The following is a 57671-nucleotide window of genomic DNA, read 5'->3' as shown; positions in this document are numbered from 1 at the left end:
TTGGGCCAATGACTTTGCAAAAGCGAAAGAGATTTTCACCAGTGAATTTCTTTCAGATGCGATGGGTGTGTTATCAGAGAAGATGCAGCAAGATGGCGGCCTGAATTTAACTGAGCTCTCTGAAGGAATGTACGCACTCAAAGAGAGAGTCGAAAAGCGTATGGCAGAACATGCTGCTGAATCGCAACAGAAAGCGCAGGAGTTCTGTGAGTCTTTAGATCAAATGGCTGAACAAGAACAAGATGTATTGAAAAAAATCCCACAGCTAAAAGATTATCAAGTCTTTAGTATTTAAAGATTAAATGTTATCTCATTAGGGAGCCTTTCGGGCTCTCTTTTTTATTGTATGTATAAAAACGCTACAGTGAGATCCTCGGCTAATTGCGCGTTATATCAAAATAATTATCTAATACAGCTTGTGAATAATTCATTTTATCTATAATGTACTAGCTTACTAGTTCATTGATATTTGTGTGAGTGGTATGACACAACAACATTCTTCTGATCGCGAGCATTTTGGCTCTCGTCTTGGCTTTGTACTTGCCGCCGCTGGCGCAGCCGTTGGCCTTGGTAATATTTGGGGTTTTCCTACTCAGGCCGCCAGTAATGGTGGCGGTGCTTTTTTGCTGGTTTACCTAGTGATGATCCTTGTGGTCGCGTTCCCTATGCTGGTGGTTGAAATGGCGATCGGCCGCTATGGTCAAGCGAACCCTGTTGATAGCATGCGGTCATTGACTCACAATCCGTTGGGCAAAACCGTTGGTGGTTTTGTCGGGTGGGTAGGTCTAAGTGTCCCGTGTGCGGTATTGGCTTTTTACAGTATTGTTGGTGGCTGGTTGATTTGTTTCATGCTGGGCGCGATTACTGATATTTTTGGTCTGCAAGCGGCGACGGAGTGGTTTAAAGGATTTAGTGTAGAACGTAACCTGTTTGGTACTCTCGTTTTCTATGTTCTCACCATTTTGATTGTACAAGGTGGGGTAAAACAAGGTATCGAGAAATGGTCAACACGCTTGATGCCAGCTTTGTTTGTTTTGTTTGGTTTGCTGTTCGTTTACATCATGACGCAAAATGGTGCGATGGAAGGTTTGAAACACTATTTAGTGCCAGACTTCGAAAAAGTCTTTGATCGCAAACTGATTTTAGCTGCAATGGGGCAAGGCTTTTTCTCTTTGACCATTGGCGGTTGTTCAATGCTGATCTATGGCTCTTACCTTAGTAAAAAAGAGAATTTGCCAAAGATGGCGATGAACGTAACGCTGGTTGATACCGCTGTTGCCTTTATTGCTGGCCTTGTGGTGATGCCTGCGATGTTCGTGGCGATGCAAAAAGGCGTACAAATCTATGCTGAAGATGGCTCACTACTGAGCTCAGACACATTGGTCTTCACTGTATTGCCTTTAATGTTTGATAGCTTAGGCTTGCTTGGCCAAATTTTCTCAATCGCTTTCTTTTTACTATTAACAATTGCCGCGTTAACGTCTTCAATTTCTATGCTGGAGTGTCCGGTATCTCTTGTAGGGGAACGTTTTAATACCAAACGTGGGCCGACCAGTTGGGTGCTTGGTGGCATTATTGCTCTGTTCAGCGTAGTGATTGTTTATAACTTCGGTGCGATGTTTGGTTTAGTTGCGACCGTTGCGACCCAATATTTACAGCCAATGGCAGCACTGTTGTTCTGTTTGTTTGGTGGTTGGGTATGGAGCCGAAATGCCAAGATTAAAGAGCTTGAGCAGGGATGCCCTGAATTTAGCCAAGGCCTATTTGGTAAATTATGGCCGGCGTATGTAAAGTTTGTTTGCCCACTTTTGGTTGCAACCGTGATTTGGGCTTCATTCGGTTAATTGCAATGAATGAGCGATAAATTCAGCATACAAAAAAAGCCCGCGTGATTCGCGGGCTTTTTTATTAGCATGCAAAGCTCGGTATGTATGAGCTTAAGAGTGCGTATTGATTTGACCGGTCGTTAGCGGCTCTAAATCCGCATCGATGATCTCTTCAATAAAGTCTTCAACCACTTGTTCTACTTCGTCATCATCTTCTTCGAAGTAAGCAAGGTGGAAAATAGCGTCACCTTCATTGACCAAAGGCAGTGTTTGTTGGCCAATAACGATACCGCCTTTGCGTGCCGTTAGCTCAATTTCACTGTGACCCAATGGTGCACTGATGTACGCCAATACCTGGCCTTTATCTACTTTTTCCCCTAGTGTCACTAAGGTTCGTAGAATGCCATCGCTCTCTGCACGTAACCAACTGGTTGATTTTGCAATCACGGTATTTGGTAGCTTTTTACGGCTCGCACGTAACATCCCAATAGCTTGTATTACACGCTGTACGCCAATATAGCCGGCACTGATACAAATCGGCTCAAAGCGCAGAGCCTCGCCCGCTTCGTAAGTCAGCACAGGGATACCTAAACGTTCAGCTTCACTACGCAGCGAACCATCACGCAGGGGAGCATCCACTGTTACAGGTGTTGCAAACGCTTGGGCAATTCTTAGCGTTTCAGGGTTGCTCAGATCCGCACGGATTTGAGGCAAGTTGGTACGATGAATCGCACCAGTATGCAAATCTAAGATGTAGTCACAGCGTTTTGCTACTTGAGAGAAAAAGGTGTGCGCCATGCGTGAAGCTAGCGAGCCTTTTTCACTACCCGGGAAGCATCGATTTAAATCACGGCGGTCAGGCAAGTAGCGAGACTTATGAATAAAACCAAATACGTTCACGATCGGCACCGCAATTAGGGTGCCTTTCAGTTTGTTCACATCAATGGTGTTGATTAACTGACGAACGATTTCTACGCCATTTAGTTCATCGCCATGGATAGCAGCGTTAACCATCAATGTTGGACCAGCCAAATGACCATTGATGATTTCGACTGGAATCGATAAAGGAGAGTGAGTGTAAAGCTTGGCAGCTTCTAACTCGATTACCTTACGTTCTCCCGGTGCAACTGTTTCACCGAGAAATTCAAAAGCACGATTCTTTTTAGCCTTTGCCACGAGTTTTAGTCCTTTTGCTTGCCGCGTTTTTCTCAATAAATTCGACAATCATTCCAGCGATGTCCTTACCGGTAGCGGCCTCAATACCCTCAAGACCTGGAGATGAGTTTACTTCCATGACTAATGGACCACGGTCAGAACGAAGTAGATCGACCCCAGCCACATTTAGACCCATTATTTTCGCAGCAGAAACCGCAGTGCGACGTTCTTCTGGCGTGATTTTGATCAGTGACGCGCTGCCACCACGGTGCAGGTTAGAGCGGAACTCACCTTCAGCACCTTGGCGCTTCATCGCGGCAATCACTTTGTCACCCAGAACGAAACAGCGAATATCGGCACCGCCAGCTTCTTTAATGAATTCTTGTACCATGATATTGGCTTTTAGGCCCATGAAAGCTTCAACAACGCTTTCTGCCGCTTTGCGAGTTTCCGCTAGCACAACACCAATACCTTGAGTACCTTCAAGTAGCTTGATAACAACTGGCGCACCGCCAACCATTTCCAGCAAATCTTTAACATCATCTGGTTTGCTTGCAAAGCCAGTGATAGGCATACCAATGCCTTTACGCGATAGCAGTTGCATTGAACGCAATTTGTCACGAGAACGTGTAATCGCTACCGATTCGTTGATTGGGTAGACACCCATCATTTCAAATTGGCGTAGCACTGCAGTACCGTAAAAAGTCACAGATGCACCGATGCGAGGAATAATAGCATCGACACCAGAAAGATCTTCACCTTTAAAGTGAATTTCTGGTTTATCTGAATTGATATTCATGTAACAGCGAAGAGCATCAACTACTTTAACTTCATGGCCTCGAACTTCACACGCTTCGATTAGGCGACGAGTCGAGTAAAGATTCGCGTTGCGTGACAGAATACCAATTTTCATTATTTGTTTTCCTCAAACGGGATTAAAAATGATTCTACAGGATCGACTTGGATGCGGTGATGCATTGCAGTGCGACCTAATAACATACGAAAAGCCATGTTCTCGCGGTTGTTTAATGTGATTTCAATTGGCCAAGTTTGACCGCCGAGGCTCATCTCGACTTGAATCACATAGCGTTTTTCTTCATGACCACCAGAGTCACGAACAACGCGTTCATCGATAACTTTAGCTTCGCAAACGACTTCTACTTCCGTGTTGTGTTGAATAGGGTGCAGCCAAAAGCGTACCCATTGTGTCTCTTCCTTGTAAAAGCTCTCTACTTTGAACGCGTGTAAGCAAGAGGTTCTGGCGCCGGTATCAATTTTAGCGTTAATTTTATCAATACCAAGACATGGTAGGGACAGTGTTTCACACCAGCCTACGAGCAGTTTTTCTTTCTTCATCACAATTATTCAGTTCGTTGATATACAAAAATGTGTTGGTTTCATCGTCTGCCGACGAGAACTAAAATCTCTTCAGCAATAGCCAATAGAAATAGGCTAGTAAAGGGTTATGCCTGCAAATGAATATTTCAGTGCACAACGAAATACACGATTACCTAATACAGATTAGTATATGAGAGAAATAAGACACCCCAGGAAGGAGCGCTCCCAACATAACAACACGGTGTTATGGTGCTTGAAGAAGGCAAGATGGTTTGCCAAAGACGCTTCAAGGACGGGGACTGTAACAACCTGATATATCCGTGACTAACGAAAATAATTAGTAATGACGACAAAATATTTTTATCGTGGTCAGTAAAAAAGCCAGCTAATCCAAGCTGGCTTTTCGGATAACTTCTACTAATGATTCACTGAGTTGCTTATGCTTTCTCAGGGATATTTTCTAGTAGCGCCACCATTTGTTCCCAGAACAGCGCAACCGTGCTGATCTCAACTTTTTCATCTGGTGAGTGTGGGAATTTGATGGTTGGGCCGAAAGAAAGCATATCCATTTCTGGGTATGGTTCTTTAAATAGACCACATTCAAGCCCCGCATGGATCACCATGATATTTGGCTTGTGGCCATAGATGCTCTCATAAAGATCACGGAAGACCGCCATGATTTCTGAATCCGCATCTGGTTTCCAGCCTGGGTATGCGCCACTGAATGCCACATTCGCTCCAGCAAGTTCAGCCACTGATTTGAGTGTGCTTTCCACTTGCTGACGACCCGAGTCAATTAAAGAACGGATAAGACAAAGTACGGTGATTTTGTCTTCTTCAGTGACAATAACACCTACGTTTAGTGAAGTTTCAACTACACCAGCAATATCATCACTCATGCGAATAACGCCATTTGGAAGAGCGTTAAGAGTGGCAATGAAACGTTGTTGGCTTGCAATAGTAAAGACTTGAGCTTCAACTTCCATTGCTTGGTTAAAGCTTGCAATATCGGTTTCTACGCGGCCGAGTTCTGTGCGCAGTAACTCAGTGTAGAAATCAAAAAGTTCAGCCAGTTTTGTTTCGTTTTCAGCAGGTAGAGCAATCGTTACAAATGCTTCGCGTGGGATCGCATTACGTAGGCTACCACCGCGGAATTCGATCAGGCGGAGTTCAAGCTCTTGAGCGTGGCCAGCAAGGAAGCGACCCAATAATTTGTTTGCGTTACCACGGCCGGTATGAATGTCACAGCCTGAGTGACCGCCTTTAAGGCCTTTAAGCACTAATTGGCGCGTAACGTAACCAGCAGGAATCGCTTCACGAGATAGAGGCAGAGTGACTTCGCCGTCAATACCACCAGCGCAACCCATGTAAACTTCGCCTTCTTGCTCTGAATCCGTGTTAAGTAGAATATCGCCTTCTAACCAACCCGCTTCCAAGCCAAACGCGCCCGTCATGCCCGCTTCTTCATCAATCGTAAGTAAAACTTCGATTGGGCCGTGTTTGATATCTGTTGATGCCAGTACAGCTAGGCAAGAAGCCATACCAATACCGTTGTCTGCGCCTAGCGTTGTGCCTTTTGCAGTTACCCACTCGCCATCAATGTATGGTTGGATTGCATCAGTAGTGAAGTCATGCTGAGTATCTTCATTCTTCTGCGGAACCATATCAATATGAGCTTGAAGAACGACGCCTTTTTTATTTTCCATTCCCGGAGTGGCTGGTTTTTTAATAAAAACGTTACCGGTAGGATCTCGGCGAACATCGAAGCCTTGTTCTTGTGCCCAAGTTACAATGTACTGAGCGAGAGCTTCTTCATGTTTTGATGGATGCGCAATAGAACAGATCTTATCAAAGAACTGCCACAGTGGTGCAGGGGATAAGTGACTAATCTCAGAATGGAATTCAGACACGGATGACTCCTTATTTGGTACTGGGCGATATCATATTGGTTAACAAGTTATCCAACATAGGATGAAAAACTATAAATTGCCCATTAACTAGTGCGAGCTAGCATATCACTGTACTGAAGTAGAGAGTAGAGGTAAAAAAGCGATTTTCTTGTTGTACAAGATCGCTGCAAATAGTGGGATTTTTAGATAAGCAATCGTTTTCATTCTTGTGTGATATTTCAGCAACTCTCATTGCTAATTCTGTAATTAACTTACAGAATTCTCGTGATGCAGATCAATTATTGAAGTTTTTGTGACTTTTATCACCAATTTGCTTGTAATTTATTTTCTTTGGGGTATATTTATAACCAACTTCTAAAGCGAAGAAAAAATGCTCAAAGGATGAGTCCGATTTATCGCCTCCAAGGAACCGAGAAATCAATGTTTGTTATTTAATTAATTGATTTAAAAGGTGATAGTATGAAAGGTTTACCAAGTGCAATGTTCTGGATAAACAGCTCTGTTTATACGAGTAACTTTGTATACCCAACAAGTTTTGGCTATTAGTTTTTAGCTTGTTACCGAACAGTTTTGTTCACCCCTATTATTGGAATTTATTTACAGCTTTCTTTTTTAGCTGACATGATTCAACCGCCACTCAATTTGAGTGGCGTTTTTTTATCTGCAATATGTACATTTCTTAAACACCATCTGTATCTTTTCTTAAAGTGATCATTTAAAGCGCAATAATAGGCATATAAAAGAGGCTTAATAAGCTCTTCCTTGGCCAAAAACTGAGTGAAAGTTTACAACATGGCTCGAATTTTGGTCGATTGGTTCATGGGTTTAAAATATCTTTTAACCTATGAATATAAAGGGATTTGGCTGTTATAATGGTTGAATTAACCATTGGTTGCTCTTTTTCTAGAGTAAAAAAATTGATTAGAGCATTAAATCTATCTGGAATTTGCTATTTGATAACTTTATAATTGCAGCCAATCGATTACGCAAACGTTTACTTTTTATCTTGATGGGATTTAACCATGTTCGAGAAACTTTTTAAGCTCAGTGAAAATAACACGAGTGTCAAAACTGAAATCATCGCAGGTATCACTACCTTTTTAACGATGGCTTACATCATTTTTGTAAACCCTGCGATGCTAGCTGATGCTGGTATGGATAAAGGCGCGGTTTTTGTCGCGACCTGTCTGGCTGCGGCGATTGGCTGTTTTATTATGGGCTTTGTCGCTAACTACCCAATTGCGCTTGCTCCAGGCATGGGCCTAAACGCCTTCTTCACTTATGGTGTTGTGCTGGGTATGGGCCACACATGGCAAGTCGCACTTGGCGCTGTGTTTGTCTCTGGTATTCTATTTATGGCTTTGAGTATCTTCAAAGTCCGTGAATGGATCATTAACTCGATTCCACTTTCTTTGCGTACTGGTATTTCAGCCGGTATCGGTCTTTTCCTGGCTTTCATTGGTCTGCAAAATGCCGGTATTGTAGTCGACAACCCAGCAACATTGGTGAGTGGCGGCAACCTAGCAAGCTTGAAACCAGCTTTAGCGGCGTTAGGTTTCTTCCTCACGATTGGCTTGGTTTATCGCGGTGTTCGTGGTGGCGTAATGATCGCGATTCTAATTACCACTGCAATCGGTATTGTGCTTGGTGACGTGCAATGGGGCGGTGTGATGTCAACACCTCCAAGTATTGCTCCAACATTTATGCAAATGGATATCGCTGGCGTGTTTGAAGTTGGCATGATTTCGGTTGTGTTCGCTTTCCTCTTTGTTGATTTGTTTGACACCGCTGGCACCTTAGTCGGCGTGGCAACAAAAGCGAATCTGATTAAAGAAGATGGCAAGCTACCTCGTCTAGATAAAGCCTTGCTAGCTGACTCTACTGCGACCTCTGTTGGTGCGGTATTAGGTACTTCAAGCACGACATCATTTGTTGAATCAACTGCCGGTGTTGCAGCTGGTGGACGTACTGGTTTGACAGCGGTAGTAGTTGGCGTGCTGTTCTTGTTAGCAATCTTCTTCTCACCGTTGGCGGGTATGATCCCAGCTTACGCAACAACAGGCGCGTTATTCTACGTGGCTATTTTGATGATGTCGGGTCTAGTCAGTGTTGATTGGCGTGATCTAACGGAAGCAGCACCTGTCGTTGTTACCTGTTTATTGATGCCTTTGACCTATTCTATTGCTGAAGGTATTGCTCTTGGCTTTATCTCCTATGCCGCGATTAAACTTCTTAGCGGCAAAGGCCGTGAAGTTTCAGTGAGCGTATGGGCATTGGCGGCGTTGTTCGCGATTAAATATCTGGTTGCTTAATGCTACGCCCTGAGCGGGCAAAGACTTTATTTCGTGACGTTTTATCGGCTAGGTAAACGGTTCACTGCTTTAAAGTGACGAGTTTCACATCGCCATAGTGGTTTACGCTACTATGGCTTTTATTTTTTTGAAATGACGAATTCTCCATTGGTATTGCTCGACGCTTTCGGTAGAATAATCGTTTGCGTCGCTTTTCCCCTATTTGCCAGTTGTTACTCGCACGGTAAGCCATTTTTGGTTTTATTTTGCCTAATACGGGGATGCAAACTTTAAAATTATTAGGTTATTACAATGAGCAAAAAATTCATTATCACTTGGGACGCCATGCAAAATTACTGTCGTCAGCTTGCTGAAAAACAGATGCCAGCTGAACAATGGAAAGGCATTTGGGCGGTAAGTCGCGGTGGTCTAGTACCTGGCGCTATTCTTGCGCGTGAGCTAGGCATTCGCCATGTCGACACTATTTGTATCTCTAGCTATGATCATGATCATCAACGTGACATGACGGTTCTAAAAGCACCAGAAGGTGATGGCGAAGGTTTCCTAATCGTCGAAGACCTAGTGGATAGCGGTGATACAGCACGTAAACTACGTGAAATGTACCCGAAAGCGAAATTGATTGCTGTTTGTGCAAAACCATCAGGTGCAGCACTACTTGATGATTACGTGGTTGATATTGCTCAAGATACGTGGATTGAGCAGCCATGGGATACCACAGTGCAATTTGTGGAACCAATTAATCGCAAACAAAAGTAAGCGTTTAACATGATTTTAAAATGACCCTTCGCGGGTCATTTTTTGTTTATGCTGTCGTTAAATGTGAGTTGTGCTATTCAACATGGCATCTTGAGTAAACTTGAGTATATTATGTTGGGGTAGTCATTAGTTAGGTATCATCATGTCTGAACTGGATAATCAAAACCTTTCCGAAACGTTATTTGTCAATCACAAGCAAGCGAAAGAGACTTCAGAGTTCACTCGCTATATGCCAACCAACCGCGCTTTGCTTGATGAGATGCGTGAAAATTCAGGTCAGCGATGGTATCGCAATCTTCGTCGCTTGCAATGGGTGTGGCAAGGTATCGATCCGATCGAAATGGAAAGCGTACTGGCCAAAATCGCCGGTTCAAACCATTCCCGCACTCATGAAGAGTGGCTTGATACGGTGATGGGCTACCATGGTGGTAATTGGACATTTGAGTGGACCAAGTTAGGGATGCTGCATCAAAAGCGTGCCGGTGAAATGCAAGGCGAATCAGCCGCCGATGAGCTGTTTAATGCCTCTTTGTGTTATAGCATTGCCGGTTATCCTCATCTAAAGAACGATAACCTTGCCATCCAAGCTCAAGCTTTATCAGCCAGAGCCTATCAAGATGCGGCTGAAAAAACCCAGTACATCATTAAGCGTATTGAAGTGCCTTATAAAGGTAAAAAAATCATTGCTCACCTGCATCTCGCCTCGACGGATAAGCCTAAACCTGTGGTCATCGTGAGTGCTGGTTTGGATAGCTTACAAACCGATATGTGGCGCTTGTTCAGAGATCATCTCGCACCGAAAGATATTGCGATGTTGACTGTGGATATGCCATCGCTGGGCCATTCTAGTCATTGGTCGTTATCGGAAGACTCTTCTTGTTTACACCAAGCGGTGCTGAATGAACTGCCAAATATCCCATGGGTGGACCATTTCCGTGTGGGTTTGATTGGTTTCCGTTTTGGCGGAAACGCTTTGGTGCGTTTGTCATTTATGGAACAGACTAAAATCAAGGCTTGTGTCTCTTTGGGCGCCCCGATCCATGATGTTTTCTCGTCTCCGGCTAAATTGAAAAAGATGCCGAAAATGTATCTCGATCTACTGGCGACGCGTCTGGGTAAAGAAGTGGTTGATATTCATAGTTTATCAGGGCAAATGATGGCGTGGTCCTTGAAAACGCAAGGCTTCTTATCGAGTCGTAAAACCAAGGTGCCGATTTTGGCTATGAGCCTTGAAGGCGATCCTGTTTCACCTTTTAGTGATAACCAGTTAGTGGCACTTTTTAGTGATTATGGAAAAGCGAAGAAAATCAGTTCCAAAACAATTACACAAGGATATGAGCAATCCCTCGGTTTAGCGATCAAATGGTTAGAAGATGAGTTGTTGAGATGACATTTGCTCTAATTTAGTTAACAGTAATGTAAGGTTAAGTTAATAACCTGCTGATAATTAAAATAGAAAAATGGAGAGTCTATATGTCAAAAGTGACAAAAATCCCGACTCATTTTCGCTTGCTAACGAGTTTAAGAGCCATCGACCCTTACCTCAGGGAATCGCAAAGTAGGGAAGAGTTTTATTTATTTGATTGCTTGGCTGTTTGCGTAGATGACAAGAAGTCTCCGGAAGAGCGTGAATTTTGGGGTTGGTGGCTTGAACTTGAAATGCAAGGTCAAGAATTTGCGGCACGTTATCGAGTCGGGAAGTACGATAAAAAAGGTGAGTGGGTTGATAAGGCTATTCCTAAAGACGCGATCGCTGAAGTAAATCGAATTCAAAACGTTTTTCATCAAAAATTGGTTGAATTGCTAGAAAAAGAGTATGCAATGTCACTCTCGCTGCATGACAAATCGGTCGAATTTGTCTAAAAAGGCCAGTTAATAAAACGTAACCAATAAAAAGGCGCTTTTAGCGCCTTTTCTGCTTGTTAAATGTGGCGTTGATTGATAAAACAACAGCTCTTGTTTTTTTTATAATTCAATCGATCATGACAACGAATCAACAATGCGGAACTGTGACACAGCCACAAACAGTGGTTGTTAAACTTGGTACCAGTGTACTGACTGGCGGAACGCTACAACTTAACCGTGCTCATATGGTGGAGTTGGTACGTCAGTGTGCAGAGCTCAAGAAAATTGGCCACTCAGTGGTTATTGTATCGTCTGGCGCAATTGCCGCAGGCCGTGAGCACCTTGGTTACCCCGCACTGCCCAACTCGATGGCAAGCAAACAGTTGCTTGCTGCCGTGGGTCAAAGTCAGTTGATTCAAACTTGGGAAGCGCTGTTTTCCATTTATGGTATGAAAATCGGTCAAATGCTGCTGACTCGTGCCGATCTTGATGATCGTGAGCGTTTTCTTAATGCTCGCAATACAATTAATGCCTTGGTTGAGCATGACATCATTCCGGTTGTGAATGAGAATGACGCTGTGGCGACCACTGAAATTAAAGTGGGTGACAACGACAATCTATCGGCACTTGTGGGTATTTTATGCGGTGCGGACAAGTTATTGCTGTTAACCGACCAAAAAGGTCTGTTTACTGCTGACCCACGTAAAGATCCGAACGCTGAGCTTATCAAAGAAGTCAAAACCATCGATGATACGTTACGTAAAATCGCTGGTGGTAGCGGTACCAATCTTGGTACAGGTGGCATGGCAACGAAGCTACAGGCGGCAGATATTGCTCGCCGCGCAGGCATTGAAGTGATCATTGCTGCAGGCAGTGCTCCTGATGTTATTTTTGACTCGTTGGGTGATGATCCACAAGGCACGCGCTTCTTGCCATGCGAAGAAGCGTTAGAAAACCGCAAGCGTTGGATTTTAGCGGGGCCAGCCGCGGTAGGGGATCTTGTGATTGATGACGGCGCCGTGAATGCCGTACTAGCGAAGGGCAGTAGTTTGTTGGCGAAAGGTGTTGTAGCACTCAGTGGTGAGTTCGCTCGTGGTGACGTTGTTCGTGTGACGGATCAAGCCGGCAAGTTGATTGCGCGTGGTATTTCTGCTTATTCTAGTGTTGATATGGATAAGATCCGCGGTACGCACAGTAAAGACATTCATTCAGTATTAGGTTACGACTACGGTTCAGAAGTCGTACACCGTGACGATATGGTCGTCATTCAAGAATAAAAGAATTAGAAAGGAAGAGACGTGGATTTAATTAATATGGGTAAAGCGGCCAAGGAGGCGGCTTTCATACTCGCGACAGCATCGACTGCGCAAAAAAATCAAGCATTAGCACTGATTGCAGATGAACTTGAAGCTAGCGCGACTGAGATCCTTGCGGCGAATGAAAAAGACATCGAGTTAGGTCGTCAAGCGGGATTAACCGATGCATTACTTGATCGTTTATTGCTCAATGAAGAGCGATTAACAGGCATCGCAAATGATGTCCGTAACGTCATCAATTTAAATGACCCTGTCGGCAGTGAGATCGATAGCAAAGTGCTAGAAAATGGCATGTCATTGGCGCGTCGCCGCGTACCACTTGGAGTGGTGGGTGTGATTTACGAAGCTCGTCCAAACGTGACGATTGATATCGCAGCATTGTGCTTGAAAACGGGTAACGCTAGCATCCTACGCGGCGGTAAAGAAACCTTCTTCTCGAACATGGAACTGGTTAAGGTCATTCAATCAGCATTGGATAAAGCGGGTCTTCCAGCTGCGTCAGTACAATACATTGAAAAGCCAGACCGTGAGTTGGTGTCACAACTACTTAAACTGGATGACTACGTGGATATGATTATTCCTCGTGGTGGTGCGGGTTTACATAAAATGTGTAAAGAGAACAGCACGATTCCGGTCATCATTGGTGGTTTTGGTATCAGCCATATCTTTGTTGATGACAGTGCTGACTTGGCCAAATCACTCGATGTGGTTGAAAACTCAAAAGTACAACGTCCTTCTGCGTGTAATTCGCTTGATACCTTGTTGGTGCATGAGAAAGTGGCAGGAGAGTTTTTACCAATGTTGGCAGAGCGTTTGAATGGCAAGGTTACCTTAGTCGTTGAACCAAAAGCGAAAGCACTGCTTAGCAATGCGCAGGAGATGCGTGATGCGGTTGACGGAGACTTTGATACTGAATGGCTAAGCTACACGCTTGGGGTGAAAGTGGTTGCTGATGTTGCTGAAGCGGTTGATCACATGCGTGTGCACAACGCGAGCCATTCTGATGCCATCATGACCAACAGTCTTGAAAATGCAGAGCGCTTTATTAACTCTGTCGGCTCAGCTGCTGTGTATGTTAATGCTTCGACGCGTTTTACGGATGGCGCTCAATTTGGCTTAGGTGCTGAAGTCGCAGTATCGACGCAAAAGCTGCATGCTCGTGGTCCTATGGGCTTAGAAGAGTTGACCAGTTACAAGTGGGTTGGCAAAGCGAATTACTTGACTCGTAGTTAACAGTTATTGCTGTAATCTATCGTTATTTCTGCAAAAAGGGGCTAGATAGCCCCTTTTTCTTTTCTTCAAGTTATCAATTCCGTTACACTACGAGCATTGATATGGAGGTGATATGCATTGTCCTTTTTGCACTGAGACCGATACAAAAGTAATCGATTCTCGGTTAGTGGCTGATGGCCATCAAGTACGTCGTCGTCGACAATGTTTAGCTTGTAGTGAACGTTTTACCACGTTTGAAACGGCTGAGCTGGTTATGCCTCGAGTGATCAAATCGAATGGCAACCGTGAACCTTTTAATGAAGATAAAATGGTCGGTGGCCTACAACGAGCGTTAGAGAAACGCCCGGTCAGTGCTGATGCGGTTGAATTAGCAATCAGTATGATCAAGTCCAAATTACGCGCGACAGGCGAGCGAGAAGTTCCGAGCGATATGATTGGTAATTTGGTCATGGAACAGCTGAAAGAGCTCGATAAAGTGGCGTATATCCGTTTTGCATCGGTTTACCGCAGCTTTGAAGATATTCGTGAATTTGGCGAAGAAATTGCCAAACTAGAAGACTAAACGGATCGGTTAATGGCGACATTTACCCCACAAGATTTCCTCATGATGTCACGTGCGATTAAATTGGCACAAGGTGGCATCTATACCACGGCGCCAAACCCGAATGTCGGTTGTGTCATCACTCGTGATGGACAGATCGTTGGCGAAGGTTTTCACTTTCGCGCCGGTGAACCGCATGCAGAAGTACATGCTTTGCGTATGGCGGGTGAACTCGCTGAAGGTGCAACGGCCTATGTTACGTTGGAGCCTTGTTCTCACTATGGTCGCACGCCTCCGTGCGCCGAGGGCTTGATTAACGCCAAAGTCGCTAAAGTGATTTGCGCGATGCAAGATCCTAACCCGCAAGTTTCTGGTCGTGGCATTCGTATGCTGCGCGAAGCGGGAATTGAAGTGCAAGTGGGTTTACTTGAAGCCGATGCTCAAGCGCTGAATCCGGCCTTTATTAAACGCATGCAAACAGGTATGCCGTTTGTTCAATTGAAAATGGCGGCCAGTCTTGATGGTCAAACGGCGCTGGCTAATGGTCACAGCCAATGGATTACATCGGCGCAAGCAAGACAAGACGTACAAGTCTTGCGTGCTCAATCCGGTGCAATTCTCTCAACCAGCCAAACCGTGATAGAAGACAATGCATCTCTCAACGTTCGTTGGGATGACCTGCCTAAATCGCTTCAAGCGCATTATCCTGCAGAGCACTTGCGCCAACCGGTGCGCGTTATTCTTGACCGCCAAAGTAAACTGTCTGCAGATTTGAAGCTATTTCAAACCGGTGGTGAGAGGCTAGTTGTCGCCCCTAATGGTGATATTGAATGCCCTTTGAACGTCGATAACCAAGTTGATTTACGCGCAACATTTGAAATGTTAGCCAAACAGCACAATATTAATCATATCTGGGTGGAAGCGGGCGCCACATTAGCCAGTTCGCTGATACAACAGCAGTTGGTGGATGAAGTGGTGCTGTATCTTGCTCCTAAGCTAATGGGCAGTGATGGCCGAGGTTTATTCGGCGCATTGGGTTTGCAAGAAATGTCGCAAGTGATTGATCTTGATATTACCGAGCTAAAGCAAGTAGGGCGCGACATCCGTATTCTTGCTAAGCCAATCTATAAAGAACAGTAATTATGTTTACAGGTATTGTAGAAGCAGTCGGTACTCTGACTGCCATTACGCCAAAAGGCGAAGACATTAGCGTTACCGTGAGCAGTAATAAGCTCGATATGTCAGATGTTAAACTCGGTGACAGCATCGCAACCAATGGCGTATGCCTAACCGTTGTAGCATTTAATGATCACAGTTACAGCGCTGACTTATCGCTCGAAACGTTGAATAAAACCGGTTTTACCCATTATCAAGCGGGCGATAAAGTAAACCTAGAGAAAGCGATGTTACCGACCACGCGTTTTGGTGGGCACATTGTTTCTGGACATGTGGACGGAGTTGGTGAAATTGTTGAGCGTAACCAAGTTGGCCGTTCGATTGAATTTTGGGTCGCCATGCCGGAAGAGCTCAATAAGTACGTTGCAGAGAAAGGCTCAATTACCGTTGATGGTATTAGTCTTACCGTCAACGCACTACGTAAGAATGCCTTTAAACTGACCATCGTTCCGCATACTGGTGAAGAAACGACTATCGCCGATTTTCATGTTGGTCGTAAGGTTAACCTTGAAGTTGACGTGTTGGCTCGTTATATGGAACGATTACTCACTAGTCAGCAATCAGCACAACCAGAATCACGCATCACGATGGAATTTCTTCAGCAAAATGGATTTGCTTAAATCGTGAACGCAGAAGTACTCTTGTAAAAGAACATAAAGCGGTTATATAACGCGCAGTCAAAATAGGAACTAAAGATGCCAATTAGTACGCCACAAGAAATTATTGAAGATATTCGTTTAGGTAAAATGGTCATTCTAATGGATGACGAAGACCGTGAAAACGAAGGCGATTTGATCATGGCCGCGGAGCATGTGACTCCGGAGGCGATCAACTTTATGGCAACTTACGGTCGTGGTTTGATTTGCTTAACGATGACAAAATCTCGTTGTGAGCGCCTTGGCTTGCCACCGATGGTGCAAGACAACAATGCGCAATACACCACTAACTTTACTGTGTCGATTGAAGCTGCTGAAGGCGTTACCACCGGTATTTCTGCGGCGGATCGCTCGCGCACAGTACAGGCAGCGGTTGCCGTAGATGCAAAAGCAGCGGATTTAGTTCAACCTGGTCATATCTTCCCACTCGCGGCGCAAGAAGGTGGCGTATTGACGCGTGCTGGTCACACTGAAGCGGGTTGTGATTTGGCGCGTCTCGCTGGGCTTGAGCCTGCGTCGGTTATTGTTGAAATCTTAAACGATGACGGCACCATGGCGCGTCGTCCTGATTTGGAAGTGTTTGCGGAAAAACATGATCTCAAACTGGGTACCATTGCTGATCTTATTGAGTACCGTAACAACACCGAAACCACCATTGAACGTGTCGCGGAATGCAAGCTTCCAACCGAGTTCGGTGAATTTAATTTGGTGACCTACCGCGATACGATCGATAACCAAGTGCACTATGCCATGTGCAAACAAGGTACAGCGGATAAATCCCCACTGGTTCGTGTTCACCTGCAAGATACCTTTACCGACTTACTGCGCAGCGACCGTAATGCAGAGCGCAGTTGGACATTAGATAAAGCGATGAAACGTATTGGTGAAGAAGGTGGCGTTTTGATCATTCTCGGCAATGAAGAACCAACTGAATTACTGATCCATCGCGTCAAAATGTTTGAAGCGCAAGATCAAGGCAGTGCGCCGACACTCGCTAAGAAGCAAGGCACTTCACGCCGCGTTGGTGTTGGTTCACAAATCTTGGCGGATCTCGGGGTGCATGACATGCGCTTACTCTCTTCAAGCAACAAGCGTTACCATGCATTAAGCGGTTTTGGTTTGAATGTTGTTGAATATATTTGTGAGTAACCAACAGCGTTAAATCATTGGATTAAGCGAGATGTATTGTATGTCTCGCTTTTTCGTTTTAGGAATGTAAAAACCTATTAGATATTGCTCACAGTTTTGTGCTAGAATCCGGCGATTCTCACTTGATGAACATAGTTAAAGGAAAGCTTATGAAAGTGATCGAGGGTGGCTTCCCAGCGCCAAACGCAAAAATTGCTATCGTTATTTCTCGTTTCAACAGTTTTATTAACGAAAGTCTATTGTCTGGTGCCATCGATACTTTAAAGCGTCATGGACAAGTTAGCGAAGGCAACATTACTGTAGTTCGTTGCCCTGGTGCAGTTGAATTGCCGCTTGTTGCTCAACGTGTAGCAAAAACGGGTAAGTACGATGCTATCGTATCTTTAGGTACCGTTATTCGTGGCGGAACACCGCACTTTGACTATGTTTGTAGTGAATGCAACAAAGGTTTGGCACAAGTGTCGATGGAGTTTTCACTTCCAGTCGCATTTGGTGTTTTAACTGTTGATACTATTGATCAAGCAATTGAGCGCGCAGGAACCAAGGCTGGTAATAAAGGTGCAGAGGCTGCACTGAGCGCACTTGAGATGATTAACGTTCTTTCTGAAATCGATTCCTAATGGGGGCCAGTGTGAAACCAGCCGCACGTCGTAATGCACGTCGATTCGCTCTACAAGCGATCTACTCTTGGCAAATTACTAAAGAAAATGTTGCCACAATTGAAGAGCAGTTTTTATCTGGTGGTAAGTATGATGAAGAAGAACATCATGCTGCAGAGCCAGCTCTAACTGCACCAGACACAGACGTTGCCTACTTCCGTGACCTGTTAGCAGGTGTTGTGCTAAGTCACACAGAGCTAGATTGTAAGATTCGCCCATACACATCTCGTCCAATGCAAGATTTGGATTTGATGGAGTTAGCGCTACTTCGTCTTGCTATGTACGAGATGACTCGTCGCGAAGACGTTCCTTACAAAGTTGTTATCAACGAAGCGATTGAACTTGCAAAAGTATTCGCAGCAGAAGATAGCCACAAATTCGTTAACGGTGTACTTGATAAAGCGGCACCGCACGTACGTAAGAAATAATCGCCAGATTAGTAAAAAGGTCAGCAAATTGCTGGCCTTTTTTTATATACTGATTTCCTCAAAAATAGCCTGTTAGATATGACGCCTCCCTATGCCCGGTGAATTTAACCTGATTGAAAAATATTTTGTTGGCCGCCAAGTTCAGCGTGAAGATGTGTTGCTTGCTGCCGGTGACGATTGTGCTTTGGTACAAGCCCCCATCAATCAAGCGATTGCGATTAGCACTGATACGTTGGTGGCAGGCACACATTTTCTCACCTCGGCGAACCCGGCTTGGGTCGCACACAAAGCTCTAGCTTCGAATATCAGCGATTTGGCCGCTATGGGAGCAAGCCCTGCGTGGGTTTCATTTGCTTTGACCATGCCTGATGTCGATGAAGCTTGGTTAAAGCCTTTTTGTGATAGTTTTTTTGCACTTGCAGATCACTATGGTATTCACCTTATTGGTGGTGATACAACCAAAGGACCGCTTAGCTTAACCTTGACGGTGCAAGGCTTTGTTGCCGCGGACAAAGCGTTGCGACGTGATGGCGCACAAGTGGGCGATAGGGTGTATGTTTCTGGTGATCTCGGCGATGCCAAAGCGGGGTTGGATGTGCTATTAGGCCATGCTGATGCCAATGCTTGTTGTGCCGCAGAGTTGGAAAAACGTCACTATTTATCAACGCCACGAGTGGCACTGGGTCAAGCATTGCAGGGTATTGCGACGGCGGCGATTGATATTTCCGATGGTCTTATTTCTGATTTGCCACATATCCTTAAGCGCTCGGTTGTCGGCGCGGAACTGCACGTCGGCGATTTACCCATTTCAAGCCAATTACTTGAGTTTACCCGCAGTCAAGAATTAGCATTACAGTATGCACTCACCAGCGGTGAAGAATATGAACTGTGCTTTACCGTTTCTCCGCAGCATTTTGATGCGTTAGAGAGTATGCTGGTGGGGAGTAATACCAAAGTCACTTGTGTCGGTCAGATTGTTGAACAGCCTGGCCTTTATTTGACTTTACAAGGAAAACCACTCGAATGGCAGTTGAGTGGGTATGATCATTTCAACAATAATTAAGATGCAATTATGGCTAATCCTCTTTCATTGATTTCTTTAAAAAACCCGTGGCACCTTTTAGCTACAGGGTTTGGTAGTGGTTTGTCTCCGATTGTACCGGGCACCATGGGAACGTTGGCGTCGATCCCCCTTTATCTATTGTTAGTTCAATTACCGTTACCCGCTTATATCGTGGCGGTCATTTTTGCGTGTTTGATTGGGGTGAAAATATGCCAAGTTACCTCTGATGACATGGGGGTGCACGACCATGGCTCAATAGTCTGGGATGAATTCGCAGGCTTTTGGATCACCATGGCCGTGGTGCCGTTATTTCAATTGTCGCCGACAGATTGGAAGTGGCTATTAACGGGGTTTATCTTGTTCCGCTTTTTTGACATGGTAAAACCGTGGCCAATTGGTTGGCTCGATAAGCGTGTACATGGCGGTTTAGGTATCATGATTGATGACATCGTCGCTGGCGCAATGGCGGGTGTCGCGTTGTATTTAGTCGGTAAATACGCCGGTTGGCTGTAAGTGAAGCACCTCTCGACGAGAATCGAGAACACTTCGTTTGAGAGTCAGAGAGATACTGATTAGTTGAATGAAAAAGGGTTGACTGATAAAGCCAACCCTAAAAATCCTTCTCGCTTCTCGCTTCTCGCTTTACTTCAACTTTTCTAAATCTGCTTCTATTTCAGCAATCTTACTCGACACCACCTTTTCTAGATGACGCAAATCAGACAGAATTTTCTGTTTAACATCCACGTCAGCCATTTTTTACGGGTTTAGTTATTTTATTGAGTTCATCGATCACTAGCGTCAGGTTGCGGTTGATTTCCGTTACTTGTTTGTATTGATGGCTGCCACTATCAACTAAGACATTTTTAACTTGGCGTGGGTATTTGAACTTGACGCTTTTGGCAAATAATTCGCCTTTCTGTTTGCGGAAATAGATTTTTAACACGTCTTTATGTGCTTCTTGGCGCAAAGAATAGCGCTCAATTTGCTGGGGATCTTGAATGCCTAAACCAATAAGATTTGCAAACATAGGCTACCTCATAAAATAGGGTTAAAGTGGTATACTCATCAAAGACTTTAGGTATGACCTAGAGCATCCATCTATTTAATGTAGCAGCCTATTTTATTTCGAGATAGCCTTCGCCTTGGCTATTTTATCAACTTGTGGGTGGGATCAGTTTGGCGCCAATTCTTCCACATTGGCGCACAGAGCTTCTCGCAGTTGTTGCTCTTCTTGTTCACTGAGTTTACCGCCTTCAGCCCCCGTGATAATAAACAAATCTTCAGCACGCTCGCCAATGGTGGTGATCTTCGCTGCATGCAAATTAATATGCAGATCGGCAAATGTTGCTCCGACTGTGGCGAGTAAACCCGGAGTATCAAGCGCAACAAACTCTAGAGTGGTGCGCTTTTTACTCTTGCTTGGTAGAAAGTCCACCTTGGTTTTGACTTTAAAATGCTGCAAGTTGCGTGGCGTGCGACGAGTACGGATTTTGGTTGGTCGACCATCTTGCAATACGTGTGTTAAGTGTTTTATGACCGCTTTATGGCGACCAACTTCAATCGCATCACCATGCTGGTCTAAAACCATAAAAGTATCGAGTACATAACCGTCTTTGCTGGTCATGACCTGTGCGTCATGGACGTTGAAGTTTCGTCTATCTAATTCAGCGACGACGGTGGCAAACAGCGCTCGCTGATCTTTGTGATAAACAAACACTTCGGTTCCGCCACGGGTGGCTTTTTCGCTAATTAACACTAAAGGTTTGGTTGGGTCATCATGACGCAATAAGTGACTACAGTGCCAAGCAATTTGCTTGTGGGTATGACGCAGGAAGTAATCGGCTTTAAAGCGTTGCCACAACACTTCGATTTCTCGTGCGGTAAAACCTTCTTTACGCAATACCGCTGACGCCATTTGTTGGTTATGGCGGATTCGTTCTCGCACATCAACGGGATTTTCTAAGCCACGGCGCAGAGCGCGTTGCGAAGAATAGAAGAGTTCAGCCAGTAAGGTTCGTTTCCAACTGTTCCATAACTCGGGGTTAGTGGCGCAAATGTCGGCGACGGTGAGGCAGACCAAGTACTCGAGATACTCTTCATCTCGCACCAGCTTGGCAAATTCGGTGATCACTTCTGGATCGTAGATATCACGGCGTTGAGCGGTGACTGACATCAGTAAGTGGTGGCGCACCAACCAAGAAACTAGGTTTGCCTCAGGGGTAGAAAGGCCATGTTCGATACAGAACTCGTACGCTTCTTTTGCACCGATAACTGAGTGGTCACCGCCGCGTCCTTTGCCAATGTCATGGAAGATAGCGGCAATGATCAGCAGTTCTTTCTTTTGGATACGTGGATAAACTTCACAACAGATTGGGTGTTTGCTGTGATTTTTTGCGTAGCTAAAAGTGTTGATGTGTTTGAGCAAACGCATGCTGTGCTCATCCACGGTATAAACATGGAAGAGATCAAACTGCATTTGGCCAACGATCTGGCTCCACTGTGGTAAATAGGCCGCTAATACGCCGAGTTTGTGCATTAAGCTAAACGCTTTATGCAGCGCGTTTGGGTGACGGCATAGCTCCAGAAATTTTTCCCGTGCCGCTGGAATGGTATGGAGAAATTTGTTGAGACGGCGGCGAGCAGTGCGCAGTTGGCGCAGTGTTGGTGGTGCCACACCTTCAATGGTGGAGTCGTTGGCGATCAGCAAAAACATGTCCAAAATCGTTTCAGGACGAGCTTGAAACAGTGCCGGCTTACGCGCTTCAATCAGGTTGCCGCGACGTTGGAAATCGGCGGTAATCACCTGTGGAGGGCTTTCCGTGCCATTGTTTAAAATCGCCTGGTCAAACAGTTTAAGCAGCATTTTGTTCAATTCAGCGACTCTGCGTAGGGTGCGGTAGAACTCTTTCATCATCATTTCGACGCCGCGATTGCCTTCGCCAACAAAGCCGAGGTTTTCGGCGACTTGTGCCTGATGGGCGAAGGTAAGGCGATTATCATAGCGACGCAGTTCGATATGCAGCGCAAAGCGGACTCGCCATAAGAAATCCTGACACTCAACCAGTTCACGGTATTCCGCATCAGTCAAAAAACCATAGCGGCTCATTTCCAAAAGAGAAGTCGCGCCAAAGTGACGTCTTGCTACCCAACTGAGAGTATGAATGTCGCGCAAGCCGCCCGGTGTTGATTTAATGTCGGGCTCTAAATTGTAAGTGGTGTCGTGATAGCGAGCATGACGATTTTTTTGCTCTTGAACCTTGGCTTTATAGAAGGTTTCGCTTGGCCAAAAAGACTCAGAGTGAATCACCATTTTGAGTTGGTGAAAGGTCTCTTCACAACCACAAAGTAAACGCGATTCTTGTAGATTGGTAGCAACAGTAAGATCGGCTCGACCGATTTCGGCACACTGGTCGATAGTGCGAACCGCATGGCCAATCTCTAAACGTAAGTCCCACAGCAAAGTAATGAATTCGCTGACTTTGGCACCTAAATTATCGGGTAAGGTCTTTTTTGATACGATCAGCATATCAATATCAGAAAGTGGATGGAGTTCCCCGCGACCATAGCCACCCACCGCCACTAAGCTGATGTTGGGTAAATGAGCAAAACCAAAGTGTTGCCATAAACGATTGAGTAACAAATCGGTGTATTCAGCACGCCCAAGCACCAGATCATTGACCGGGTGATGATCGAGAAATTCTTTTCGTTGATAGTCAGCAAATTGCTCCAACTGAGCTTTTAGTTCGCTAATGTTAATTTGCTCGTCACTGAATGTGAGCGGAGATTGAAAAGGCATAGTGGCTTCCGTGCTGAGTGATAGATTTCACTTTATCAAATTAGGCGAGACAAAAAAATATCCCCGCAGAAGCGGGGATAGGAAAGATATTAAGCGTTTTTCATTAAACGAGGGATGCTTTCGTCACTGCGTAGAGTGAAGACTTCACAACCATCTTTCGTCACCATGATGGTGTGTTCGTATTGAGCTGATTTTTTGCCATCACCTGTGTATACCGTCCAATCGTCTTGTGCATCCACAGTACAACCAAACTTACCTGCATTGATCATCGGTTCAATGGTAAAGCACATGCCTTCTTTTAGTACACGGCGGTCGTTGTTTTTGTAGTGCACGACTTGTGGTTCTTCGTGGAATTCATTGCCGATACCGTGACCACAAAAATCCTTAACGATAGAGAACTTGTTACGCGGGTTATTTTTGTTGTTGGTCTTGATGTGCTTTTCGATAGCGGTGCCGATATCACCGACAGTCGCGCCCGGTTTCACTTGCTTCATACCCACGTATAGTGCTTCTTGTGTCACCATACATAGGCGTTTGTCTTCAGGAGAGGCGTCACCCACAAAGAACATCTTTGAGGTATCACCGTGGTAACCTTCTGGACGAACGCTAAGATCGGCGTTTTCGTCATCCGGGATGACCACGGTAATGTCAACGTTAATGATGTCGCCATTTTTAAGTACAGCAGGCTTCATTTGGCCATTGCTACCCATCTCATCTTGCGCGGCAGGAATGCCGTGGCATACGATGTGGTTAATTGAAGTACAGATTGATTTCGGGAAACCATGGTAGTCAAGTGGGGCAGAATATGCGCCTTTTTCTAGAGCATAATCGTGACAGATTTGGTTCAATGTGTCGGTGTTGACCCCAGCTTTAATGTGAGGTTCGATCATTTCTAGAATATCGGCAGCTAAGCTACCAGCGATGCGCATACGTTCGACTTCTTCAGCCGTTTTGATCTTGATTGACATTGGCTTTTCTCTACTTACTCAACGGCACAAAAATGTGCGGATGACGCTATTTTAACAGGAACAACTGAGAATGTGTATTTGTGTTATTTAGCGGAAATAAATTTCATCTTTGTTTGATGCGTTGAAATCGGCTGAAAAGGAATTTTTACTAGCCAAATAGTAGTGAAATATGGTATAAAGCGCGCCGGAAACATCGTCTGTTCTCTTTGCGAAGGTCAGCCTTGGCAGCGAAGCTGGCGAGTTCCATAAACTTATATCTTTAAATCACACACATTCCGACACATGTTCCGGGGTGCCTCAGCTGTAAAACTATTTGTGCTTTAACAAATAGATGTTGGAGGTCGGATTCATGGGGGATGTGGAGGCCTAACCCCATTAGAGGATTTTAAAATGGCAACTGTATCAATGCGCGATATGCTGAAAGCTGGTGTTCACTTCGGTCACCAAACTCGTTACTGGAACCCAAAAATGAAGCCATTCATCTTTGGTGCTCGTAACCGCGTTCACATCATCAACCTAGAAAAAACTGTACCAATGTTCAACGAAGCTCTAGCTGAACTAGCTAAAGTTGGCGAGAAAAAAGGTAAAGTTCTTTTCGTAGGTACTAAACGCGCTGCATCTGAAGCTGTTAAAGAAGCTGCAATCGCAAGCAACCAGTACTACGTTAACAACCGCTGGTTAGGCGGTATGCTAACAAACTACAAAACTGTTCGTCAGTCTATCAAACGTCTTAAAGAGCTTGAAGCTCAATCTCAAGACGGTACTTTTGATAAACTAACTAAGAAAGAAGCTCTAATGCGCACTCGTGAAATGGAGAAGCTAGAGAAATCTCTTGGTGGTATCAAAAACATGGGTGGTCTACCTGACGCACTTTTCGTTATCGATGCTGATCACGAACACATTGCGATTAAAGAAGCTAACAACCTAGGTATTCCAGTTTACGCTGTGGTAGATACTAACTCTAACCCAGATGGCGTTGACTACATCATCCCAGGTAACGACGACGCAATCCGCGCTGTTAAACTGTACCTAGACGCAGTTGCGACTTCTGTAAACGAAGGCCGTAACAAAGACGTTGCAGTTGTTGCTGAAAAAGACGGTTTCGTAGAAGCTGAATAATATCGGCTCCGAGCCATACTTAGTCTGTGTATTTTTTTACGCAGATTGAGTTATAGTTATCAGCAGGGGCCGACAATGTAGGCCCCTGTTTTTTACCTTATTTCGAATCAAACGAGGAATAGAGAATGGCAACTGTAACTGCTGCTCTAGTTAAAGAACTTCGCGAGCGCACTGCTGCTGGCATGATGGAATGTAAAAAAGCGCTTGTTGAAGCAGACGGCGACATCGAACTAGCAATTGAAAACATGCGTAAATCTGGCGCAGCGAAAGCAGCTAAAAAAGCTGGTAACGTTGCAGCTGAAGGCGCAATCATCATCAAAGAAGAAAACGGCGTTGCTGCTCTTCTTGAAGTTAACTGTCAAACTGACTTCGTTGCTAAAGATTCAGGCTTCCTAGCGTTTGCTGATGAAGTAGCAACTGCTGCTGTAGCTGGTCAACTAGACATCGCTGCTCTTCAAGCTCAGTTTGAAGAAACTCGCGTTGCTCTTGTTGCTAAAATCGGCGAAAACATCAACATCCGTCGCGTAGAGTACGTAGCTGGTGCTGCGCTAGCTTCTTACCGTCACGGCGAGAAAATCGGTGTAGTTGTTGCTGGTGAAGGCGACGCTGAAACTCTTAAGCACGTTGCTATGCACGTAGCGGCTTCTCGTCCTGAGTTCGTAAACCCAGAAGACGTACCAGCTGACGTAGTTGCTAAAGAGCAAGAAGTTCAAGTTGAAATCGCTATGAACGAAGGCAAACCTCAAGAGATCGCTGAGAAGATGGTTGTTGGCCGTATGAAGAAATTCACCGGTGAAATCTCTCTAACTGGTCAAGCATTCATCATGGAACCTAAGAAAACTGTAGGCGAAATGTTGAAAGAAAAAGGTGCTTCTGTAGTTAACTTCGTACGTCTAGAAGTTGGTGAAGGCATCGAGAAAGCTGCAGAAATGAGCTTTGCTGATGAAGTAGCAGCGGTACAAAAAGGTTAATCCTTAGTTACCCGAAAATTCTGAGACCGTAGCCATGGCTGCGGTCTTTTTACGAATAAGAGATAGCAACGAACCGTGATGATTTGGAATTTTTGATTCTGAGTTTTAAATCATGACTGTTAATTGATAACTCCCTTTGGAAGGTAAACTCCATGACAACGAACCCTAAACCAGCATATCAACGTATTCTGTTAAAATTAAGTGGCGAAGCACTTCAAGGCAACGAAGGTTTTGGTATTGATCCTACGATTCTTGACCGTATGGCTCAAGAAGTAAAAGAGTTAGTTGAACTGGGCGTTCAAGTTGGTGTCGTTATCGGTGGTGGTAACTTATTCCGTGGTGCAGGCCTTGCTGAAGCGGGCATGAACCGTGTTGTTGGCGACCATATGGGTATGCTAGCAACGGTAATGAATGGCCTAGCATTGCGTGATGCACTGCACCGTGCATACGTGAATGCGCGTGTAATGTCGGCAATTCCACTGAAAGGTGTTTGTGACGATTACAATTGGGCTGATGCGATTCGTGAATTACGTCAAGGCCGTGTTGTTATCTTCTCTGCAGGTACTGGTAATCCATTCTTCACAACCGATTCAGCAGCGTGTCTACGTGGCATTGAAATCGAAGCTGATGTAGTTCTAAAAGCAACCAAAGTAGATGGCGTATTTACCTCTGACCCTGTGGCAAACCCAGACGCAGAGCTGTATGATAAGTTGTCTTACGCAGAGATTCTTGACAAAGAACTTAAAGTGATGGATTTAGCAGCATTTACACTTGCTCGCGATCATAAAATGCCAATCCGCGTATTTAACATGAACAAACCAGGCGCACTACGTCGCGTGGTTATGGGTGAAGCGGAAGGTACGCTAATCAGCGAAAACGCTTAATTTAGCCTGCTTGACGAGTTTAGGTGCTATTTGGTGACCAAGTAGCACAAAACTATTTTCAGCCCTGTTAGACTCTCTTTGAGAAAGAAGAATCATTAAGGTGAAACCGTGATTAACGAAATCAAAAAAGACGCGCAAGAGCGCATGGAAAAAAGTGTTGAAGCACTAAAGAACAACCTTTCTAAAATCCGTACTGGCCGTGCTCACCCAAGCTTGCTATCTGGCATTTCTGTAGAGTACTACGGCGCGCCAACACCTCTTAATCAAGTCGCTAACGTTGTAGCAGAAGATGCTCGTACTCTTGCTATTACGGTATTTGACCGTGAGCTTACTCAAAAAGTTGAGAAAGCGATCATGATGTCGGATCTTGGTCTAAACCCAATGTCAGCGGGTACGATTATTCGTGTTCCACTTCCAGCTCTAACTGAAGAGCGTCGTAAGGACTTAGTTAAGATCGTACGTGGCGAGGCAGAAGGTGCTCGTGTTGCAGTGCGTAATATCCGTCGTGATGCAAATGGCGATCTTAAAGCACTACTAAAAGATAAAGAAATCTCTGAAGATGAAGATCATAAAGGTCAAGACGAGATTCAAAAGCTAACTGACATCGCTGTTAAAAATGTAGACGATGTTCTAGCTGCTAAAGAAAAAGAGTTGATGGAAGTTTAATTCTCAAACATTCATCAAAAAAAAGCGCTGTGCTCGCCGCATAGCGCTCTTTTATGCTACCCTCTGTCACCTGCCCGCAATCCTATAAGCTCTATGCATAACTCACAACTCTCATCTGAACAACTTCCCAAACATATCGCTATCATTATGGATGGCAATGGCCGCTGGGCTAAAGCTCAGGGTAAACCACGCATTTTTGGACATAAAAACGGTGTCATGGCGGTGCGTAAAACCATTTCCAGTGCGGCGCGTTTGGGCATTAAAGCCGTAACCCTATTTGCGTTCAGTAGCGAGAATTGGCGTCGTCCAGAGGAAGAGGTAGGTGTGTTGATGGAGTTATTTATCACGGTATTATCTACCGAGGTAAAGAAGCTGCATAAGAATAACCTCCGTTTACGTGTTATCGGCGATAAACGCCGCTTTAGTCAGCGCTTACAGCAAAAAATTGCGCAAGCGGAAGAACTGACAGCAAATAATAATGGTATGGTGATTAACATTGCTGCGAATTATGGCGGTAAGTGGGATATTCTTGAAGCAACTAAATCGATCGCAGCTAAGGTGCAAACTGGAGAGTTAGCTATCGATGCGATTGATGAGAGTTTAATGACTCAATATCTTACCATGGCCGATTTGCCAGAAGTGGATCTTCTCATCCGTACCAGTGGTGAATGTCGTATTAGCAATTTCATGCTGTGGCAGTTGGCCTATGCGGAAATGTATTTCACGCCAACCTATTGGCCAGAATTTAATGAAGACAGTTTGATTGAAGCCGTTTCTTGGTTTGTTGACCGTGAACGTCGTTTTGGTTGTACTGGTGAACAAGTTAAAGCATTAATGGAATGCAACTAAGGACTAGAGTTTGAAACAAAGAATTATAACCGCGCTTATCCTTGCTCCATTAGTTATCCTTGCGATTTTTAAGCTTTCGTTACCCCTTTTTATTGCTCTGATCGCGATGGTAACCTTAATCGGTTTTTGGGAATGGACCCAGTTTGTTGAAGCGAAATCTCGTGTAGTGGCTTTGATTCCTAGTGTGGTGGTTACTGCCGCCAGTTTTATGTTTATCCCTTCTGATGCCTTTTCTCTTAACGCGCTCAATAGCAGTCATTATGCGATTCTCGCTTTCGGCGCCGCTTGGTGGGTTGTTTCGAGTGGCTTGGCGATTACTTATCCCCGTTCAGCTCAATGCTGGCAAGGTTCGAAATTGCTGCGTCACCTATTTGGTCTTTTAACCTTGCTGCCTTTCTTGTGGAGTATCGTCATTCTGCGCGCTCAGGGAATCATGATTGATCCTTACCATGGTGCTAAGCTGGTACTGTACGTGTGCTTCATTGTTTGGGCTGCAGACAGCGGTGCTTACTTTGCTGGTAAAAGTATGGGTAAGCGCAAGATGGCGCCTCACGTGAGTCCAAACAAAACCATTGAAGGTCTGATTGGCGGTGTTCTGACCGCGCTGCTGGTAGGCTGGGGTACCGCGCAGTGGTTTGATATTGAATTTAGTAGTGCCGGTGCTTTTATTGTCATCACGTTAGTGACGGTAGTCATTTCTGTGTTGGGCGATTTAGTTGAAAGCATGTTTAAACGTGTATCAGGAATTAAAGATAGCAGTAATATCATTCCTGGCCACGGTGGTGTGCTGGATCGCATCGATAGTCTGACGGCTGCCTTCCCTGTTTTTGCTCTTCTCTATTTTTCATTTTAAAAATGATGCGGGTTTATACCCGCATCACTATAACTGGTTCTCGCAATGCGTAAATTAACAATCCTAGGTGCTACCGGCTCTATTGGTGCCAGCACTTTGAAAGTTATCGAAAATAATCCGGAACAATTTCGTGTGGTTGCGTTAGCGGCAGGGCAAAATGTTGAAAAAATGACTCAGCTTTGTCTTAAGTGGCAACCTCGTTATGCTGTCATGGCAAACGAAAAAGCGGCGAGTGAGTTGAAACAAACCCTACAAAAAAACGGAGCCAAGACGGAAGTATTATCCGGCGTTGAAGCCATGTGTATGGTCTCTTCTTTTGATGAGATTGATACTGTGATGGCGGCGATTGTTGGCGCTGCGGGGTTAATGCCCACAATGGCAGCGGTCAAAGCGGGTAAGCGCGTCTTGCTTGCAAACAAAGAAGCTTTGGTTATGTCAGGGCAGCTTTTTGTCGATGCGGTAAAAGAGAGCGGTGCAGAGTTATTACCGGTTGATAGTGAACATAATGCTATTTTTCAATGTCTACCTCATGAAGTACAAACTAATTTAGGTCACTGCGATTTAAGTCATTTTGGCATCCAGAATATTCTTCTGACAGGCTCAGGTGGTCCATTTCGTTATAGCGATTTAGCTGAGCTGAAACATGTCACGCCTGAGCAAGCGATCGCTCACCCTAACTGGTCTATGGGGCCTAAGATTTCGGTCGATTCCGCCACTATGATGAATAAAGGCTTGGAGTACATCGAAGCTAGATGGCTGTTCAATACCAGTCGTGATCAGCTTAAAGTTGTGATTCATCCGCAGTCTGTTATCCACTCTATGGTGCAATATCGAGATGGCTCAACGCTCGCGCAATTGGGAGAGCCAGATATGGCGACGCCGATTGCTTTGACGTTATCTTACCCACAACGCGTTTCTGCAGGGGTTAAGCCACTAGATTTTACTCAGATCGGTGAGCTGACTTTTCTTGCTCCAGACTACAATCGTTACCCATGTTTAAAATTGGCGATTGATGCTTGTTATGAAGGACAACACGCGACGACGGCGTTGAACGCAGCCAATGAGATCGCGGTTGAGGCGTTTTTACAGCGAAAATTACCCTTTACTGACATCGCAGTGGTCAATAGTTGGGTAACCTCAAAAATATGTGCGATGAATGCACAACTGACTTGTGATAGCTTGGAAAGCATACTTGAGGTCGATAGAATGGCACGCGCACTCGCAATTGAATTTATCATTAGGCAGCAAGCATGAGCGGAATATTGTGGAACTTTGCTTCATTCATCGTAGCGCTGGGTATTTTAGTTGCGGTACATGAATTTGGTCATTTTTGGGTCGCACGTCGTTGTGGGGTAAAAGTTGAACGCTTTTCGATCGGTTTCGGCAAGTCGATTTGGAATCGAATCGGTAAAGATGGCACTGAATATAGCATCGCAGTGATCCCGTTAGGTGGCTACGTCAAAATGCTTGATAGCCGAGTTGATGACATTTCTGAGGAAATGTATTGCCACGCCTTTGACAAAAAATCGCTGTGGAAACGCACCGCTATTGTTGCGGCAGGACCGGTTTTTAACTTTCTATTTGCCATCTTTGCTTACTGGTTGGTTTTTCTTATCGGCGTGCCAGCAGTGAAACCGGTAGTGGGTGAAATTGCGCCTTATTCTATTGCGGCGAAGGGCGGTTTAGAGTCGGGGATGGAACTTAAATCAATTTCAGGCGTCAAAACCGCGGATTGGGAATCGGTTAATATGGGGTTGGTTTCCCATATTGGTGACGAGGCTTTAACATTAACGGTGGCACCTGCTGATGAGGTTGGTTTGGAGCAAACTCTGACCCTTGATATTTCTCAATGGCAGTTTGACCCTGAAAAAGAATCCTCAATGTCCGCATTGGGCTTTAAACCTTATACTCCGGCTATTTCTTTGACCTTAGCGACCATTAGCGAAGGCGGCGCAGGTGAGGTGGCGGGGCTTAAAGCGGGTGATACGCTTACGCAGTTGAATGGTGAAATAATTACCGACTGGCAGCAAGTCGTTGACGTTATTCGAGCCAATGCTGCTCAAGCTGTTGACCTTGTTGTGATGCGCGATGGAGTATTGGTTAAGCTAACGATTGTTCCTGATAGCCGTGAAATTCAAGGCGGAGAAAAGGTCGGTTTTGTTGGAATCGCTCCTGAAGTCGCAGAATGGCCGCAAAACTATCGATTCGATCTGCAATTTGGTGTATTTGAGTCTATCGGTAAGGCGATTGATAAAACAAGCCAAGTCATCGATTTGACCATTACCATGCTGAAGAAGTTGATTGTTGGTGATGTGGGATTAAATAACCTTAGTGGGCCTATTTCGATTGCGAAAGGCGCCGGCGCTACCGCCGACTACGGGTTAGTGTATTTTTTAGGCTTTTTGGCTTTAATCAGTGTCAATCTTGGCATTATAAATTTGGTTCCACTGCCAATGCTTGATGGTGGACATCTATTGTTTTTCGCAATCGAGGCGGTAATTCGACGCCCAGTACCAGAGAAGGTACAGGAAATGGGCTACCGTCTGGGTGGCGCGATCATATTTGCTCTTATGGCGGTCGCGATTTTTAATGACTTTGCGCGCTTATAAAGTGAATGCAGGTTGTAGTAAGGAATAACTAAAACAAATATGGCAATGAAAAAAATTCTGTTGGCTACTTTGCTGGCTACGAGCGTTTCGGCTAACGGCGCTGAAGACTTTGTTGTTCAAGATATCCAAGTTGATGGCTTACAGCGCGTAGCATTAGGTGCGGCGTTGTTAAAAATGCCAATTCGTATTGGTGACACAGTCAGCAATCAAGATGTCGCAGGTATTATCCGCGCGTTGTATTCAACGGGTAACTTTGAAGACGTCAAAGTGTCACGTGATGGTGATGTTTTGGTTGTGCAGGTTATTGAGCGCCCAACCATCTCCACGGTCTCTTTCTCAGGCAATAGCGCGATTAAAGACGAGCAGTTGCAACAAAACCTTGATGCATCGGGTATTCGTGTTGGTGAAGCGCTAGACCGAACAACGTTATCGAACGTTGAGAAAGGTCTGGAAGATTTTTACTACAGTGTTGGTAAGTACAATGCGAGTGTGAAAGCGGTTGTGACGCCTTTACCCCGTAACCGTACTGACTTGAAGTTTGTTTTCACTGAAGGTGTTTCAGCAAAAATTCAACAAATTAACTTTATCGGTAACCAAGTGTTTAGCGATGAAGATCTGCGTGGTCGTTTCAATCTCAATGAAAATGTTTCATGGTGGAACTTTCTCTCTGATGACAAGTATCAGAAACAAGTTTTAGCGGGTGATATTGAGGCTTTGCGCTCTTACTACCTAGATCGTGGCTACCTAAAATTTCAAGTGACCTCTACGCAAGTTTCTATCTCGCCGGATAAGAAAGGCGTGTATATCACTCTCAATATTGATGAAGGCGACCAGTACAGCATCGACGATGTCAAATTCCGTGGAGAGTTGATTGGTAAAGAAGCGGAATTTGAAAGCTTAGTTCCATTTGAAGCCGGTGAAGTATACAACGCTTCTCGAGTCACCTCTCTTGAAGGTGAGGTTAAGAAAGTACTTGGCGAAGCCGGTTATGCTTATCCACAAGTTCGCAGTATTCCGGAGTTTGACGAAGAAACTAAGCAAGTTTCGCTGGTGGTGAATGTTGAGCCTGGCAAGCGTATTTATGTGCGTGACATTCGTTTTGTCGGCAATAACGCCACAAAAGATGAAGTGTTGCGTCGTGAAATGCGTCAGATGGAAGGTAGCTGGTTAAATGGCAAAGCCCTGGAGACCAGTAAAGCGCGTTTGAATCGTCTCGGCTTTTTTGAAACCGTTGATGTACAAACCGTTCGTGTACCTGGCAGCGAAGATCAAGTTGATTTGGTCTACAGCGTAAAAGAAGCGAACTCAGGTAGCGTAAACTTTGGTGTTGGTTACGGTACTGAATCTGGGGTGAGTTTCCAAGTTGGTTTACAACAAGATAACTTTGCGGGTACTGGTAATCGTGTTGGTATCAATGCGATGATGAATGACTACCAGAAAAACTTGACCTTAGAATATCGTGATCCTTATTGGAACCTTGATGGTGTCAGCCTTGGCGGAAAAATCTTTTATAACACCTTTGAAGCTGAAGAAGCGGGTATTGTTGACTATACCAATGAGAGTTATGGCACCAGTTTAACTTGGGGTTTCCCGGTTGATGAACTTAACCGTATCGATTTTGGTATTGGTTATACCCATAACAAGATTGGTAATGTGCCAGAATACGACCAAGCAAAGCTGTTTGCACAAAGCATTGGCCAGGCTGAAGGGGATATCATCACCAACGACTTTGATATTAACTTATCTTGGACGCGTAATAATTTAAACCGTGGTTACTTCCCAACGGCGGGTAACTATCAACGTGCTTTTGGTAAAATGACGATACCAGGCTCAGATGCCCAGTACTTTAAGTTGCAATATGACGTGCGTCAGTATGTGCCTTTAACTAAGAAGCATGAATTTACCTTGCTAATGCGTGGCCGTCTTGGCTACGGTAATGGCTATGGGGAAACGGATGGCAATGACAACTTATTTCCATTCTATGAAAACTTCTACGCGGGTGGCTTTACTACCTTACGTGGTTTTGGCTCCAATAGTGCAGGTCCGAAAGCGGTTTATACCAATAAGTCCAATATTCCTGGTGATGCATGTGGTAACAATGGTTGTGTGACGACGACGGATGATTCCGTTGGTGGTAATGCCGTTGCGCTAGCAAGCCTAGAATTGATATTCCCAACACCATTCGCTTCGGAAGAGACTCGTAGCCAATTGCGTACTAGTGCTTTTGTTGATGCAGCAAGCGTTTGGGATACCGAATTTGTTTATCGCGGCGATATTGGCGACGAACAATATTATGATTATTCAGATCCGAGTAATTACCGCGCTTCTTACGGGCTTGCTCTACAATGGATGTCACCGATGGGACCACTGGTCTTCTCGGTAGCGAAACCAATTGAAAGTTATGAAGGTGATGACGAAGAGTTCTTCACTTTCACAATCGGCAGAACCTTCTAATTTAAGGAAAATCTAGTGAATAAAATGATGAAAGCGGCTGGTCTTGGCCTTGTAGTAATGACCTCTTCTCTTTTTGCTAACGCAGCAGAAGCCGCTCAGAAGATTGGCTATATCAATACAGCACAAGTTTTTCAAGCGCTGCCGCAACGTGAAATCGTATTGCAGAAGATGCAAGAAGAGTTCAAAGATAAAGCGGATGAGCTAAAAGCGATTCAAGCAGAAGCGAAGACTAAAATTGAAAAGCTTAAGCGTGATGGCGAGCTGCTAGGCCAGGACGAAATCGAAAAACTACGTATCGAAATCGGCCAATTGGATAGCAAATACAAGATTAAAGGCCAAGCGCTTGAGCAATCGTCTAAGCAACGTGAAGCGCAAGAAACACAGAAGCTATTTAAAGTGATTCAAGATGCGGTCGATAAAATCGCAGCAAAAGAAGGTTACGACCTGATTATCGATGCTCAAGCAGTACGCTTCGCCAAGCCAGAGTACAATATCTCTGAAAAAGTAATCAAAGCACTAAAATAAGATTTTATGAAAACATTGACACTAGCCGAATTGGCAACCATTACAGGGGGCGAGCTCCATGGTGACGCGACAGCGACAGTAACCATGGTTGCGCCAATGGATAAAGCACAGCAAGGTCATGTGACGTTCCTATCAAATCCCAAGTACGCAAAGCACTTGGCGGAGTGTCAGGCGACGGTTGTCATGATCAAACAGGCTCAGCGCGAACTGTGTGTCGGGAACGCTCTTGTTGTTGCCGACCCTTATGTTGCTTTTGCCAAGGTAGCACAGGCGTTAGATACCACTCCTAAGGCTGCGGTAGCGATTGCGCCTTCCGCGGTGATTGATCCGAGTGCCTCTGTAGGTAACAACGTGGCAATTGGCGCGAATGCTGTGATTGAAGAAGGTGTTTCACTTGGTGATAACGTAGTGATTGGTGCCGGTTGCTTTATCGGTAAAAATGCAATCATTGGTAACAATACGCAGCTGTGGGCTAACGTTAGTGTTTATCATAATGTCGAGATTGGTAGCGATTGCTTAGTTCAATCGAATACTGTCATTGGTAGTGATGGTTTTGGCTATGCTAATGAAAAAGGCGAATGGATTAAAATTCCACAGCTCGGCACCGTGCGCATTGGCAATCGTGTTGAAATTGGTGCTTGTACCACCATCGATCGCGGCGCTCTAGACGATACCATCATTGCCGATAACGTTATTATCGATAACCAAATGCAAATCGCCCACAACGTAGAGATCGGTTATGGTACTGCCATGGCGGGCGCTACGGTCGTGGCCGGCAGCACGAAGATCGGTAAATACTGCATTATTGGTGGTGCTAGTGTACTTAATGGCCACATCGAAATCGCCGATGGCGTTACGATTACAGGTATGGGTATGGTGATGCGTAGTATTGAAGAGAAAGGCATGTACTCTTCGGGTATTCCGCTCCAAACCAATAAAGAGTGGCGCCGCACAGCGACTCGAGTACACAGAATTGATGAGATGAATAAGCGTCTAAAAGCAGTTGAAAAGCAACTGGAAAGCGACGCAGATTCGTAACCCCTTTTTTGGCAATAAGAAGACTCGCGAGTGCGGGTCTTTTTTCTCTATACTTAACTAAACGTGATGGCACTTAGCATCAAGGCGTTAGTTGGGTATAATGCTAACCAGAAACCAAATTTAGCATTCAAATATTTAGGAATATGACTTTGACTACTGAGAAGAAAACGATGAACATTACTGAAATTCAGGAATTGTTACCACATCGCTACCCATTCTTATTGATTGATCGTGTTATCGACTTCCAAGAAGAAAAGTATCTAACTGCGATCAAAAACGTCTCTGTAAACGAACCGCAATTTACCGGTCATTTCCCTCAGCTTCCGGTTTTTCCTGGTGTGTTAATTCTTGAAGCGATGGCTCAAGCGACGGGTTTGTTAGCATTTAAATCATTTGGCGCGCCATCTGGCAACGAACTTTACTATTTTGCTAGTGTTGATAATGCAAAATTCCGTAAACCAGTGACGCCTGGTGATCAACTTGTGATTGAAGTTGAATTTATCAAAGAGCGCCGTGGTATCGCCGCGTTCAAATGTGCAGCGAAAGTTGACGGCGATGTAGTGTGTTCTGCTGATCTAAAATGTGCACGTCGAGAGTTTTAATATGATTCATGAAACCGCTCAAATCCACCCAGCGGCGGTGGTAGAAGAAGGTGCAAAAATTGGTGCTAACGTTACGGTTGGACCTTTCACTTACATTACGGCTAACGTAGAAATTGGTGAAGGAACGGAAGTAATGTCTCATGTGGTTATCAAAGGCCACACCAAAATTGGCAAAGAGAACCGAATTTTCCCTCATGCTGTTATTGGTGAAGAAAACCAAGATAAAAAATACGGCGGCGAAGATACCACGGTTGTGATTGGTGATCGTAACGTCATTCGTGAAGCGGTACAAATTCATCGTGGTACCACCCAAGATAAAGCGACGACTGTTATCGGTGATGATAACTTATTGTGTGTTAACGCTCACGTGGCGCACGATGTGATTGTCGGTAACCATACTCACATTGGTAACAATGCGATTCTTGGTGGCCATGTAACGGTTGGTGATTACGCAGGCGTGATGGCGCTCTCGGCTATTCACCCGTTTTGTACCATTGGCGCTTATGCGTACATCGGTGGCTGTTCTGCGGTTGTGCAAGATGTATTGCCATATGTGTTAGCACAAGGTAATCACGCCTCTCCATTTGGTCTTAATCTTGTTGGCTTGAAGCGTAACGGTTTTGAAAAACCAGAGATCCGCGCGCTACAGAAAGCTTACAAAGAGATTTACCGTTCAGGTAAAACAATGGAAGAAGTAAAACCCGTACTGGCTGAAATGGCCCAAGAATGGCCTGCGATTGAGCCAATGTTGAAGATACTTGAATCAACAGAACGTGGCATTATCCGTTAAGTCTCTGAGTCATTGAGTAAAGAAAAGATCGCAGCGATAAACTGCGGTCTTTTTGCGTTTTTAAGGTAAGAGGATTAGAAGATGGAAAGGCCACTACGAATCGGCATCGTTGCTGGCGAGCTCTCGGGCGATACGCTGGGCGAAGGTTTTATCAAAGCGATTAAACAGCGTTACCCTAATGCAGAGTTTGTGGGCATTGGTGGGCCAAAGATGATTGAACAAGGTTGTCAGTCCTTGTTTGATATGGAAGAGCTTTCAGTGATGGGATTAGTGGAAGTTCTCGGCCGCTTACCGCGACTTCTGAAAGTGAAAGCCGAGTTGGTGAAATACTTCACGCAAAACCCACCGGATGTGTTTGTCGGAATTGATGCGCCAGATTTTAATCTTCGTCTTGAACTTGATTTAAAGAATGCGGGCATTAAAACGGTTCATTACGTTAGCCCATCAGTGTGGGCTTGGCGCCAGAAACGAATCTTCGGTATTGCTAAGGCGACCAACTTGGTATTGGCTTTCTTACCGTTTGAAAAAGCGTTTTACGATAAGTTTGATGTTCCTTGTGAGTTTATCGGTCATACCTTAGCCGATGCTATTCCCCTACAGTCCGAGAAAGCGCCGGCAAGAACACTACTCGGTTTAGAGCAAGATAAACGTTGGTTAGCCGTGTTGCCGGGCAGTCGGGGCAGTGAACTGAATATGTTGGCTGAACCATTTATTCTCGCGTGTAAACAACTGCATCAAAATCATCCTGACTTGGGTTTTGTTGTGGCCTTGGTGAATAAAAAGCGTCGTGAACAATTTGAAGCGGCATGGCAAGAGTATGCCCCAGAGCTCGATTTTAAACTGATTGATGACACCGCTAAAAATGTTATTACTGCAGCAGATGTAGTGATGTTGGCATCAGGTACCGTTGCACTTGAATGTATGTTGGTTAAGCGTCCAATGGTTGTGGGCTATAAGGTGAATGCAGTAACCGCTTTTATTGCGCGTCGTTTAGTTAAAACCAAGTATGTTTCATTGCCTAATATTCTAGCTGATGAAGTGTTGGTCAAAGAGTATCTGCTGCAAGATTGCACTGCAGAAAACTTGGCATCAGAAGTTGAACGTTTATTTGGGGTGGAAGGTGAGCAGATGGTGGATAAATTTACCGAGATGCATCACTGGATTCGCAAAGACGCAGACACTCAGGCTGCAACCGCAGTATTAAATTTAATTGGAATGAATAAAGCGCTATGAGCAAAGACAAAAAAGAGCTGCCACCATTTGAGTATCCGCAAGGCTATCAGTTAATAGCCGGAGTTGATGAAGTAGGACGTGGTCCATTGGTTGGCGATGTCGTGACGGCTGCTGTGATTCTTGATCCGAACAACCCAATTGAAGGCCTTAATGACTCAAAAAAACTGAGTGAGAAAAAGCGCCTTGCGTTGCTTCCTGAGATTCAAGAAAAAGCCCTTGCTTGGGCGGTAGGACGCTGTTCTCCAGAAGAGATTGACGAACTTAATATTTTGCAAGCAACTATGGTGGCGATGCAGCGTGCCATTGCTGGTTTATCGGTGCAGCCAGACCTAGCGCTGATTGATGGTAACCGCTGCCCGGCATTGCCGATGGATGCGATCGCGGTGGTGAAAGGTGATTTACGCGTTGCTCAAATCAGTGCCGCGTCGATCATTGCAAAAGTGGTTCGTGACCAAGAGATGGAAGAGTTGGACAAACAATATCCACAGTTTGGCTTTGCCAAACATAAAGGGTATCCAACCAAAGCACATTTTGAAGCGATTGAGCAGCATGGCGTGATTGAACAACATCGGAAAAGCTTCAAACCAGTGAAAAAAGCGCTCGGATTAGAGTAACAATCACGTAGAATAACCATAGCCAAGAATATAGCGTCAACACCGGAAAGAATTAATGTCAGAACCAAAGTTTATCCATCTTCGTGTACACAGCGACTACTCCATGATCGATGGCCTATCAAAAGTGCCGCCATTGGTGAAAAAAGTCGCCGAGATGGGTATGCCTGCGATGGCGTTAACCGATTTTACCAACTTGTGCGGCTTAGTTAAGTTTTACGGAGCTGCACATGGCTGTGGTATCAAGCCGATCATTGGTGCTGATTTTGTCATGCAGTCACCGGAATTCGGTGATGAACTGACCAAGTTAACCGTGATCGCCAGTGATAATACCGGTTATAAAAACCTGACGTTATTGATTTCGAAAGCTTATCTGCGTGGCCATGTCCAACATCAGCCTGTGATCGATAAAGCGTGGTTAGTGGAATTAGCCGAAGGGCTGATTGTTCTTTCCGGCGGAAAAAGTGGTGAGATTGGTAAAGCGTTACTCAAAGGTAACCAAGTCCTTGTTAATCAATGCGTGAGCTTTTATCAGCAACATTTTGCCGACCGCTTCTATCTAGAATTAACGCGTACTGGCCGTGTTGATGAAGAAAGCTACTTACACTTCGCTCTCGATCTGGCCGAACGCTCTGATTTGCCGGTTGTGGCAACCAACGAAGTGGTTTTTCTGCGTGAAGAATTGTTTGATGCGCATGAAATCCGCGTCGCCATCCACGATGGATATACGCTAGAAGATCCCCGTCGACCGAAAAACTACAGTGCTCAGCAATACCTGCGCAGTGAAGAAGAGATGTGCGAGCTATTTGCGGACATCCCCGAAGCGCTGGAGAACAGTGTAGAGATTGCTAAGCGTTGTAACGTGACCGTTAGGCTGTGGGAATACTTCCTACCTGCTTTCCCAACCGAAGGGATGGAAGAAACGGACTTCTTGGTAATGAAGTCACGTGAGGGACTGGAGGAGCGTTTAGAGTTCCTTTTCCCAGATGAAGCGACGCGATTAGCTCGTCGCCCTGAATATGATGATCGTCTACAAGTTGAGTTGGACGTAATTAACCAAATGGGGTTCCCAGGCTATTTCTTGATCGTAATGGAGTTTATCCAATGGTCAAAAGATAATGAAATCCCAGTAGGGCCAGGTCGTGGTTCAGGTGCGGGGTCATTGGTGGCTTATGCGCTGAAAATTACCGATTTGGACCCACTTGAATACGATCTTCTATTCGAACGTTTCTTGAACCCAGAACGTGTATCGATGCCCGACTTCGATGTCGATTTCTGCATGGATAAACGTGATCAAGTAATTGATCACGTAGCCGAAATGTATGGTCGTGATGCGGTGTCGCAGATCATCACTTTCGGTACCATGGCAGCAAAAGCGGTTATTCGCGATGTTGGCCGTGTTCTAGGTCATCCATTTGGTTTTGTTGACCGTATCTCGAAGCTTGTGCCGCCAGATCCGGGTATGACACTCGAAAAAGCCTTTGCCGCAGAGCCTGCCTTGCCGGAGCTGTATGCAGCAGACGAAGACGTCAAAGAACTGATTGATAAGTGTCGTATTTTGGAAGGCTGTACACGCAACGCCGGTAAGCACGCTGGTGGTGTGGTTATTTCGCCAACCACCATTACTGACTTTGCCCCGATTTACGCCGATACAGAGGGGCACTTTCCGGTTACGCAATTTGATAAGAATGACGTTGAAACTGCCGGTTTGGTTAAGTTCGACTTCTTGGGCTTGCGTACCTTAACCATCATTGATTGGGCGTTGCGACTGATCAACCCAAGACTTGAACGCGAAGGGCAAGCGCCAGTGCGGATTGAGTCTATTCCACTGGTCGATGAAGCGTCGTTCCGAGTACTGCAAAATTCAGAAACGACCGCGGTATTCCAGCTTGAATCTCGTGGTATGAAAGAGCTGATCAAGCGCCTACAACCGGACTGTTTTGAAGATATCATCGCATTGGTGGCTTTGTTCCGTCCCGGTCCTCTGCAATCGGGCATGGTAGATAACTTTATCGACCGAAAGCATGGTCGAGAGGCGGTCTCTTACCCAGATGAAAAGTGGCAACATGAGTCATTAAAAGAGATCCTAGAACCGACGTACGGCATCATCTTGTATCAAGAACAGGTTATGCAAATCGCTCAGGTTCTTTCTGGTTACACCCTTGGTGGGGCGGATATGCTTCGTCGTGCGATGGGTAAGAAAAAGCCGGAAGAAATGGCCAAGCAGCGTGCCACCTTTGAGGAGGGGGCAATAGCCAATGGCGTAGACGGCGAGTTGGCGATGAAAATCTTCGACTTGGTGGAAAAGTTTGCCGGTTACGGTTTTAACAAATCGCACTCAGCTGCTTACGCGCTAGTTTCTTACCAAACACTGTGGTTAAAAACTCATTACCCAGCGGAATTTATGGCTGCGGTAATGACGGCCGATATGGACAACACTGAAAAAGTGGTAGGCTTGGTCGATGAATGCTTGCGCATGAAACTGAAAGTGTTGCCGCCAGATATTAACTCAGGCTTGTACCGCTTCAATGTCGATGAAGATGGCGCTATCGTTTATGGTATTGGTGCAATTAAAGGTGTGGGTGAAGGCCCAATTGAAGCGATACTTGCGTCACGTAACCAAGATGGTCACTTTAAAGATTTATTCGATTTCTGTGCGCGTATTGATCTGAAAAAGGTCAACAAGCGCGTGATTGAAAAACTGATTTACGCTGGCGCATTGGATCGTCTAGGCCCACATCGCGCGGCATTGATGGCATCGCTCAATGATGCCGTTAAAGCGGCGAGTCAGCATCACCAAGCGGAATCCTTTGGTCAAACTGATTTATTTGGTGTACTGACAGAAGCACCAGAAGAAGTTGAGCACAAATACACCAAAGTGCCACCGTGGCCAGAAAAAGTTTGGCTTGAGGGCGAACGTGATACATTAGGCCTGTATTTGACCGGTCACCCAATTAATGCCTACATCAAAGAATTGGGCAAATACACCAGCTGTCGATTGAATGACGCAACACCAACCAGACGTGACCAATCGGTTACAATTGCTGGTTTGGTTATCGCAGCAAGAGTGATGACCACTAAACGTGGTAATCGTATTGGTTTAATGACACTGGATGATCGCAGCGGCCGAATGGAAGTGATGTTGTTCTCAGATGCACTAGAACGATATGCAGAATTGCTTGAAAGCGATAAAATTTTAGTGGTTTCCGGACAGGTCAGCTTTGATGATTTCAATGGGGGTCTTAAAATGACCGCGCGCGAGGTCATGGATCTTGGCAGTGCCCGTGAAAAATATGCACGCGGCCTTTCAGTATCGATAAGCGAAACGCAAATCGATAACCAATTTTTTGAGCGCTTTAATTCCATCTTAGAGCCTCATCGTGCAGGAACGATTCCTGTCCATGTATACTACCAACGTTCAGATGCCAGAGCGCGTTTAACCTTGGGCACAGAGTGGCGCGTAACGCCAAGCGACTCGCTACTTGATGATTTAAAACAGCTGCTTGGATCTGACCAAGTAGAACTCGAATTTAACTAAATTTGGCACCAATTGCCGAATAGAAAAGGATCGATAGATGAGCCTAAACTTTCTAGAATTTGAAAAGCCTATCGCAGAACTTGAAGCTAAAATCGAAGCTCTGCGCGACGTTTCTCGCCATGGTGGTGATGCTGGTGTTGATCTTAATAAAGAGATTGAGCAGCTAGAGAAGAAGAGCTTAGAGCTTAAGAAGAAAGTCTTCAGTGATTTAGGTGCGTGGGAAACAGCTCAACTTGCTCGTCACCCTCGTCGTCCATATACCTTAGATTACATCGAGCATATCTTTACAGAATTTGATGAGCTTGCTGGTGATCGTGCATACGCGGATGATAAAGCCATTGTTGGTGGTATTGCGCGTTTAGAAGGTCGTCCAGTGATGATCATTGGTCACCAAAAAGGTCGTGAAACTAAAGAAAAAGTGAAACGTAACTTTGGCATGCCAAAACCAGAAGGTTACCGTAAAGCGCTGCGTTTAATGCAAACCGCTGAGCGTTTTAAAATGCCAATCATTACGTTCATTGATACCGCAGGTGCATACCCAGGTCTTGGTGCCGAAGAACGTGGTCAATCAGAAGCGATCGCAACTAACCTTAAAGTGATGGCCGGTCTAACCGTTCCAGTTATCTGTAACGTTGTTGGAGAAGGTGGTTCAGGTGGTGCACTGGCGATTGGCGTGGGTGATTACGTTAACATGCTACAGTACTCGACGTATTCGGTTATTTCGCCAGAAGGTTGTGCCTCTATTTTGTGGCGCGATTCCGATAAAGCCCCACAAGCTGCTGAAGCGATGGGCCTTATTGCTCCGCGCTTAAAAGAGCTTGAGCTTATCGATGAGATCATCAGTGAGCCGTTAGGTGGTGCACACAGCAACCATAAGCAAACAGCGGAAAATATCAAAGAGACGCTACTGCGTCAGCTCAATGAGTTGGAACAGTTTGACGAAGAAGCGTTAATGGCTCGTCGTTACCAGCGTTTGATGAGCTACGGCTACTGCTGATAAGTTGTTAAATGTCGAAAAGGGTTGAGCATGGTCTCAACCCTTTTTATTTTGCTGTAGAATAAGCATTACTTTCCTACTTTTCGTGAGCGGTCATGGATTCCCTTTACGCCCTTTTAACTCAATCACTGCAAAGTTATCAACCGAACAAGATCGTACTCGCATTTAGCGGAGGAGTCGATTCGCGTCTGTTGTTAGCGCTACTGAGTCGCTATCAGCAGGAGAGCGGAGCGCATTGTATTGCAGTGCACGTTCATCATGGGTTGAGTGACAACGCTGACGTGTGGGCTAGTCAATGTCAACAGTGGTGTAAAGAGGTCGCGATTGAATGTTTGATAGAAAGAGTTCAACTTGATTATGATGGACAAAGCGTAGAAGCGTGCGCTCGTGAAGCGCGTTATCAAGCTTTGGCTCAGCATGTTTCGCAAGGTGATATTCTGCTGACGGGGCAACACAGTGATGACCAGCTAGAAACGTTCCTGTTGGCGCTGAAGCGTGGCAGTGGTCCTAAAGGGCTTTCTGCGATGGCGCAGGCCATGCCGTGGCGCGAGGGTGTCCTATTACGACCACTATTAAGAGTGCGCCGCGATGAGATTGAACGAGTCGCCCATGAGTTGCAGTTACAGTGGGTAGAAGATGAAAGCAATCAAGACACTCGTTTTGATCGCAATTTTATTCGCCATCAAGTTGCGCCAATATTGAAACAACGCTGGCCTCATATTCATACATCAGTACAACGTAGTGCTGAATTATGTGCAGAACAAGAAGCGTTGCTCGCAGAGCTGCTCACAGAGCAGTTACACACATTACTAGCCGATGATGGTAGCCTCTCAATTGAAGGGCTAGCAGAGAAAAGTGATCGTGTACGAATGCAATTGCTGCGGATGTGGTTTGCGCACGCAAAGTTGCGTATGCCTAGTCGCGGTCATTTAACCTTGATTTGGCAGCAAGTTGCCTTGGCAGTAGAGGACGCTAATCCCAATTTGGTTTTAGCACAGGTACAGATTCGCCGCTTTGCTCAGCGTCTATATCAAGTGTTACCGACTCAATCTGTGAGCGAATGGCAAGCCCCTCTCTTTATCGGACAAGCTGTGTCACTTCCTGAACAACTGGGTACATTGCATTTATCGGCCGATGTCGCGGGAGAGATGACTTTTAGCGAGCAACAGTTAGCTCAGCTTTCAGTGAGGTTTAATCCAGAAGGTTTAACGGCGCATCCTATTGGTCGTGGTCATAGCCGTAAGTTGAAAAAGTTGTTTCAAGAATACGGGGTGCCGAGTTGGTTAAGGCGTCGAACGCCAATCGTCATGTGTGGCGATGAAGTCGCAGCGGTTGTGGGTTTATTCGTTTGTAAACCCTATATCGGCAAGGGTTATAAGTTAGATTGGCGAGCAAAAGCACGCTAGGCTAGAGGCTTGGGCTTTTTATTCTCAGCTCTTTTTGTGATAATGATGGAAACAACGTAAGTTTAAGGGATGAACATGAAAAAGATTGAGGCGATCATTAAGCCTTTTAAACTGGATGATGTGCGTGAAGCACTGGCAGAAGTTGGTATTACCGGTATGACAGTATCGGAAGTAAAAGGCTTTGGCCGTCAAAAAGGTCACACAGAACTTTACCGTGGCGCAGAATACATGGTCGACTTTTTACCAAAAGTGAAACTTGAAATAGTGGTCACCGACGAAGTTGCAGATCAATGCGTCGATACTATTATTGAAACAGCACAAACCGGTAAAATTGGTGATGGTAAAATCTTTATCACTAGCGTTGAACGTGTTGTTCGTATTCGTACTGGCGAAGAAGACGAAGACGCAATCTAATTCAGAGAAAAGAGCCGCATGGCTCTTTTATTTTTTGGCAGTCCATATTGGATGGCAATGCTTTAAATCAATAAGGATATTCAATCAGTATTTGACTGAGTGAGCACTATCCACATTATGAAAAAAAGAATTCTCTTTGCGCTGACAAGCGTGATCACCGCTGCGACCTATTTTACCTATCAAGCTATTTTTACCTTACCTGAATCAGCTCAGGTGACCACTATTACGCCGCCAGCAATATCGGATAATGATCTTCATCCCGAGTTAGCGTGTTATCAAAATCCTCAACCGCAAGCGATTGATCATAATGGTCAACTTAACTTGTTGGTATGGAATATTTATAAGCAGAATCGCAGTAATTGGCAGTCCGAACTGAATGGATTTGCTCAAGATAAGCAGTTGCTGTTATTGCAAGAGGCAAGCATGACCCCGCAACTACGGGAATGGATTGACGCGGGACAGTGGAGCGGTAACTTAGTCGATGCGTTTAAGGCGTTTGATACATCAGCAGGGGTACTCAACCTTGCGCATCAGTTGCCGCAGCGAGCCTGTGGTTATACTGAGATGGAGCCTTGGCTACGCTTACCTAAATCCGCGCTGTATGCTACTTACCCTTTGTCTAATGGGCAAACCTTAGCAGTGGTAAATATTCACGCGGTGAACTTTACCTATGGCACACAAGAGTACCACCATCAGCTAGAAAAATTAGCCAATGTATTACAAGCTCATCTCGGCCCAATCATTGTGGCAGGTGATTTTAATAGTTGGAGTGAAGAGCGATTGAGGGTGATGAAACAGGTATTGGCGCGAGTTGGAGTCCAAGAGGTGGAGTATCAGCTTGATCATCGCAAGCTGTTTATTAATGGATTGCCACTTGATCACTTGTTCTACCGTGGTTTGAGGTTAGAAAAAGCAGAGGCGCCCATTTCTGACGCCTCTGATCACAATCCGATTGAAGTCTACTTCCGCTTACTGCCGTAAGCGGAGTTTTGCGTTAGAAAATCAGCAAAAATAGCGCCCAAAGCGTGTAGACCACGAGCCAAGGCAGTGCTGCAATAGCCAGTGCTTGGCCTCGTTCAAATTCGGTCCATGTGCCGACAGCGGCGTAGCCAAGTGCGATGTACCATGGCATTAACAGTGGCAATGAACTCGCAAATGAAAACCAATCACTGGTCATTGGTAGCTTAATTAGCCCGTTGAGGCTGTTTAAATTGGCGGCATAACTCATCACTTGGCCATGCTTTAATAACGCACTGACATAGCTTGCAAGATCACCGAGTACGGCTGGAAACAATATTGCGCAGCTTGCGGCAAACCATTTCCAGTAGCCGTGTTGATGCTGACTTGGCTTGGTTGCAAAATGAAACCAAAAGGCCAGTAATGCCACGCTGGTGATGCGACCAAGGATATCCGCAATGATCTCGCTGGCCATCAAGGTGTTGGCATCAAGCAACGCAACTTGGCTTGGATTGACTTGCTGTAACTGAGGCAGCAATGCTTGCTTTAACCATGCAAAATTAACCAGATCAAAGTATGCACCCCAGAAGAGAAAGGGCGTGACCAGCAATACGATGAAAGGTTGCCAACCCCACATACCATTTTGGTGCAGGGCGAGAAAACAAGCGCTAGGCGAACGGAAGATGTCGACGAGCATACTTAAAGGGTTGCTAGAGGGCTTCATACACTAACCTTAGTCACATCGACATAAAGTTTTAGTTTTTGACCTGGCTTTAAGTATTTCTTTTTCTCTAGGTTATTCCATTTCACCACATCGTGGCTTTTAACCTTAAATTTGTTGGCGATGCCACTGACGGTGTCACCGTTGCGAACTTGGTAGAACACGGTTCGGATCACCGCACCATCAGCGCTGTTTTTCCAAATCACCAAATCTTGTCCGATACGCAACGTATCTCGTGGACCCATACCATTCCATTTTGCGAGAGAGGTGTGAGACACCTTATTGGCTTTGGCAATGCTCCAAAGGCTATCACCTTTTGCAACGGTATGAGAGAGCTTGTACTTTCCGCGCGCTGTCGCTTGTGTTTTAGCTAAGCGGTTGCTGGCACTGAGTGCGTAGGCTTTGTCATCTTTGGTTGAAATTGGGATCAGCAGATGTTGTCCAATACGGATGTTATTATTGGTCATGTTATTCGCAGTACGAATTACTTGGCTGGTGGTGTTGTACTTGGTCGCCAGCACGCTGATAGTGTCTCCCGACTGTACTTTATAGCGCGCGACTTTCATGCCTTTGCCACGGTTTTGTGCCAATTGCGCGTTAAACTTGTCGACTGAAGCGATAGGCAATAGTAGTTGCGTATTACCGTCTGGCGATGTCGCCCATTGGTTATAAGCAGGGTTTAAGCCTTGCAGTTCACGCACAGAAATATCGGCGTAGTTAGCGGCAATCGCGAGATCAAGCTGTTCATTCGGTTTAACTAATTCAACTACGGGTTTGTTGGCAATCGGTGGGATTTCAATCCCGTATTTCTCTTGATTGGCTATCACGTCAGCAAGGGCAAGTAGCTTAGGTACGTAAGCGCTGGTCTCTTTAGGAAGTGAAAGTGAGAAGAAATCGATCGGTTTACCCGCTTTGGTGTTTTTACGAATAGCACTCGATACTCGACCACCGCCGCTGTTATAAGCCGCAATCGCATGTGACCAATTACCATCAAATCGTTGGTTTAAGTCGGTGAGAAAATCCAACGCAGCATCGGTTGCAGCATCGACGTCACGGCGACCGTCGTACCAAAAATCTTGTTCAAGGCCGTACATCTTTCCCGTTGAAGGTACAAATTGCCAAAGACCGGCGGCACTGCCATGTGAGTAGGCAAAAGCATCAAATGAGCTTTCAACCACAGGTAATAGTGCTAGCTCTAACGGTAAGCCTCGTTGCTCAATCTTCTCAGTGATGAGATAAAGGAATGGCTGAGCACGTTGAGAAACAGTTTTAAGATGGCCTGGATGCTTTAGATACCAAGTACGGTAGTAATCAACCGTTTTATGATCAGGGATTGGCATCTCAAGTTGCATCGCGATACGTTGCCACACATCTTCTTGTGACTGAGGTGTCACAACAGGTGCAGCCACTACTTGAGATTCTACAGGTGTAGTGGCCGGTGTTGCAGGAACTACTGTCGCAGTAGATGGTTTATCTGAGGTGGTTTCTACATCAGAATCTTGAGTAGTAGGCTGGGTGATTTGACAACCGGTTAATACCAGTGCCAGAATCCAGCTATGTTTAAATCGCATGGTACAGCCCTTCTTTTCAACGGCTGCTGATAATACTTGTCTCATTAGCTGAGTGACAAGTAAGAAAACGTTAAAATTCGTTTTTCCACTCACGCAATGCTGTAAAAATTGACACAGGATCGATTTGTGTTGTTCGGTTACTTGCTGATCTTATGACACTGGCTTCATCAACACGTAAAAACGGATTAATCCATTTTTCACGACGGATGGTGGTTGGCAGAGTTGGTCGGTTTTGTGCTCTAAGACGATTGACTTCTTCACGGTATTTTTGCAGTTGTACATTGTCTGGTTCTACAGCCATCGCAAACGCAAGGTTACTTGCGGTATATTCATGGGCGCAGTAAACCTCGGTTTCTTCTGGTAGTGCAGCAAGCTTACTGAGTGATTGATACATCTGCTCCATCGTGCCTTCAAAAACTCGACCGCATCCAGCAGAAAATAGCGTATCGCCACAAAATAGTTTGCCATCACCCACATAGCCAACGTGACCTAAAGTGTGACCCTCAAGACCAAGTACGAAAAAGACCTCATCAAATAGATGAATTTGGTCGCCCGCTTCAACAGGGTGAGTTAATGTGGGAACCGGTTCGTTCGCGGGACCAACGACATCAATCGTCGGGAATTGACGAACTAACTCTGGAACACCACCAATGTGATCATTGTGGTGGTGGGTAATAAGGATTGCTTCTAGAGTTAACTCATGTTGTTGTAAGTAGGCTAATACGGGCGCAGCATCGCCAGGGTCGACAACCGCACAACGACGATCGTCTGTTTGGATGAGCCAGATGTAGTTGTCGTTAAATGCAGGTATGCTTTTGATATATAGCATGGTTTTATCTCCATTCATCAAAGTGAGCTCGTTATGAAACCAGCACGCAGTGAAAAAAAGCTTGTACAGCCCCATTCTTGGGCACAATTAAAGAATGGCCAATGGGTTAACGAATCTATCCAAACTCGGCTTGATGAGTGGTGCCCAAAGCTTTTTGGTTATCACATGCTCAAGTTGGGTGGTTTAAGCTGCGAGCTCACGAGCTGCAACTGCAACATTCAACATCAAGTAAATCTAGATATCCACAATCCTTTGCATAATGTGGTTGCGGATGGTTACGATTTGCCCTTTTTAGAAAAAAGCTTCGATACGGTGATTCTCGCTCATCAACTCGATTATTGTAATGATCCCCATCGCATGTTGCGAGAAGTCGATCGCGTTATGATCGATGATGGCTATTTGATTTTAACTGGCTTTAATCCAATCAGCTTTACCGGTATCGCCAGTTTTATGCCTTGGCGAAAAAATAATTTACCTTGGAGCGGACGGATGTTTACCACCAATCGAATTAAAGATTGGCTTGGCATCTTAAACTATCAGGTATTGACGTGTGAGCAGTATGGTTTATTCCCGGTGCAGAATCACCGTACTTGTTGGACTTGGCTCGAAAATAGCATTGGAGAGTGGGCGGCGCCGTTTGGTAGTCTTTACTTTATTGTCGCGCGTAAACGAACGTATCCATTAAAACCGATCAAGCCACATTGGAAGCTGAAGCGAAAATTGACGCCGGTTAGCGTCAACTACAAGGTGTCATCAAAGTCGAACTGTTGTAAGCGGTAATTTGTCACGGCATTTTCTTAAGTATTAGGAATATAGCCATGATCCTCTTCGCTCGGGTTTTCCGCCGCCGTGCGCGCCAGTTCATCACACATTTCGTTTTCACGATGACCAGCATGGCCTTTTACCCAGCGCCAATCAACATCATGGCGTTGAGTTTCAATATCCAGTGCTTTCCATAAATCGGCATTTTTTACCGGCTTTTTGTCAGCGGTTTTCCAATCGCGCTTCTTCCAATTGTGGATCCACTGAGTGATACCTTGGCGCACATATTGACTGTCGGTGGTTAGGATGACCGAACATGGCTCTTTTAATGCTTTTAGGGCCACGATAGTCGCCAGCATTTCCATACGATTGTTGGTTGTGAGGGCAAAGCCTTTAGCGAGCGTTTTCTCTACTTGCTTATAACGCAGTACAACGCCATACCCACCAGGGCCTGGGTTACCTAAACAAGAACCATCAGTGAAAATTTCCACTTGTTTCGTCATGATTTGATACTATAGGTGTTAGCACATAATCCACATAGTCTGACACATAGCTTGCAATGAATACCAGTAACAATTTAAATCAGCATCGCATCGTAGTTCTCGATACCGAAACTACCGGTATGAACCAAGATGGCGGTCCTCATTACCTTGGCCATCGTATTGTCGAAATCGGTGCGGTTGAGATCATTGATCGTAAACTGACTGGTCGTCATTTCCACGTCTATATTAAGCCTGATCGTGAAATTCAAGCAGAAGCGGTGGCTATCCACGGTATTACTGATGAATTCTTGCGTGATAAGCCACAATATCGTGATGTGCATCGAGAGTTTTTAGAATTTATCCAAGGGGCTGAATTGGTCGCGCATAATGCGCCCTTCGACGTCGGCTTTATGGATTATGAATTCGAAAAGCTAGATGCCTCGATAGGTAAGACCGAGCAATATTGTAAGGTGACCGATACGCTGGCCATGGCGAAGAAAATCTTCCCAGGTAAGCGTAACAACCTCGATATTTTATGTGACCGTTATGGCATAGATAACTCCCATCGAACCCTCCACGGCGCACTACTCGATGCTGAGATCTTAGCCGACGTTTATCTATTGATGACCGGCGGACAAACCACTTTGCAATTCAATCCCGGTAGTGGAGAAGGTGAAGGAGTGGGAGGTGAGTCAATAAAACGCGCGTCTAGTCAGCGAAAATCGCTAAAGGTTTTGCATGCTACCGCCGATGAAATAGAAGCCCATAATGGCCGTTTAGATATCGTAGAGAAAAGCGGAAGCTGCCTCTGGCGTCAATAGGAGAAAAGATGTTGAGGATTTGGTTTGCCCTGCTGGGGTTATTCGTTTGTTCACTGAGTTATGCCGCTCAGAGCTCCTCAATGTCCCCAAGTTCCATGTCGCTGCTCGACAACCGCTTTCGTGTTGATCCGAGCATTGAGCATATTACATTTGTTATTTATCGCGCAGAGGCCTCTCAACCAGTGGTCTTAGTTCGTCCAGACGGTAAAAAATATTATTCCCATCGTAGTCCAGAGAATGTGAGCTGGTATCAAGAATCGGCGATGGACATTATTTCTATTGAGAATCCAATGCCGGGTCCTTGGCAGGCCATTGGTAAAGTAACACCGAAAAATAAAATCAAACTCATTTCCCACTTAAAGCTTTCTGCACAAGCGTTACCAGAACGTTTATTCCAAGGTGAAGATATCAAGTTCACTGCTCGACTGACCTCCAATGATAAACCTTTGGTGTTACGTGACTTTTTGGATCGCGTGAAACTTAAAGTTACCTTTACTAAATACATTGAAAATGAAGAGAACTTGATCAAAGAGGCGCGTCCAGTACCGGTTGAAGCTGGGACGTTTGCCGATGATGGTCAAGGATTGGATGAAAAAGCGGGTGATGGCGTGTTTACTGTCTCGTTGCCAATCACCTCTCAGCCGGGCAAATACCGTGTGCGTATTACTTCTGGTAATGGGGTGTTTTTGCGTGCACAAGAACAAGAAGTGTTGGTTTACCCAAGCCCAATTGAGCTCTCTTTTATTCAGTCGAGGCAGGAGAATGTTGACCATCAAGTCATTTTTTCTGGTGAACAAGGCATGATTCAACCTGGGTCACTTGCCGCTCATATTGAACATACTGATGCTACAGGCTCTGAAATCTCGGTTGAAAATGCCGCGCAAGATAGCGAAGCGATGAAAGTGGAGCTGGATATTCCATACAGCGGTGTGATTGGTGAATACTCTTGGTCTGGTAAAGTCTTTGCGACGGAACTCGGCTCCCATCGTGAGTTAATGTTCCCATTGTCGGAGCAAACTTACAGCGTATTGAAAGACATTGATTTAGCCGAAACTCGTCGTTTACAAGAAGAGGAACGGGTGAAGCAGGCGAAGCGTTTGGAAGAGATCCGCATTCAGCAAGAGCGTGATGCACAGCGTAAGCAAAGCATATTTATCATTGCATTAGGTAACATTGTTATCATCGCTGGTGGCTTAATTGGTTGGTTATTGGTGCGTAAATTGAAAGCGAAAAAAGCCGCGATCCCAGAGATGCAGCTAGAAATGCCAAGAAAGGGCTAATCGAAAAATAACCTCAAAAAGGGCTGCAGTGGCAGCCCTTTTGTTATCAGCTCTCAATCAGCTAAGGTGATGATGGCTTAAGATGGCGCGCTCAAGCAACTTCATCCATGGCCGCTGGGCTTTGGGGCTTCGCCGCGAGTTCGTGCGCAGCAAAGTCATCAACATTGATCACGTATAAGCGTTGTTGTTCTGCCTCAATCAGTAATTGCGCTTCTTTTTCACTGAGGACGTTGAGTTCAAGCCCTTGTTCCGCAATCGTATCTAATTTTAAGAACGCTCGGCGTTTCCCCAATGCTTGGCAGACTCTATCAAATAGCGGTTCTGCTGCGAGAATAACGTGTAGAGCATGTTCAATACGACCAGCAGGGTTAAACTCACTCGCAGTCAGATATTGATTGCGACCTAAGCGTGAGCGTGTGGCACTCGGCGTTTGAATAATTTGTGCGACCTGACTATCCAGCTTATCACTTGGCATATCACGAACTTTGCCCAGAGGCATGACGATCCACTTTAATAGTTTGGCAATGATGCGATTAGGGAAATTCGCCAATAGGCCATCGATGGCTTGTTCGGTTTGATAGAGGCAATCTTGCATCCCCCAATGCAATAGCGGCAGATCTTCTTTATTGCGTCCTTCTGTATCGTAGCGTTTTAGCGTGGCTGACCCCAAATATAGCTGGCTTAGTACATCACCGAGACGAGCTGAAAGGCGCTCTTTACGTTTGAGTGAGCCGCCGAGTACTGCCATTGATATATCAGATAATAAGGCAATGTTGGCACTGTAGCGATTGAGTTGTTGATAGTAGCGCTGGGTTTCATCTTTGCTTGGTGCGCTAGAAAAGCGACCGTCGGTTAGCCCTAACCATAAACTGCGCACTAGATTACTGGCGCTAAAGCTGACATGACCTGCTAGTGCAGCATCAAATTGATTAAGTGCGTCATGATGTTCTGAATAGGCTGCTTCCATTTCAGTCAGTACGTATGGATGGCAGCGAATTGCGCCTTGGCCAAAGATAATCATTGAGCGAGTGAGAATGTTGGCGCCCTCAACAGTAATGGCAATTGGCGCACCTTGGTAGCTACGCGCAAGGAAGTTTGAAGGCCCGAGACAAATACCTTTGCCACCGACAACGTCCATCGCATCAATAATGCTGCGCTGCCCGCGATGGGTGCAGTGGTATTTGACTATCGCGGAGATCACCGATGGTTTTTCCCCAAGATCTATCCCGGTCACGGTCAATGCACTCGCAGCATCCATTACATAGGCGTTACCTGCAAGGCGAGCGAGTGGCTCCTCAACCCCTTCCATATGGCCAATTGGTTGTTTAAATTGGCGACGAATTCGCGCATAAGCACCGGTTGCCAATGCGGCGGTTTTAATCCCACCGGTTGAGTTGGAAGGTAGGGTAATTCCGCGTCCTACCGATAAGCATTCAACCAACATACGCCAGCCTTGCCCTGCCATTTTTTGTCCGCCAATGATGTAATCGATCGGTACAAACAGTTCGTTGGCGCGAGTTGGCCCATTTTGAAATGGAACATTGAGTGGAGAATGACGATTACCAATTTCGACTCCTTTGAGATGAGTAGGGATCAAAGCGCAAGTGATGCCAAGATCTTGGGTTTCGCCCAGCAGTCCATCAGGATCGCGTAACTTGAACGCAAGGCCAAGCACTGTTGCCACTGGTGCTAGTGTGATATAGCGTTTATTCCAAGTAAGACGCATACCCAACACTTTCTCTCCTTGCCATTGACCATAGCAAACCACTCCATAATCAGGAATGGCCCCTGCGTCAGAGCCGGCTTCGGGACTGGTTAGAGCAAAGCATGGGATCTCTTTGCCTTGAGCAAGACGTGGCAGGTAATACTCTTTTTGTTCTTGAGTTCCGTAGTGCTGAAGTAGTTCTCCGGGCCCCAGTGAGTTTGGTACCCCAACCGTCGAGGATAAAACACTGGATACCCCAGTAAGCTTTTGTAACACTAGAGACTGAGCGTAAGCAGAGAATGCTAATCCCCCGTATTTTTTCTTAATGATCATGGCAAAGAATTTATGATCTTTAAGATACTGCCAAACATGAGGAGGTAGATCGGCGAGCTCATGGGTGACTTGGTAATCACTCACCATCGCACATACCTCCTCTACCGGACCGTCTAAGAAAGCTTGCTCTTCCGCGCTGAGTGTTGGCGCGGCAATATCATGCAGTTTTTGCCAGTCTGGTTTGCCTTTAAATAGCTCTGCTTCCCACCATACTGTTCCAGCATCCAATGCCTCTTTCTCTGTTTGTGACATGGCTGGTAGCACTTTTTTAAATAACTTAAGTGCTTTTTGGCTGATCAGTTTTTGCCGAATGCTGGGGATGGTCAAGATGACTACAGCAGCAATAAACAGCATCCAGCTTATTGAGCCGAGATAGCCCATTATTGAGAGCACAATCATGGTGGCAGTCAATGCGCTCAATGACAGCAGCAGTGAGGTTCGATGATAGAGGCAAGCGCTTAGGACTGCGGCGAGGCCAAGAGTAGAGAGCAAGATATCCATATTATGTGTTCCTTCTCAGACTTTTTAAGGTTTTAATTGTCTGGATTAATTTAGTGGTCTAACCAGTTAAATTGTAATAGAGATATTAACAAAATGTAAAACATTGAATTGTTCAAAAAGTGATCCATGTAGAGTAAAGATTCTATAAATGTGCGGTGGTGTCGATTTTGTGAACGGGCAAGGTCAAGAATCGAGGAAATCTTTAAGCCTGACTCTCGACAGTACGAATGGTTCAAGTAAACTCAGAAGAGTCTGAGGCTGTAAAAACAGCGCTCTAATACTGATTAAAAGAGAATGCTTATGTACCAGGATTTGATTAAAAGTGAGCTGACTGAAGCAGCTGATGTGCTGAACAAGTTCCTAAGTGATGATCACAATATTGCTCAAATTGAAGCGGCAGCAAAATTGATCGCTGATTCGTTCAAGCAAGGTGGCAAAGTACTGTCTTGTGGTAACGGTGGCTCTCACTGTGACGCGATGCACTTTGCTGAGGAACTCACTGGTCGTTACCGTGAAAATCGTCCAGGTTACCCAGGTATTGCGATTTCTGATCCTAGCCATCTTTCTTGTGTGAGTAACGATTTTGGTTACGATTTTGTCTTTTCTCGTTACCTTGAAGCGGTAGGTTCAAAAGGGGATGTTCTGTTTGGTCTTTCAACATCAGGCAATTCAGTCAACATTTTGAACGCGATTGAAGCGGCAAAGAATAAAGGCATGAAAACCATCGCTCTAACGGGCAAAGATGGTGGCAAGATGGCGGGGTGTGCGGATATTGAAATTCGTGTGCCACATTTTGGTTATGCTGACCGTATTCAAGAAATTCACATCAAGATTATTCATATTGTGATTCAATTGATTGAAAAGGAAATGGAAAAGTAATTCCCATTCCGATGCACGGTTTATCCCAATACCAACTCTGTGGTAGCTTGGTATTGGGTGTTTAATTAGGGAGTGAGTTAAACCATGTGTGAATTGCTCGGAATGAGCGCAAATGTACCGACTGACATTTGCTTTAGTTTTACCGGTCTGATGCAACGTGGTGGCAATACTGGTCCACATCGCGATGGCTGGGGGATCACTTTTTACGAAGGTAAAGGCTTTCGTACCTTCAAAGATCCTAACCCTAGTTGCCAGTCAAAGATTGCCGAGTTAGTGCAAAACTACCCGATAAAGAGTCGTGCGGTGATCAGCCATATTCGTCAGGCCAATCGCGGTGGCGTCAATCTGGAAAACACCCACCCATTTACTCGTGAGCTTTGGGGTCGTTATTGGACTTTCGCTCACAATGGCCAGTTGACGGATTACCAAGATTTGGCTCTGGGCCGTTTTCGCCCTGTTGGGCAAACGGACAGTGAATTAGCTTTTTGTTGGTTGGTTACCCAACTTGAACAGCGCTATCCAGAACCACCGCAAGATATGATGGGCATGTTTCGTTTTGTTGCCCAGTGTTGTGACACGCTCAAAGAAAAAGGGGTATTTAATATGCTGCTTTCTGATGGCGAGTATGTCATGACTTACTGCACCAATCACCTCTATTGGATTACCCGTCGCGCCCCATTTGGTAAAGCGACCTTGATTGACGAAGATGTGACGATTAACTTCCAAGAAGAGACGACACCCAACGATGTGGTATCGGTGGTGGCTACGCAGCCATTGACCGATAACGAAGCTTGGCATCGTATGAAGCCGGGTGAATTCGGCTTGTTTCATTTTGGTGAACTAATTGATGGCAATACCGCTCAGTTAGCGGATGTGCCGTTCGCCGCGAAGAAAGTAGCTAGTCAAGCGCCGATAGAGCCTTTGGATTCTTTTGAGAATTGAGAACGCTGCGCGTCGAGAGTAGAGAGCGGACTTCGTCCTTGAGAGCGCTTCGCTTCGTTCGAGAGTAGAGAATAGATCCCCAACTCGCTCGTACCTCGCTCTTGAGGATGACAGCAAAAGCGTGGAACTTCGATAACGTCATTCCCGATAGCGACGAAGGAGCGCAGTCGGGAATCTAGTTCTATGAGAGTAGAGAATAGAT

General features: G+C 45.3%; 52 protein-coding genes and 2 pseudogenes (1 of these 54 running past the window's edge). 41 read left to right on the top strand and 13 right to left on the bottom strand.

Annotated features, from left to right (window positions below; all coding sequences use genetic code 11):
• Together RH85_RS08000 and RH85_RS07995 are read left to right on the top strand one after the other, a co-directional pair.
• Window positions 1–295: the 3' portion of a YggN family protein gene (locus tag RH85_RS08000; RefSeq protein WP_006711707.1), read on the top strand. The gene continues 467 nt to the left of window position 1, outside the view; the window shows 295 of its 762 coding nt (coding positions 468–762); its start codon lies beyond the left edge, outside the window; it ends in the stop codon at window positions 293–295.
• A gap of 187 nt (window positions 296–482) precedes the next feature.
• Window positions 483–1844, top strand: coding sequence for a sodium-dependent transporter (locus RH85_RS07995; RefSeq protein WP_006711706.1), 1362 nt, complete (start codon window positions 483–485; stop codon window positions 1842–1844).
• A gap of 93 nt (window positions 1845–1937) precedes the next feature.
• Here RH85_RS07995 and RH85_RS07990 read toward each other — a convergent pair whose 3' ends face one another.
• From RH85_RS07990 to RH85_RS07975, 4 genes are all read right to left on the bottom strand, one after another.
• Window positions 1938–3002 (bottom strand): succinylglutamate desuccinylase/aspartoacylase family protein, encoded by a 1065-nt coding sequence (locus tag RH85_RS07990; RefSeq protein ID WP_006711705.1) that lies wholly within the window; start codon window positions 3000–3002, stop codon window positions 1938–1940.
• A complete protein-coding gene (gene rimK, locus RH85_RS07985) occupies window positions 2989–3894 on the bottom strand; it encodes a 30S ribosomal protein S6--L-glutamate ligase (RefSeq protein WP_006711704.1) in 906 nt (301 codons plus the stop codon). Before rimK ends, RH85_RS07990 begins: the two co-directional genes overlap by 14 nt.
• A complete protein-coding gene (locus tag RH85_RS07980; protein ID WP_005592784.1) occupies window positions 3894–4337 on the bottom strand; it encodes an ATP-dependent zinc protease family protein in 444 nt (147 codons plus the stop codon). Before RH85_RS07980 ends, rimK begins: the two co-directional genes overlap by 1 nt.
• Window positions 4338–4756: 419 nt before the next feature.
• A complete protein-coding gene (locus RH85_RS07975; RefSeq protein WP_006711703.1) occupies window positions 4757–6229 on the bottom strand; it encodes an aminoacyl-histidine dipeptidase in 1473 nt (490 codons plus the stop codon).
• A 1022-nt stretch (window positions 6230–7251) separates the two neighbouring features.
• Between RH85_RS07975 and RH85_RS07970 the strand changes: the two genes are divergently transcribed.
• The 14 genes from RH85_RS07970 (at window position 7252) to pgpA (ending at window position 19876) form a co-directional block, all read left to right on the top strand.
• Window positions 7252–8541 carry an NCS2 family permease gene (locus tag RH85_RS07970; RefSeq protein WP_006711702.1) on the top strand — a complete coding sequence of 430 codons (1290 nt, stop codon included), beginning with the start codon at window positions 7252–7254 and terminating at the stop codon, window positions 8539–8541.
• 291 nt (window positions 8542–8832) lie between these two features.
• Window positions 8833–9297 (top strand): xanthine phosphoribosyltransferase Tet(34), encoded by a 465-nt coding sequence (gene gpt, locus RH85_RS07965; RefSeq protein ID WP_006711701.1) that lies wholly within the window; start codon window positions 8833–8835, stop codon window positions 9295–9297.
• Window positions 9298–9439: 142 nt separating this feature from the next.
• The gene (gene frsA, locus RH85_RS07960; RefSeq protein ID WP_006711700.1) at window positions 9440–10687 is read left to right on the top strand and encodes an esterase FrsA; all 1248 of its coding nucleotides are present in this window, start codon (window positions 9440–9442) and stop codon (window positions 10685–10687) included.
• 83 nt (window positions 10688–10770) lie between these two features.
• Window positions 10771–11160, top strand: coding sequence for a sigma factor-binding protein Crl (gene crl / locus RH85_RS07955; protein ID WP_006711699.1), 390 nt, complete (start codon window positions 10771–10773; stop codon window positions 11158–11160).
• A gap of 119 nt (window positions 11161–11279) precedes the next feature.
• Window positions 11280–12419, top strand: a complete 1140-nt coding sequence (gene proB / locus RH85_RS07950) for a glutamate 5-kinase (protein WP_039948881.1) — start codon at window positions 11280–11282, stop codon at window positions 12417–12419.
• Between the two features lie 21 nt (window positions 12420–12440).
• Window positions 12441–13691, top strand: coding sequence for a glutamate-5-semialdehyde dehydrogenase (locus RH85_RS07945; protein WP_039948864.1), 1251 nt, complete (start codon window positions 12441–12443; stop codon window positions 13689–13691).
• Window positions 13692–13803: 112 nt separating this feature from the next.
• Window positions 13804–14253, top strand: a complete 450-nt coding sequence (gene nrdR, locus RH85_RS07940) for a transcriptional regulator NrdR (RefSeq protein WP_006711696.1) — start codon at window positions 13804–13806, stop codon at window positions 14251–14253.
• A 12-nt stretch (window positions 14254–14265) separates the two neighbouring features.
• On the top strand, window positions 14266–15372 hold the full coding sequence (gene ribD / locus RH85_RS07935) for a bifunctional diaminohydroxyphosphoribosylaminopyrimidine deaminase/5-amino-6-(5-phosphoribosylamino)uracil reductase RibD (RefSeq protein WP_006711695.1): 1107 nt from the start codon (window positions 14266–14268) through the stop codon (window positions 15370–15372).
• Between the two features lie 2 nt (window positions 15373–15374).
• Window positions 15375–16028, top strand: coding sequence for a riboflavin synthase (locus tag RH85_RS07930; protein WP_006711694.1), 654 nt, complete (start codon window positions 15375–15377; stop codon window positions 16026–16028).
• A 75-nt stretch (window positions 16029–16103) separates the two neighbouring features.
• On the top strand, window positions 16104–17213 hold the full coding sequence (gene ribBA, locus RH85_RS07925; RefSeq protein ID WP_006711693.1) for a bifunctional 3,4-dihydroxy-2-butanone-4-phosphate synthase/GTP cyclohydrolase II: 1110 nt from the start codon (window positions 16104–16106) through the stop codon (window positions 17211–17213).
• 149 nt (window positions 17214–17362) lie between these two features.
• Window positions 17363–17833 carry a 6,7-dimethyl-8-ribityllumazine synthase gene (gene ribH, locus RH85_RS07920; protein WP_006711692.1) on the top strand — a complete coding sequence of 157 codons (471 nt, stop codon included), beginning with the start codon at window positions 17363–17365 and terminating at the stop codon, window positions 17831–17833.
• Window positions 17833–18300, top strand: a complete 468-nt coding sequence (gene nusB / locus RH85_RS07915) for a transcription antitermination factor NusB (RefSeq protein ID WP_005592767.1) — start codon at window positions 17833–17835, stop codon at window positions 18298–18300. Before ribH ends, nusB begins: the two co-directional genes overlap by 1 nt.
• A 91-nt stretch (window positions 18301–18391) precedes the next feature.
• Window positions 18392–19363, top strand: a complete 972-nt coding sequence (gene thiL / locus RH85_RS07910; RefSeq protein ID WP_006711691.1) for a thiamine-phosphate kinase — start codon at window positions 18392–18394, stop codon at window positions 19361–19363.
• 9 nt (window positions 19364–19372) lie between these two features.
• On the top strand, window positions 19373–19876 hold the full coding sequence (gene pgpA / locus RH85_RS07905; RefSeq protein ID WP_006711690.1) for a phosphatidylglycerophosphatase A: 504 nt from the start codon (window positions 19373–19375) through the stop codon (window positions 19874–19876).
• A gap of 129 nt (window positions 19877–20005) precedes the next feature.
• Here pgpA and RH85_RS07900 read toward each other — a convergent pair.
• The 3 genes and pseudogenes from RH85_RS07900 to map all read right to left on the bottom strand — a co-directional run bounded on the left by RH85_RS07900 (window position 20006) and on the right by map (window position 24127).
• Window positions 20006–20390 (bottom strand): annotated as a pseudogene (locus tag RH85_RS07900) (DUF3461 family protein).
• Window positions 20391–20534: 144 nt separating this feature from the next.
• The gene (gene glnD, locus RH85_RS07895; RefSeq protein WP_006711689.1) at window positions 20535–23159 is read right to left on the bottom strand and encodes a bifunctional uridylyltransferase/uridylyl-removing protein GlnD; all 2625 of its coding nucleotides are present in this window, start codon (window positions 23157–23159) and stop codon (window positions 20535–20537) included.
• Between the two features lie 89 nt (window positions 23160–23248).
• Window positions 23249–24127 carry a type I methionyl aminopeptidase gene (map, locus tag RH85_RS07890; RefSeq protein WP_006711688.1) on the bottom strand — a complete coding sequence of 293 codons (879 nt, stop codon included), beginning with the start codon at window positions 24125–24127 and terminating at the stop codon, window positions 23249–23251.
• A 390-nt stretch (window positions 24128–24517) separates the two neighbouring features.
• On the opposite strand from map, the gene rpsB reads away from it, so the two are divergent.
• The 20 genes from rpsB to RH85_RS07790 all read left to right on the top strand — a co-directional run bounded on the left by rpsB (window position 24518) and on the right by RH85_RS07790 (window position 46667).
• On the top strand, window positions 24518–25246 hold the full coding sequence (gene rpsB / locus RH85_RS07885) for a 30S ribosomal protein S2 (protein WP_006711687.1): 729 nt from the start codon (window positions 24518–24520) through the stop codon (window positions 25244–25246).
• A 125-nt stretch (window positions 25247–25371) separates the two neighbouring features.
• Window positions 25372–26217, top strand: a complete 846-nt coding sequence (tsf, locus tag RH85_RS07880; protein WP_006711686.1) for a translation elongation factor Ts — start codon at window positions 25372–25374, stop codon at window positions 26215–26217.
• 152 nt (window positions 26218–26369) lie between these two features.
• Window positions 26370–27101: a UMP kinase gene (pyrH, locus tag RH85_RS07875; RefSeq protein ID WP_005593373.1), complete on the top strand. Its 732-nt coding sequence runs from the start codon at window positions 26370–26372 to the stop codon at window positions 27099–27101.
• Between the two features lie 108 nt (window positions 27102–27209).
• Window positions 27210–27767 (top strand): ribosome recycling factor, encoded by a 558-nt coding sequence (frr, locus tag RH85_RS07870; RefSeq protein ID WP_006711685.1) that lies wholly within the window; start codon window positions 27210–27212, stop codon window positions 27765–27767.
• Window positions 27768–27860: 93 nt separating this feature from the next.
• Window positions 27861–28616 (top strand): polyprenyl diphosphate synthase, encoded by a 756-nt coding sequence (uppS, locus tag RH85_RS07865; RefSeq protein ID WP_006711684.1) that lies wholly within the window; start codon window positions 27861–27863, stop codon window positions 28614–28616.
• A gap of 10 nt (window positions 28617–28626) precedes the next feature.
• Window positions 28627–29469: a phosphatidate cytidylyltransferase gene (locus tag RH85_RS07860; RefSeq protein ID WP_006711683.1), complete on the top strand. Its 843-nt coding sequence runs from the start codon at window positions 28627–28629 to the stop codon at window positions 29467–29469.
• A gap of 45 nt (window positions 29470–29514) precedes the next feature.
• Window positions 29515–30723 carry a 1-deoxy-D-xylulose-5-phosphate reductoisomerase gene (gene ispC, locus RH85_RS07855; RefSeq protein ID WP_006711682.1) on the top strand — a complete coding sequence of 403 codons (1209 nt, stop codon included), beginning with the start codon at window positions 29515–29517 and terminating at the stop codon, window positions 30721–30723.
• The gene (gene rseP / locus RH85_RS07850) at window positions 30720–32078 is read left to right on the top strand and encodes a sigma E protease regulator RseP (RefSeq protein WP_006711681.1); all 1359 of its coding nucleotides are present in this window, start codon (window positions 30720–30722) and stop codon (window positions 32076–32078) included. Before ispC ends, rseP begins: the two co-directional genes overlap by 4 nt.
• A 39-nt stretch (window positions 32079–32117) precedes the next feature.
• The gene (gene bamA, locus RH85_RS07845) at window positions 32118–34532 is read left to right on the top strand and encodes an outer membrane protein assembly factor BamA (protein WP_006711680.1); all 2415 of its coding nucleotides are present in this window, start codon (window positions 32118–32120) and stop codon (window positions 34530–34532) included.
• Window positions 34533–34556: 24 nt separating this feature from the next.
• Window positions 34557–35057, top strand: coding sequence for an OmpH/Skp family outer membrane protein (locus RH85_RS07840; RefSeq protein ID WP_174269574.1), 501 nt, complete (start codon window positions 34557–34559; stop codon window positions 35055–35057).
• A 6-nt stretch (window positions 35058–35063) separates the two neighbouring features.
• Window positions 35064–36095, top strand: coding sequence for a UDP-3-O-(3-hydroxymyristoyl)glucosamine N-acyltransferase (gene lpxD / locus RH85_RS07835; RefSeq protein WP_006711678.1), 1032 nt, complete (start codon window positions 35064–35066; stop codon window positions 36093–36095).
• A 149-nt stretch (window positions 36096–36244) separates the two neighbouring features.
• A complete protein-coding gene (gene fabZ, locus RH85_RS07830; RefSeq protein WP_006711677.1) occupies window positions 36245–36697 on the top strand; it encodes a 3-hydroxyacyl-ACP dehydratase FabZ in 453 nt (150 codons plus the stop codon).
• 1 nt (window position 36698) lies between these two features.
• Window positions 36699–37487 (top strand): acyl-ACP--UDP-N-acetylglucosamine O-acyltransferase, encoded by a 789-nt coding sequence (gene lpxA, locus RH85_RS07825; RefSeq protein ID WP_006711676.1) that lies wholly within the window; start codon window positions 36699–36701, stop codon window positions 37485–37487.
• An 81-nt stretch (window positions 37488–37568) separates the two neighbouring features.
• Complete coding sequence (gene lpxB, locus RH85_RS07820) at window positions 37569–38720, top strand: lipid-A-disaccharide synthase (protein ID WP_006711675.1); 1152 nt, start codon at window positions 37569–37571, stop codon at window positions 38718–38720.
• A complete protein-coding gene (gene rnhB, locus RH85_RS07815; protein ID WP_006711674.1) occupies window positions 38717–39334 on the top strand; it encodes a ribonuclease HII in 618 nt (205 codons plus the stop codon). The genes lpxB and rnhB overlap by 4 nt, the downstream gene beginning before the upstream one ends.
• A gap of 55 nt (window positions 39335–39389) precedes the next feature.
• Window positions 39390–42869, top strand: a complete 3480-nt coding sequence (dnaE, locus tag RH85_RS07810; protein ID WP_006711673.1) for a DNA polymerase III subunit alpha — start codon at window positions 39390–39392, stop codon at window positions 42867–42869.
• Between the two features lie 37 nt (window positions 42870–42906).
• Complete coding sequence (accA, locus tag RH85_RS07805) at window positions 42907–43866, top strand: acetyl-CoA carboxylase carboxyl transferase subunit alpha (protein WP_006711672.1); 960 nt, start codon at window positions 42907–42909, stop codon at window positions 43864–43866.
• Between the two features lie 95 nt (window positions 43867–43961).
• Window positions 43962–45272: a tRNA lysidine(34) synthetase TilS gene (gene tilS, locus RH85_RS07800; protein WP_006711671.1), complete on the top strand. Its 1311-nt coding sequence runs from the start codon at window positions 43962–43964 to the stop codon at window positions 45270–45272.
• Window positions 45273–45347: 75 nt separating this feature from the next.
• Window positions 45348–45686 carry a nitrogen regulatory protein P-II gene (glnB, locus tag RH85_RS07795; RefSeq protein WP_006711670.1) on the top strand — a complete coding sequence of 113 codons (339 nt, stop codon included), beginning with the start codon at window positions 45348–45350 and terminating at the stop codon, window positions 45684–45686.
• A 117-nt stretch (window positions 45687–45803) separates the two neighbouring features.
• Window positions 45804–46667, top strand: a complete 864-nt coding sequence (locus RH85_RS07790) for an endonuclease/exonuclease/phosphatase family protein (protein WP_006711669.1) — start codon at window positions 45804–45806, stop codon at window positions 46665–46667.
• Between the two features lie 13 nt (window positions 46668–46680).
• Here RH85_RS07790 and RH85_RS07785 read toward each other — a convergent pair whose 3' ends face one another.
• From RH85_RS07785 to gloB, 3 genes and pseudogenes are all read right to left on the bottom strand, one after another.
• On the bottom strand, window positions 46681–47367 hold the full coding sequence (locus RH85_RS07785) for a YIP1 family protein (protein WP_006711668.1): 687 nt from the start codon (window positions 47365–47367) through the stop codon (window positions 46681–46683).
• A pseudogene (locus RH85_RS07780) lies at window positions 47364–48773 on the bottom strand (LysM peptidoglycan-binding domain-containing protein); the annotation flags it as partial. The gene RH85_RS07785 and the pseudogene RH85_RS07780, both read right to left, overlap by 4 nt.
• A 232-nt stretch (window positions 48774–49005) precedes the next feature.
• Window positions 49006–49764, bottom strand: coding sequence for a hydroxyacylglutathione hydrolase (gene gloB / locus RH85_RS07775; RefSeq protein ID WP_006711666.1), 759 nt, complete (start codon window positions 49762–49764; stop codon window positions 49006–49008).
• Between the two features lie 33 nt (window positions 49765–49797).
• Here gloB and RH85_RS07770 point away from each other — a divergent pair, with 33 nt between their 5' ends.
• On the top strand, window positions 49798–50544 hold the full coding sequence (locus RH85_RS07770; RefSeq protein WP_006711665.1) for a class I SAM-dependent methyltransferase: 747 nt from the start codon (window positions 49798–49800) through the stop codon (window positions 50542–50544).
• 17 nt (window positions 50545–50561) lie between these two features.
• On the opposite strand, the gene rnhA is transcribed toward RH85_RS07770, so the two are convergent.
• The gene (gene rnhA, locus RH85_RS07765) at window positions 50562–51029 is read right to left on the bottom strand and encodes a ribonuclease HI (RefSeq protein ID WP_006711664.1); all 468 of its coding nucleotides are present in this window, start codon (window positions 51027–51029) and stop codon (window positions 50562–50564) included.
• A gap of 56 nt (window positions 51030–51085) precedes the next feature.
• On the opposite strand from rnhA, the gene dnaQ reads away from it, so the two are divergent.
• Window positions 51086–51829, top strand: coding sequence for a DNA polymerase III subunit epsilon (dnaQ, locus tag RH85_RS07760; RefSeq protein WP_006711663.1), 744 nt, complete (start codon window positions 51086–51088; stop codon window positions 51827–51829).
• 8 nt (window positions 51830–51837) lie between these two features.
• Window positions 51838–53109: a TIGR03503 family protein gene (locus RH85_RS07755; protein WP_006711662.1), complete on the top strand. Its 1272-nt coding sequence runs from the start codon at window positions 51838–51840 to the stop codon at window positions 53107–53109.
• Between the two features lie 91 nt (window positions 53110–53200).
• On the opposite strand, the gene fadE is transcribed toward RH85_RS07755, so the two are convergent.
• On the bottom strand, window positions 53201–55648 hold the full coding sequence (gene fadE / locus RH85_RS07750) for an acyl-CoA dehydrogenase FadE (protein ID WP_006711661.1): 2448 nt from the start codon (window positions 55646–55648) through the stop codon (window positions 53201–53203).
• 300 nt (window positions 55649–55948) lie between these two features.
• On the opposite strand from fadE, the gene lpcA reads away from it, so the two are divergent.
• Together lpcA and RH85_RS07740 are read left to right on the top strand one after the other, a co-directional pair.
• A complete protein-coding gene (gene lpcA, locus RH85_RS07745; RefSeq protein ID WP_006711660.1) occupies window positions 55949–56527 on the top strand; it encodes a D-sedoheptulose 7-phosphate isomerase in 579 nt (192 codons plus the stop codon).
• Between the two features lie 84 nt (window positions 56528–56611).
• Complete coding sequence (locus RH85_RS07740; RefSeq protein WP_006711659.1) at window positions 56612–57469, top strand: class II glutamine amidotransferase; 858 nt, start codon at window positions 56612–56614, stop codon at window positions 57467–57469.
• On the opposite strand, the gene RH85_RS23275 is transcribed toward RH85_RS07740, so the two are convergent.
• Window positions 57430–57671 (bottom strand): hypothetical protein (locus RH85_RS23275; RefSeq protein ID WP_206536045.1); only part of this gene is annotated, 242 nt, incomplete at its 5' end. The genes RH85_RS07740 and RH85_RS23275 overlap by 40 nt on opposite strands.

It is taken from the genome of Vibrio ichthyoenteri ATCC 700023 (assembly GCF_000222605.1).
GTDB lineage: Bacteria > Pseudomonadota > Gammaproteobacteria > Enterobacterales > Vibrionaceae > Vibrio > Vibrio ichthyoenteri.
Note: the sequence above shows the minus strand (reverse complement) of the source record. Positions and strands in the feature narration are given on the sequence as shown.

Coding starts and splice junctions, on each gene's coding strand:
- RH85_RS07995 (WP_006711706.1), top strand. CDS start 483: ATGACACAACAACATTCTTCTGATCGCGAGCATTTTGGCTCTCGTCTT.
- rimK (WP_006711704.1), bottom strand. CDS start 3,894: ATGAAAATTGGTATTCTGTCACGCAACGCGAATCTTTACTCGACTCGT.
- RH85_RS07980 (WP_005592784.1), bottom strand. CDS start 4,337: ATGAAGAAAGAAAAACTGCTCGTAGGCTGGTGTGAAACACTGTCCCTA.
- RH85_RS07970 (WP_006711702.1), top strand. CDS start 7,252: ATGTTCGAGAAACTTTTTAAGCTCAGTGAAAATAACACGAGTGTCAAA.
- gpt (WP_006711701.1), top strand. CDS start 8,833: ATGAGCAAAAAATTCATTATCACTTGGGACGCCATGCAAAATTACTGT.
- frsA (WP_006711700.1), top strand. CDS start 9,440: ATGTCTGAACTGGATAATCAAAACCTTTCCGAAACGTTATTTGTCAAT.
- crl (WP_006711699.1), top strand. CDS start 10,771: ATGTCAAAAGTGACAAAAATCCCGACTCATTTTCGCTTGCTAACGAGT.
- proB (WP_039948881.1), top strand. CDS start 11,280: ATGACAACGAATCAACAATGCGGAACTGTGACACAGCCACAAACAGTG.
- nrdR (WP_006711696.1), top strand. CDS start 13,804: ATGCATTGTCCTTTTTGCACTGAGACCGATACAAAAGTAATCGATTCT.
- ribD (WP_006711695.1), top strand. CDS start 14,266: ATGGCGACATTTACCCCACAAGATTTCCTCATGATGTCACGTGCGATT.
- RH85_RS07930 (WP_006711694.1), top strand. CDS start 15,375: ATGTTTACAGGTATTGTAGAAGCAGTCGGTACTCTGACTGCCATTACG.
- ribBA (WP_006711693.1), top strand. CDS start 16,104: ATGCCAATTAGTACGCCACAAGAAATTATTGAAGATATTCGTTTAGGT.
- ribH (WP_006711692.1), top strand. CDS start 17,363: ATGAAAGTGATCGAGGGTGGCTTCCCAGCGCCAAACGCAAAAATTGCT.
- nusB (WP_005592767.1), top strand. CDS start 17,833: ATGGGGGCCAGTGTGAAACCAGCCGCACGTCGTAATGCACGTCGATTC.
- thiL (WP_006711691.1), top strand. CDS start 18,392: ATGCCCGGTGAATTTAACCTGATTGAAAAATATTTTGTTGGCCGCCAA.
- pgpA (WP_006711690.1), top strand. CDS start 19,373: ATGGCTAATCCTCTTTCATTGATTTCTTTAAAAAACCCGTGGCACCTT.
- glnD (WP_006711689.1), bottom strand. CDS start 23,159: ATGCCTTTTCAATCTCCGCTCACATTCAGTGACGAGCAAATTAACATT.
- map (WP_006711688.1), bottom strand. CDS start 24,127: ATGTCAATCAAGATCAAAACGGCTGAAGAAGTCGAACGTATGCGCATC.
- rpsB (WP_006711687.1), top strand. CDS start 24,518: ATGGCAACTGTATCAATGCGCGATATGCTGAAAGCTGGTGTTCACTTC.
- tsf (WP_006711686.1), top strand. CDS start 25,372: ATGGCAACTGTAACTGCTGCTCTAGTTAAAGAACTTCGCGAGCGCACT.
- pyrH (WP_005593373.1), top strand. CDS start 26,370: ATGACAACGAACCCTAAACCAGCATATCAACGTATTCTGTTAAAATTA.
- uppS (WP_006711684.1), top strand. CDS start 27,861: ATGCATAACTCACAACTCTCATCTGAACAACTTCCCAAACATATCGCT.
- ispC (WP_006711682.1), top strand. CDS start 29,515: ATGCGTAAATTAACAATCCTAGGTGCTACCGGCTCTATTGGTGCCAGC.
- rseP (WP_006711681.1), top strand. CDS start 30,720: ATGAGCGGAATATTGTGGAACTTTGCTTCATTCATCGTAGCGCTGGGT.
- bamA (WP_006711680.1), top strand. CDS start 32,118: ATGGCAATGAAAAAAATTCTGTTGGCTACTTTGCTGGCTACGAGCGTT.
- RH85_RS07840 (WP_174269574.1), top strand. CDS start 34,557: ATGATGAAAGCGGCTGGTCTTGGCCTTGTAGTAATGACCTCTTCTCTT.
- lpxD (WP_006711678.1), top strand. CDS start 35,064: ATGAAAACATTGACACTAGCCGAATTGGCAACCATTACAGGGGGCGAG.
- lpxA (WP_006711676.1), top strand. CDS start 36,699: ATGATTCATGAAACCGCTCAAATCCACCCAGCGGCGGTGGTAGAAGAA.
- lpxB (WP_006711675.1), top strand. CDS start 37,569: ATGGAAAGGCCACTACGAATCGGCATCGTTGCTGGCGAGCTCTCGGGC.
- rnhB (WP_006711674.1), top strand. CDS start 38,717: ATGAGCAAAGACAAAAAAGAGCTGCCACCATTTGAGTATCCGCAAGGC.
- dnaE (WP_006711673.1), top strand. CDS start 39,390: ATGTCAGAACCAAAGTTTATCCATCTTCGTGTACACAGCGACTACTCC.
- accA (WP_006711672.1), top strand. CDS start 42,907: ATGAGCCTAAACTTTCTAGAATTTGAAAAGCCTATCGCAGAACTTGAA.
- tilS (WP_006711671.1), top strand. CDS start 43,962: ATGGATTCCCTTTACGCCCTTTTAACTCAATCACTGCAAAGTTATCAA.
- glnB (WP_006711670.1), top strand. CDS start 45,348: ATGAAAAAGATTGAGGCGATCATTAAGCCTTTTAAACTGGATGATGTG.
- RH85_RS07790 (WP_006711669.1), top strand. CDS start 45,804: ATGAAAAAAAGAATTCTCTTTGCGCTGACAAGCGTGATCACCGCTGCG.
- RH85_RS07785 (WP_006711668.1), bottom strand. CDS start 47,367: ATGAAGCCCTCTAGCAACCCTTTAAGTATGCTCGTCGACATCTTCCGT.
- gloB (WP_006711666.1), bottom strand. CDS start 49,764: ATGCTATATATCAAAAGCATACCTGCATTTAACGACAACTACATCTGG.
- RH85_RS07770 (WP_006711665.1), top strand. CDS start 49,798: ATGAAACCAGCACGCAGTGAAAAAAAGCTTGTACAGCCCCATTCTTGG.
- rnhA (WP_006711664.1), bottom strand. CDS start 51,029: ATGACGAAACAAGTGGAAATTTTCACTGATGGTTCTTGTTTAGGTAAC.
- dnaQ (WP_006711663.1), top strand. CDS start 51,086: ATGAATACCAGTAACAATTTAAATCAGCATCGCATCGTAGTTCTCGAT.
- RH85_RS07755 (WP_006711662.1), top strand. CDS start 51,838: ATGTTGAGGATTTGGTTTGCCCTGCTGGGGTTATTCGTTTGTTCACTG.
- fadE (WP_006711661.1), bottom strand. CDS start 55,648: ATGGATATCTTGCTCTCTACTCTTGGCCTCGCCGCAGTCCTAAGCGCT.
- lpcA (WP_006711660.1), top strand. CDS start 55,949: ATGTACCAGGATTTGATTAAAAGTGAGCTGACTGAAGCAGCTGATGTG.
- RH85_RS07740 (WP_006711659.1), top strand. CDS start 56,612: ATGTGTGAATTGCTCGGAATGAGCGCAAATGTACCGACTGACATTTGC.